Genomic DNA, 57,671 nt, shown 5'->3' on the forward strand with positions numbered 1-57,671 from the left:
CACCCCAACACCCCAACACCCCAACACTCCAATACCGACACCTGAATACCATTCCCTATATACCTGTCTTATATACCCATAAACTCGGCTTTAACTTCCTAAAACTTATTCCCTAAACAAATAACCCATCTGTGAATCGCAGGCATAAAAAAAGGCGCCGTAGCGCCTCTTTAAGGAGTTTTTTCTGATACTTAGAGCACCAGGCCCGCGATAGAAGCGGACAGCACACTGACCAGTGTAGAGCCGTACAGCAGTTTCAAACCAAAACGAGAAACGACGTTACCTTGATGTTCATTCAGGCCTTTAATCGCACCGGCTACGATACCGATGGAAGAGAAGTTAGCGAATGAAACCAGGAATACGGACAGAATACCTACACTGCGTGGTGACAATTCTGATGCCACTTTCTGTAAGTCCATCATTGCCACAAATTCATTTGAAACCAGTTTGGTTGCCATGATACCGCCAACTTGCAAGGCTTCATGAGCAGGGATGCCCATTACCCAGGCAAACGGGAAGAAGACATAGCCCAGAATACCCTGGAAGCTAATACCAAACAGCAGACTGAACAGAGCATTCATCGCAGCAATCAATGCAATGAAACCAATTAGCATTGCCGCAACGATAATGGCAACTTTAAAACCAGCCAGGATGTATTCACCCAGCATTTCAAAGAAGCTTTGTCCTTCGTGCAGGTTGCTCAGTTGTAACTCTTCTTCATCTTCAGCTTTATATGGGTTGATTAGCGACAACACGATAAAGGTACTGAACATGTTAAGCACCAGTGCTGCAACCACGAATTTCGCGTCCAGCATTGACATATAAGCACCGACTATCGACATCGAAACCGTCGACATTGCCGTTGCTGCCATGGTGTACATGCGCTTTTCAGACATTTTGCCCAAAATATCTTTATAGGCGATGAAGTTTTCAGACTGGCCCAGAATCAGTGAACTGACTGCGTTGAATGATTCCAGCTTACCCATACCGTTAATTTTGGACAGTAAAGTACCAATCAGACGAATAATGACCGGCAGAACTTTAATGTATTGCAGAATACCAATCAGGGCAGAAATAAAGACGATAGGGCACAGCACTCTTAGGAAGAAGAACGCGAGACCTTTATCCCCCATATTGCCGAAGACAAAGTCGGTACCGGTAGCGGCAAATCCAAGCAATTTGTCGAATAAGCCGGCGAATCCTTTCACAAAACCTAATCCAACTTCCGAGTGGAGGAAGAAGTACGCTAACAGCACCTCAATAACCAACAATTGAATAACAAACCGAATGCGGATGCTTTTACGATCCTTACAGATCACTAGAGCGAGTATGGCCACTACGACTAAGGCCAACGCAAACTGTAGAATATGGGACATGTGTGCTCCAAATTAGAGGCAGGCTAGGTTTTGGTGGACATTTTATGTAACGGCTACATTAAAAACGAGATGTAGTCTGCAAATATAGAAATTCACTTTCATAAATGCAAACAAATTAGCGGGGTTGATCACAAAAAACAGGATGTTAATAATATGCTACAAAGATAGTGTAGATATGCTAATTTGGGCAATTGTAGCGTCCAGTCTCAAAAATTGCGATGCAGCTTTTAACTCAATTTTTCAGAAACCAACACTGACGATGACGGCACGACAAATTATGCGGTATTAGCTATCAGAGAGATAAGTTTCACCGCCACAAATGCGCTTGATAACTATTATCATTTAGATATTATTAAAGATAAGAAAGTAGCCGTAAATTTTCCAAAGGTAATACTGAATGTTGAATAGTCGTGTTGTCGATACGCCCCCCCGTACATCAAGGAGGATCAAACTCTCCCTGATGGGGCCTGCTTTTATCGCGGCTATCGGCTATATCGATCCCGGTAATTTTGCCACCAATATTCAGGCCGGTGCTTCCTTTGGTTATACCTTATTATGGGTCGTGGTTTGGGCCAATTTTATGGCCATGCTTATCCAACTGCTTTCCGCCAAGCTCGGTATTGCTACTGGCAAAAATCTGGCTGAACATATTCGTGACCGCTTTCCTCGCCCTGCGGTATGGGCTTACTGGGTGCAAGCCGAAATCATTGCGATGGCGACAGACCTGGCTGAGTTTATTGGGGCGGCGATTGGGTTCAAATTGCTCTTGGGTGTGACCCTGCTTGAGGGGGCGATACTTACAGGCATCGCGACCTTCCTTATATTGATGCTGCAAAAGCGCGGGCAAAAGCCATTAGAGCTAGTAATTGGTGGCCTGCTGTTGTTTGTCGCCGCAGCTTATATTGTGGAACTTGTCTTCTCACGACCAGAGATAGCAGCCTTAGGCCGTGGGATGTTAATCCCGGATCTCCCTAACCGCGATGCAGTATTTTTAGCCGCCGGGGTATTGGGCGCAACAATAATGCCGCACGTAATCTATCTGCATTCATCATTAACGCAAACCGCCGGCGAAAACTCTAAAGCGGATCGTTACGCCTCGACCAAATTGGATGTAGCCATTGCCATGACGATTGCGGGTTTTGTCAATTTGGCGATGATGGCGACGGCAGCTGCCGCTTTCCATTTCAACGGCTATGGCAGCATTGCGGAAATTGAACAAGCTTATTTAACATTACAACCCTTGCTGGGTAATGCCGCCGCGACCATTTTTGGTTTGAGTTTAGTTGCCGCAGGGCTGTCATCAACCGTGGTCGGAACCTTGGCCGGACAAGTGGTTATGCAGGGTTTTGTGCGGTTTTACATTCCCATTTGGGTGCGCCGAACAGTAACTATGCTGCCTTCCTTTATTGTCATTTTGATGGGAATGGATGCCACACGCATATTGGTGATGAGTCAGGTATTGCTGAGTTTCGGTATTGCTTTGGCGCTAGTGCCATTGCTGGCCTTTACCGGCAATAAAGAATTGATGGGGGATATGGTTAACTCAAAATTAATTCAGATTTTGGGAAAACTGATTGTACTGGTGGTGATTGGATTGAATGCTTACTTACTAATAAGCCTGCTTTAATTTATCAATAAGGCGAGTTAAGGACAAAAACTCGCCTGAGTATTCTCATTTAGTCATGATGATGGTCATGACCTTTGCCGTGATGATGTTTTTTACTCTGTTTTTTATGATGCTTGTCATATTTCCAGTAGTGTCCATCACGATAGTAGTAGTTCTTTTTCCACCAATCTTTGTGTTGCCAGCGGTGACCATCCCAGTAATGACCATGACGATTCCGCTCACCTAAATCTCGGCCTTGATGATTTTGCCACCATTGACGATCACGCCAGTCATAACCATCCCAATAATTACCACTGCGGTCTTGCTCGCCAATCTGTAGCGAAACACTGGGTAGCAACTCAATACTCTCGGCATTGGCCATCGGGATAAGCGGGAACCAGGCTAAGATAGTTATCAGCAACAGAGGTTTTATCCTTCTTGGTCGCACTACGCTTAGCTTTAACATTGTTGATTTAAACATGGCCGTTTTTAACATTATTTATCCTTGTCTGGCCTTACAGGCTATGACGCTATCTTAAACAGTAAGTCAGCCACAGGGATTCGGATAAAACTGTAAATATAGGTTTTAGGATTTATCTGTGAGGAGAGGTAATCGGTCGCGACAGGGAGCATTAGCCCCCTGTTGAATACTTAAAAAGAGAACGTTTACATCAAGATATTCTCAATGATTTTTATTTCTGCATCACTGAATTCGGTATTGGCCAACATACCGACAGCATCATCAATTTGACTGATTTTGCTGGCCCCGATCAGTGCTGACGTCACTCGCCCGCCCCGCAATACCCACGCTAAAGACATTTGCGACAACTTCTGCCCTCGATCAAGCGCCAGTTCATTCAATTGGCGAACCTTTGCCAGTTTTTCCGCTGAAAGTTGCTCAGGATTCAGGAACTTACTGTCACTGGCTGCCCGTGAGTCCAATGGGATGCCGGCCAAATAGCGATCAGTTAATAAACCGCCCGCCAGTGGTGAGAAAGCAATAGATCCAACACCATACTCGTCCAACGTATCTTGCAGGTCTGCCTCAATCCAACGCTCAAACAAGGAGTATTTGGGTTGATGAATCAAACAGGGCGTACCGAGTTGTGCCAGAATTTCGCAGGCCTGACGTGTTTGTGCTGCTGGATAGTTGGACAAGCCGACATATAAAGCTTTGCCTTGGCGCACCAGTAAATCCAGCGCAGCCATCGTCTCTTCCAATGGGGTATTAGGGTCTGGGCGGTGATGATAGAAAATATCAACATAATCCAGCCCCATCCGCTGTAAGCTTTGATTAATGCTGGCGACCAGATACTTTTTGGAACCCCAATCACCATAAGGGCCGGGCCACATGGTGTAACCCGCTTTGGACGAAATAATCAGTTCATCGCGATAAGGGCGCAAATCTTGTTGCAAGATTCGGCCAAAATTCAGTTCGGCGGAACCGGGCGGTGGGCCATAGTTATTGGCTAAATCAAAATGGGTAATACCATGATCAAAAGCACGATGAATCAGGTTGCGGCTATTTTCATACAAGGTGCTGTCACCAAAGTTATGCCACAAGCCAAGAGAAATCGCTGGCAGCATTAATCCACTGCGGCCACAACGGTGATACTCCATCTCCTGATAGCGGGAGGACGCTGCCTGATAGACCATGATGTCCCTTATTGATGAAAGTAAACAATGCCTTAATGTATGCGTTTCCACCGATTTCGAACGCTGGCGTGATCACAGAGTTTGCATCCGATGACAGGGGAGAATGCCTGTCAGCAAGACCTTCTGCTATGTGGGCTAATTAATAATTTAAAAAACATTAGATTTATTGATGATTTGCTCAATACTTATTTGACAATAATAAGCATTGAGGCGGGTAGTGATGGCGAGCAACTATAAGGTAGCAGATTATTTACTGGATCGACTGGCACAAGTGGGTATCAGGCATCTATTTGGTGTCCCTGGTGATTTCAATCTTCACTTTTTAGATCATGTCATCAACCATCCGGTTATCCAATGGATGGGATGCGCGAATGAACTTAACGCGGCTTATGCGGCCGATGGCTATGCCCGAGTCATGCCCGCGGCGGCGCTATTGACCACAACAGGGGTTGGTGAGTTAAGCGCTATTAATGGTATCGCGGGTAGCTTTGCTGAATATCTTCCTATCATTCATATTGTCGGCACTCCGGCGCTGCGCTCGCAAAAAGCGGGTGAATTATTGCATCATTCATTTGGCGATGGTGATTTCAACCATTTCGCGCGGATGGCGAAAGAAGTTGCTTGCGCGCATACCAGCTTAACTGCCGAAAATGCCGCGTCTGAGATTGATCGCTTGTTGGTGGCGGCACTTTATCAACGGCGTCCGGTCTATTTACAGCTCCCCTCTGATGTGGGAGAGGCGGAGTTAACCAGCCAATCTGGGGCGTTAGCACTGTCTCAACCGATGTTATCCCCGACCTCATTACAGGCTTTTATTGAGGCAGCCCGTCAAAAATTGCAGTCGGCGCACCGGGTGGCGCTGTTGGCAGATTTTCTCGCCGATAGATTTGGCGCACGACCAGCACTGAATCATTGGCTGGCAGAGGTGAATCTACCGCATTCGACATTGCTGATGGGGAAAGGCTTGCTGGACGAGACTCACCCGATGTTCATTGGAACTTATGCCGGAGCCGCCAGTGATGCCAGCGTCAGAGAATATATTGAAGAGGCCGATGTGCTGATCACCGTCGGGGTGTGGTTCGTTGATACCATTACCGCCGGATTCAGCCAACATATTACTCAGGATAATTGTATTGATGTTCAGCCGGAACAAGTGCGGATTGGCCGTCAGGTTTTTAGTCAAATCCCCATGCTGGCCGCCGTCAATGCGCTACACGAGTTATGCCTGTCTTTACAGGGAGAATGGCAGCAGCCGGTCATCACTCATCCTATACCCGCGCTGCCGTCCGATAATCTCCTTAGCCAGCACGCTTTTTGGTATCACATCCAGCATTTCCTGCGGTCGGACGATATTGTGGTGACAGATCAAGGCACCTCCAGTTTTGGTGCCGCCACACTGCGTCTGCCTTCTGGCTGTACCTTTGTCACCCAATCATTGTGGGGATCAATTGGTTTTAGTTTACCCGCAGCCTATGGCGCGCAATTGGCGCAACCGCAGCGCAGAGTAATTTTGCTGGTAGGGGATGGCGCAGCGCAGCTCACCATACAAGAGTTGGGGTCGATGCTGCGTGATGGTTTAACTCCTATTATTTTTCTGCTTAATAATCATGGTTACACGGTAGAGCGGGCTATTCATGGGCCACAGCAACCCTATAACGACATTGCCGAGTGGGATTGGACGCAGCTACCCCAAGCTTTGGCTGTAGACAAAGCCTCATTGACTTGCCGGGTCACGCAGGCGGATGAACTGCAACAGGTACTGACACAGATCGAAAATTGCCAGCAATTAGCATTTATTGAGGTTATGTTGCCACCAATGGATATGCCTGAATTAATGGTTAATGTGGCCAAATCTATTCAGGCCCGTAATGCTGCGGTTTAATGGCACCGGTTAGTTGATCCAACAGCCAATAGCCTGCCGGCCCCGGTGGGCTTTTTTTCGACCAAACTGCATCAATTGAGATCATTTTTGGCCAACCTGCGATTGGCAAGGCAACCAGTTTTTTATCACTGTATTGCTCAACCATCCAGTGCGGTAAAATCGCCCAACCGAAGCCTTGCACCGCCATCTCCATCAACATTAAATAACTGGGGGCTGACCATATCAATCCCTGCGACTGATTGCGCTCGGTGCGGTTATAGGTGTTGAGACAGAGTTGGCGAGTGGTGGCGAGTTGTTCCGGGTGAACCTGAGATAATTGTGCCAACGGATGATGGCGTTGCACAAATATCGCCATTTCGCTTTGCTCAGCTAATCGGTTGGCGGCAATGTCCGGCGGGTAATGTTGTTGTACCTCCACTACGCCGATATGCGCCCGCCTCAGTTGCAGCAAATCAATCACATCATCATCTTCAGCAATCAAACACTCAAATTCGATATCGGGGTAACGTTGCTCAAAGCGGCGTAGCAAACTCTCGTGATGAGTTGGCTGGTAGGTGTCGGATAAGACAAACGTCAGACGGGTTTCAACCTGGCCCGCCAGCCGGATTGATAGATTATCCAGACGCTCACTGGCCGCCAGAATTTCTTGCACATGAGAGAGCACGCGCCGTCCGTGATCGGTTAATACCGGCTGACGAGCTTGCCGGTCAAATAAGGTTAACCCCAGATCGGCCTCCAGATTGGCGATGGCGGTGCTGATGGTTGACTGGCTTTTGCGTAGTTTACGGGCCGCAGCGGAGAATGATCCCAGTGCGGCAGCTTCGACAAACGCAATCAGCGCTTCGGGAGAGTAGTGCATAATCTATCTATTTTATCGATGGGTTCTATTTTTAATCTATCTTAAAAAACGATGATAATCACCTTCGACATTGTGTTATTGATTAATTAAGTGGGTGTTTTATGCAAGTTCAGCGCAAATCATTTTTTGAGCGGGTTATTCATGCCATTGGTTTTGAAGTGATTGCCGTCGCAATTTGTGCGCCAGTCGGGGCATGGTTACTCGATCGTTCCGTATTACAAATGGGCACATTGGCCATTCTTCTCTCTTCTGTGGCGATGTTGTGGAACATCATTTACAACAGTCTGTTCGACTACTTCTGGCCGGTGAACCGGGTCGCGAAAACCCTGCGTGTGCGAGTATTCCATGCGTTGGGCTTTGAAGGCGGGTTTATTCTGATTGGTTTACCGATTGCGGCTTTCGTATTGGGGATTTCACTGTTACAGGCGTTTATATTGGAGATCGGTTTCTTCTTGTTCTTCCTGCCTTACACCATGTTCTATAACTGGGCTTATGATAGTTTGCGGGCGCGAATTATCCGCTCACGCCAGCCCGATGTCTTAACGCCAGCCGCCGATAAAGGGCGGGGTTCAAACTAATATGAAGTTAATGACAAAGCTATTTATGGCTCAGTGAGTGAAGGGTTGACCGTACCTAGGGGCACTTCGACGGCTTACGCCGTTACGACCCCAACGGCACGTTTCCCCTTCATTTAATACTAATAGTTGGCTCATCACGAACTATGATTTCTTGTTTCAGCAGCGGCAATTTACCGCTGCTGAAACGTTTTTATGTGATCTTTATCGCAAAGCGAAACGGTTTCCAGCATTGAGATTGTTGTTTCGCCAACCTGATTTTACAGTGGGCATAGTTGAAGTTAAGAATATCTGTAACGGAGAAGTTTCTGATGACGAGCTATGCCCTGGTGGGTGACGTTGGCGGCACTAATGCCCGTTTGGCGCTTTGCGCTGTGGCGACGGGCGAAATATCACAAGCAAAAACATATTCAGGGTTAGATTACGACAGTCTGGAAGCTGTCATTAAGCAATATTTATCAGAGCATAAGGTCACGGTAGAGCATGCCTGTATTGCTATTGCCTGCCCGATAACCGGTGATTGGGTGGCAATGACCAATCATACTTGGGCGTTCTCTATCGCGGCGATGCAACAAAACCTCGGACTGGAGCACTTAGAGATCATTAATGATTTCACCGCTGTATCAATGGCAATTCCCATGTTGTCTGAGCACGATGTGCTGCAATTTGGCGGTACATCGCCACAGCCGGGCAAACCGGTGGCGGTATATGGTGCCGGGACGGGGTTAGGGGTGGCACATTTAGTTAATGTGGATAGCCGCTGGATAAGCTTGCCGGGTGAAGGCGGGCATGTGGATTTTGCGCCCAATAGCGAAGAAGAAGACCGGATTTTGGCGGTATTGCGTCAGGAACTGGGCCACGTTTCCGCCGAGCGGGTACTTTCCGGGCCAGGGCTGGTCAATTTATACCGGGCCATTGTGATTTCCGATGGTCGTCTGCCCGAAAATCTGGCACCGAAAGATGTGACTGAACGCGCTTTGGCAGACAGTTGTACTGATTGTCGCCGCGCATTATCACTGTTTTGCGTGATTATGGGGCGCTTTGGCGGTAATTTAGCCTTGAATCTCAGCACTTTTGGCGGCGTGTATATCGCTGGCGGAATTGTGCCGCGCTTTATGGAATTCTTTAAAGCTTCCGGTTTCCGCGGTGCTTTTGAAGATAAAGGGCGTTTTAAAGATTTCTTACAGGATATTCCGGTCTATATGATCACGCACCAGCAACCCGGTTTGCTGGGCGCAGGGGCTTATTTACGTCAGAAGTTAGGGTATACTCTTCATCCTTAAAACTGCATAGATCACCGGATTGAAACGAAAAAGCAGAGTCAAGGCTCTGCTTGAGGTTAATGACAAAGTGCCCGTAACGGTGAAAACAGGTAGATCGTAAAGACGCCGTAAACCCATCCCTGGGGGCTCGAGCCGCGCCATCCGTGGCGCGGACGCTTTACTCTTCTACCTGTTCTCCCCTTGCAAGATCGAGTCGTTGGAGTTTGTCAGCAGTCTGAGAGCCAAGGCTCTGCTTTTTTACAACTTATAATGATTAGGCGTGGCTGCTGGCGGTGACCCCAGATGAAGCCGTTGATCTGTTTTCTGCCTCGGTAGCCGCCCCTTTTGGCGGTTTGATAACCAGGGTTAACAACAGAGAAACCACTGACATCACTGCAATAACGATAAAGGTTGCGTGATATCCGCCCAGTTGTGCTGCAATAAATGACCCTGCCAGTGCACCTAAACCAAACCCTTGATAGATAACCCCATAGTTTTTGCTATGGTTTTTCAGGCCAAAGAAATCGCCCACAATGGCTGGGAACACCGTAATATTTCCGCCGAAACAGAAAGCAATGGCACCGACACACAAGAAGAACAGGGCATGAGTCAGCGGGACAAAACTCAACACCGATACGGCTAAAGTGGTCACCAGCAAGGTAAAGCTGATCACTCGCAGGCGGCCCACTTTATCGGATAGCGCCCCCAGAATAATACGTCCGGCAGTGTTAAAAATGGCGATGGCCGACACGGTATTGGCTGCGGTCGCCAAATCCATCCCCGCCAACTGCACGCCCAAATCCTTCACGATACCAATCAGATATAAGCCACTCATACATGCAGTGAAGAAGATGATAAACAGGAAGTAAGACTCTTTGACTGCCAGCATCTCTTTGACACTGAAATCACGACCAGCGCGCGCTGATGGCAGGTTGGCAGTGGTTTGCGGTGCGACTACTTTTTCCCGCAACAAGAAAGAACCTGCCCCGACCAAAACCATCACGATAATGCCCCAGTAGAAGAAAGCCAGTGAGACCCCCTGATTGGCAATCAAACTGGCATTCACGTATTTGAACAGCAGGCTACCGGTACCAAATGCCCCGACAGAAATACCTGAAATCAAGCCCTTACGTTCCGGGAACCATTTGATCAGATTCGACAGCGTGGTGATGTAGGCGGTGCCATCGGCAAAACCAACCACAATCCCCGCCAGCAGATAAATCATTCCTAGCGAGGTGGCAAAAGAGCTGGCAATCAAACCCAAACCGAGGATGATACCGGAAATTAACGTCAGTTTACGAATGCCAATGCGCTCTTGCAGACGGCCAGCAAACAAGGTGGCGATAGCCAGAGAGAAACTGGTGATAGAGAACGTGGTTGCCACCGCTCCGAGTGACCAACTGAATTTTTCCCCCAGCGGCTGATTGAATAAGCTCCAGGTATAGATGGTGCCTAAACCCATCTGAACGATGATAGTACCAACAACAATTAGCCAACGATTTACCGGTTTACTGCTCATGCCGGACTCCTTAAACATCAATGCATACGGCCCGAATGGGGGCTATTGCTGACGGGATAGTAGTCAGCAATAGCGTCGGAGCCTAAAAATTACGCGCTGATGGAGCACCGAAAATCTTGTATTGTGGTGTTATCAGCCCGCCGAATGAAACCAGTATACGGGCGGGCTAATAGCAATAGATCGAAAGGGGAATGAGCTGCATTCGGGGAGGAATGAAATGCATTTAAAGGCGCATCAGTTGCCTGAATTCTTTTATCTTGCTGCGGCTCACCGGGACTTCAAAATCCAAATCACTGAGCCGCAGAATATAGGTGTTGTTAAACCAAGGCACGATTTCGCGGATTTTGGCTAAATTCACGCAATAAGAGCGGTGACAGCGGAAAAAGTATTCTTCAGGCAGGCGACTGCAAAATTCAGTGATATTCATCGGCATGATAAATTCTTCGCGCCGAGTGTAAACCAGCGTGACCTTTTCCTGCGCCGCTGCGTAATAAATATCATTGATATCCGTGACAATGATGCGCTCATCTTTCATCAGATTGATGGTATGGGCCGTTGGGCGATGACTGGGGCTGTTGGTTTGTTCTTTATTTTGGCGATCACGTTTATACAGGGCTTCCAGCTTTTGCAGCATAGTGACAATACGCGATTCGTGGTAAGGCTTTAAAATATAGTCAAAAGCTTCAATTTCAAAGGCTTCTACCGCATGCTCTTTATAAGCAGTAATAAAGATAATGTAAGGTTTATGGGTAAATTTGCTGATATTTTGCGCCAGTAAAACGCCATCGAGCGATGGAATATTAATGTCGAGAAAAATAGCATCAACCTGATGATTTTGCAGATATTTAAGCACGTCCAACCCATCTTCAAAGGTGGCTTCGATGGTGATATTACTGTGCTGCTGGATCAGGTAACTTAATTCTTCCTGAGCCAGAAATTCATCTTCGACAATAATTGCTTTCACGGGTTAAGCTCCGGCTGAAATACTGGGTTCTGCATGGACTTTGCCGCCATTTTTACTGATATAAAAAGAAATCTCGGTGCCCGGTTCCATTCGGCGTATCTGTAAACCCTCGCCATAGAGTAATTTCACTCGATGATGGACATTCAGTAAGCCGATTTTATTGCCGGGCATTTCGTTATTTGCCACGCGCTCAATGGTTTCCTGGTTGATCCCATTGCCGGTGTCTTTCACCGAGATTTTTATCTGATCGCCACAGTCTTTAACCGCAATAACTACCACACCTTTACCTCGGTACGGCTGAATACCATGCACGATAGCATTCTCTACCAGCGGTTGGATCAACAAGCTGGGGATTTTTAGTGCAATATCGTCGTCAATATCATAAATGACAGTCAATTTGCTGCCAAATCGCGCCTGTTCGATGGCAATATAGTCTTGAATTTGATGTAGTTCTTTACGAATATCAATTTGTTCATCATTCAGTTCAAGATTATAGCGCAGGTAGCGCGATAGATTGATGATCAATTGACGCGCGGTATCTGGATTAATACGAATTGATGAGGAAATAGCATTTAAAGCATTAAATAAAAAGTGCGGGTTAATTTTACTTTGTAGCGCCCGCATTTCCGCTTTATTCGCCATTTCGCGCAGTTGTTCAATACGCGAAACCTCAATTTGGGTTGAGATAATTTGCGACAAACCTACTGCCATCACTTTGAGTGAATAAGTGATTTTATGGGCATGGCAATAATAGATTTTCAGCGAGCCGGTCACTTCGCCTTTTTCCCATAAGGGAATAATGATAAGCGAATGAATTTGCGGCGTCCGGTGGACCTCATCATTATTACGGATGGTAATTTTACCGCGCTGAATACTTTCCTTGGTAATGTCACTGATTATTTCATGGCCGATATTATAGGTTTCTACCCCGACACCGACATATGCCAAAATATGCTGGGTATCGGTGATAGCAACAGCATCGGCCTTGATATCATGGCGAATAATTTCACACACACTGCGTAATGACTCGCCGTTGATATGGCGAAAATAGGGTAAGGTTTTATTGGCAATATCCAGCGCCAGCTTTGCCTGTCGCGCCGCAATCACCTCTTTTTCATCCTCGACACTCTGCACTAGCAGCACAATTAACCCGATACAGACGGCTCCTAAAATCATTGGAATGGCGATTTTAGACACAATATCGATGCCCAATGCGGTTGGTTTGGCCCAGATAACCACCAAGAGCATGGTCAGCGATTCGCAAATCATACCGGCCAAAATACCGATGCTCCATTGCCGCTCTTTTTTGATTTTCAGGTTGATATAACCCGACATCAAACCCGCGATAATACTGGTAATCAAACAGGGGACTGAGGTAATACCATCAATATCAATTAAATAACGATGAGAGCCAGCAATAAGCCCAGTAATAATCCCCACCCACGGGCCAAATAGAATACCGCCGGACATCACGGCAATCACCCGCACGTTAACCAGAGAACCTTCAACATTGATACCGGAATAGGTGCCGAAAATAGCAAATAACGAGAAGATAGCGGTGACGGCGGCTAATTCTAGCGGCGTGTGTTTCTCTTTTTGCAATAACTGACGAAATAGATGGGTGCGGGTCAGGAAGAACAGGCAAATTAGCATCAGTGCGGCGCGATCAAATACCGCCAGTAGCATTTCAAATATCTGGTGCACACTCTTTTCTCTTGGTAACAACCGGGGATTGGCGGTAAGAAACCATCAGATCCTGGGGCGAATAAGCGAATCACTATAAGGAAAACGGGGGGAGACTGCTACTTTATCCGTGCTATTGAATGGCGTCTGCCGGAGCAATAAGCTCCGGCAGAGTCTCTGGTGGCAGAAGATCACTTCATTCCTAATTGCTGCTTGCCGATGGCGGTTAAATTATCGACTGTGGCCCTGCCAACAAAATCGACTTCAAAATCATCGGCTGCAAAGTCAGGCGGTGAGCGGCCATCAATAAAGCTGGCTAACTGGCGTGGTAAGTAAGCGGCATTTTTTTCACACCAAGGGGCAGCAGCGATATACATCACATTGCTATCAAACTCGCCGTTATGTTCGTTTTCTACCGAATGGATAACATCGCAGTGCCAAAATACCGTATCGCCTGCTTCCAGATCAGGAATAGGGGAAATGGCTTCGATTAAAAGAGGATGCCATTGCTCAGAGGCCGATAATGCGCGCCCTGGTGCCGCACCGCACAAGTCATCATCAGCCACATCATCTTGCAAAGCGCGTAGCAGGATGTAAGCCATGGCATTGGCAATTGGAATCACGTTTAACGTCCCGGCATTAGTGCGTTGCGGTGTCAGCGCAGTCCAGCCTTGGAATGTTCGAAACATGGAACATACTGCGGGTGACGGGAATTCGCGAACTTCCGGGCGACCTTCAGCAGCAAAGGGATCGTATTTCTGCCACTCACCAGAAAATACATGGCGGTAAACATGGCGGAAATTCTCATCCAGCCAGCGTTCAATAGAACCACCATCCACATGAGGCGATAAGCCAAGAGATGAGGATTTTGGCGGACGGCGGCGGGTTCGGTCGGCATAAGTTACCACTCGGTTAGGGTCAAAGTGTTGCTTGCCATTGCTTTCGGTTTGCCACAGGTTATTTAAGAAAACCTGTACTGCGTTCATGCGTTGGTTCTGACGAGCCTCAACCTGTGGAGTTGACCAGTAAATGCCGTAAATTTGTGGCTTGCTGGCCGCCAGAGTGCCGAAGTAGTTGTCTTCCGCTGCATTTTTCAGGCGCTCGACAAAATTATTGCGATCCAGATAATCACCGATTTCGCGGTTCCATGCCGCGGCTTTCTCTGTCGGGAATACCCCGAGAATAGCGCAACAGCCCCGTTGTTTTATTTGGGCTTTTTGCTCGTCAGTGACTTTGCCCTTGATAATATCATCAGCATGAATACGTGGAACCGGGTTCTCACCCTGAGCCAGACTACGGCGGATCTCACTAACTTGTTGACGGATATTCTCTTCTACCTCTTGGAAGACCTGCTGATAATTGGGTAGCGCTTGACGTAATTGTTGTTTCACCGCTTTGATTGCTGCGGGGATATCGTCTATTTGTAATGAAGACATAATGTTGATTCTCCAATAGCAGTAGGTGAGGCCAGAGTCATGGTTGCGTTTTGCTGACCATTTGTTTGTTTTTTGTTATCTTCAGGTAAACATTATTTAGGTAAAATAGAGAAGAATAAAGGGATGAGGTTTTCGTAAAATTTCCTCTTTAATTTTTCTCCTCTTTTTACGGCTAACATCTTCAAATTGAGGGAAAAATAGTGCCAGTGATCCCCATGTTTAGTTGCTCGCCCATTTCTTTGAGCACACCCCGGTTGATGCTGGACAGTCTTGTCGGGCAGGATTGGCCGCTGTTTTTACAATTGCATCAAGACCCGGATGTTCAGCGCTATATTGCTGATCCGCAGGGAATGGCCGAAATACGCGCTCGCTTTGAATCACGTTTAATGCCGTGGGAAAAAACCGCCAGTCACTGGTTATGTTTGGTCATCCGCGAAAGAGAAAGCGGGCAGGCGATAGGGCTGACCGGTTTTTTAGCTGAGTGGCTGCCGCTACAACAGGCTGAGGTGGGGTATGCCATATTGCCGTCTTATCACGGCAAGGGTTTGGCGAAAGAATCACTGACGGCGGTGCTGGAGTTTGGTTTTCAACAATGCCAATTCCATAAAATGAAAGCCACGGTCACTGTAGGGAACACTGCTTCACGGCGGACGTTGGAGAGCTGCGGCTTTCAGTTGGAAGGTACCTTGCGTGATAATTTTCAGCTTGATGGGCAATGGTGTGATGATTGGGTATTGGGGTTGTTGGCTAGCGAATTTGTACCATCGCGTTGAGCTCCGATGAGTTGGATATTTGTTATCAGCCTATCGACAGTTAATCAGCGCTGGGATATGTTCATCAACAGACCATTGACTGGTCAGCGTCGCTCGGACGGTCCGGGCGCTCACGTATCCTTGAGGAAATTATGGCTGAATCCCCTTCCAAACGTCGTTTTACCCGAATTGATCGTCTTCCCCCTTATGTTTTCAATATCACTGCTGAATTGAAAATGGCCGCGCGTCGCCGTGGCGAGGATATCATTGATTTTAGTATGGGTAATCCGGATGGCCCAACGCCGCCGCATATCGTTGAGAAAATGTGCAGCGTTGCACAACGTGAAGACACTCACGGCTATTCAACTTCTCGAGGGATACCTCGCTTACGCAGAGCGATTTCGCGCTGGTATGCGGATCGTTATCAGGTGGATATTGACCCTGAAAGTGAAGCCATTGTTACCATCGGCTCGAAAGAGGGGCTGGCGCATTTGATGCTGGCGACATTGGATCACGGTGATACCGTGCTGGTGCCCAATCCCAGTTATCCTATTCATATCTATGGTGCGGTAATTGCCGGGGCGCAAGTGCGTTCGGTTCCTCTGACCGAAGGTATTGATTTCTTTGGTGAACTGGAACGCGCTATTCGCGAAACCATTCCGAAGCCGAAAATGATGATCCTCGGTTTCCCGTCTAATCCGACCGGGCAATGCGTGGAGCTGGACTTTTTCGAGCGCGTTGTGGCGCTGGCGAAGCAATATGATGTGCTGGTGGTGCATGATTTGGCTTATGCCGACATTGTATATGATGGCTGGAAAGCCCCATCAATCATGCAAGTGCCGGGTGCAAAAGATATTGCTGTCGAGTTCTTTACCTTATCAAAAAGCTACAATATGGCGGGCTGGCGTATTGGTTTTATGGTCGGCAACCCTGAGTTGGTCAATGCATTGGCGCGGATTAAGAGTTACCACGACTACGGCACCTTTACCCCGTTACAGGTGGCAGCTATTGCTGCGTTGGAAGGGGATCAGCAGTGCGTGCGTGATATCGCCGAACAATACCGCCAACGCCGTAATGCCTTGGTTCGTGGGCTGCACGAAGCGGGCTGGATGGTTGAAAATCCGAAAGCATCAATGTACGTCTGGGCTAAAATTCCCGAACCTTATGCGCATTTAGGGTCACTTGAGTTTGCCAAGCGTTTGTTATCTGATGCGAAAGTCTGCGTCTCGCCGGGGATTGGCTTCGGAGATTATGGTGATACCCACGTCCGTTTTGCTCTGATTGAGAATCAGGACCGGATCCGCCAGGCGGTGCGCGGAATTAAAAGTATGTTCCGTGCTGATGGTTTGCTGAAACCGGGTAAATCTGCGTCAGGGGAAGTGGTTTAATCCGTTAGCGATTTCTCTTTAGCTGTTGAACACTATACTTATTTTTAATTGCGTTATTTAAGTGGAGCGTGCGGCTATGAGAAATCGCTATTCATTACCTCAGATAACCCTGCATTGGTTGACGTTATTGATGGTCATCCTGACCTACGCGGCGATGCTGCTTAGTGATTCGGTGCCTGATGAAGACAGAACATTAGTAAAAAATCTGCATTTCAATTTTGGCATTTCTGTCTGGCTACTTATGTTGGTACGGCTCTGGTTGCGCCACAAAAATACCATTCCTCCGATCACCCCAAAATTGCCTGACTGGCAGCTATTAGGGGCGCATATTTTGCATTGGGGTCTGTATTTGATGTTTTTATCATTGCCAATATTGGGTGTTTTGGCGCAGGCCTATGGTGGGAAAACCTGGTTCTTGCTCGGCTGGCAAGTTCCGCAATGGGTGACACCGAATGATGAAGCGCGGGCTTATCTAAAGCAAGCGCATGAATTAATTGCTAATTTAGGATATTTCGTGATTGGTGCTCATGCCGTGGCGGCGCTTTATCATCACTATATTCGCCGCGATGATACTTTACGCAGAATGATGCCGGGTAAATGATTTAGCGACTAAAAATGATAAAGGGCGCGAATGCGCCCTTTATACGATGTCAGGTAGTGAATGTCTCAGTCGAATACTATTCGACCATCATCATGAAGGTGCCAACCCAAACCACCAACATAATTGAGATACCCATAAAGAAATATTTCACTGAACAACTCCTCCTTGGAGCTACCGCGTCAGCCTGAGTTAACTCAGTCGCTGTCTACGTTTGATGACGCTAATGTAAGCCCAACTAAGAGAGACTTTCAATACTGTAATTTTATGCATCAGATCACATTTCACGTACAAAAAAGCAAGAAATGTTAGTCAATGTATTGAAGTGTGAAGCTATTAACGTTTTTTTAAATTACCGCCTAATAACAATTTGTTACTATCTTGGGGTAAATTTGAGCAGCAATTCTTGCTCACTTTGATTGGGGGATTTTTCTTAGCGTTATATCAGCTTCAAAACCCAGTAAATAAAGGGCTTGCTCCAGAGCTTCAACCTTGGAGGCGTAATACACATCGAGTAGGCGGTCCATCTGTGCACCATTCAAGTTCAGTTTGCGAGCCATATCGGCTTTGCGGGTTTGAGTGGTGAGCATGGCATTGTGTAATTCTGCTTTAAGCCGCACCAAAATTGGCACATGAATAGCAATATCATCCGGTTTCAATGCGGATGGCATCGGGACAGGTTGCTGTTCTTCTATTTGTGCGGCAATACAGTTTTTAATGCCATCTTGTGCTTCTAACTCTATGTTATCGACCGAGTAAGTTACAGAACCTAATTCGGGGAAATCGCGGTAATGGATATGGTATTCGCCGCTGGCTTCATCATAGGTATAGCTGGCAGGGTAATGGTGCACGGTGTAGCTCCTGTAACAACAAGGTACTTCAAGATGCAGACATTGTACTGGCATCGGCAGCGTGGGGTTACTTATTTAGTGCATTTGCTCAAATGATTGAGATTTAGTAGCAAGGGCAACGTGCCATTATCCTGTCTCAGATTATACTTTCCCCCCTGAATAGAGTTTAACGAACGCACAACAATAGATATAACAAGCTACAAACATTTCAGTGTTATATAATTAGATATAATAAGTAATAAAATGAACGTTATTTAAAATCTAAATATCTTTAGGTATTAAGCTAAATTTCACCCTATTTTATAGATTTAAATATTTTTAATAACATTACATATCTGCTACTATTCTTCGCGAGCAAAAAACCTTGTAAATCAACCAGAAATGTACTTGCACTTGCAATTAATAACTGCCTGTTATTATTTGATTGTATTTTAAAAAGAGTTATTGCTTTAACTTAAGTTAAATTCACACTATTTATTTCTTTGAATTATGGCATTCGATCTTTTATTGAGAATATTAAGTTTATGATGAAAAAAATATTTCTGGCTTCGGCTTTAATAACCACATTTTTATTAAGTGGTTGTGCGACAGAATCTTCACGTTCGTTAGAGGTAGCAAAAGTTGCTTCTTATGGTACGCAATATAACGGCCCCCGCAGTCCTATTTCCGTAGGTAAATTTGATAATCGCTCAAGTTATATGAGCGGAATCTTCTCTGATGGCGTGGATCGTTTAGGGAATCAGTCAAAAACCATTCTGGTGACGCACTTGCAACAAACTGGCCGCTTTAATGTATTAGAGCGTACCAATATGGAAGAGTTAAAGAACGAAGCGGCCATTTCCGGGAAAAGCCAGCAGTTGAAAGGCGCTACCTATGTTGTTACCGGTGATGTGACCGAGTTTGGCCGTAAAGAAACCGGTGACCGTCAGCTCTTTGGTATTTTAGGGCGGGGCAAATCTCAGGTGGCTTACGCCAAAGTTAATCTGAATATCGTCAATGTTAATACCTCAGAAGTGGTGTTTTCTTCACAAGGTGCTGGCGAGTATGAACTGTCTAACCGTGAAGTCATTGGCTTTGGTGGCACGGCAAGTTATGACTCAACCTTGAACGGCAAAGTGCTGGATTTAGCTATCCGTGAAGCCGTCAATAACTTGGTCGCCGGTATTGAATCAGGCGCATGGCAGCCTGCGAAATAAATCTTAATAACGAGTATGGATACTGCAAGATGAAACTGACACAAAAGATATCTCTGCTATTAGCAGCCAGCGTGTTGGCTGGTTGTGCCACGGCACCGAAACCTATTTACCACTGGGATAATTATCAATCTACGGTTTATGAATATTATAAATCTGATGCCAGCCCTGAACAGCAAATTGCTGCCTTAAAAGAGAGCATTGAAAAGTCTCGCGCTAAAGGTTTGCCTGTTCCTCCAGGTTTACATGCACATCTGGGCATGTTGTATGGCAATACCGGTCATACCGACCTGGCAATGGCTGAATTTAACACGGAGAAATCGGCATTCCCTGAGTCTGCTCCGTTTATGGATTTCTTGATGAGTAAGGATAAAGGGGCATTTAAATGAAAGCTATTTTTGCGGTATGTGCTGTCATGATGGCGCTGTTATTGACCGGTTGCGCTAAGCCAGTCAGTCAGGATTACTCAGCCTTTAAGCAAAGTAAGCCAAAGAGCATTTTGGTTCTGTTGCCACAAAATCAGTCACCTGAAGTGGAAGCCAGTCATGGCATGCTGTCTCAGGTCACTTACCCTTTATCTGAAGCGGGTTACTACGTGTTGCCAGTAGCCGTCGTTGAAGAAACCTTCAAACAAAATGGGATGACTAACGCCGCTGATATCAGTGCTGTCAGCCCGGCCAAACTTCGCAAGATCTTTGGTGCTGATGCAGCACTGTACATTACCGTTGTCCAATATGGTACGTCATATCAGATAGTGACCAGTGATACACGGGTAACGGCAAATGCAAAACTGGTTGATTTGAAAACCGGTAAGCTGCTGTGGAGTGGCAGTGCTACTGCATCCAGCAATGAAGGAGATAGCTCTTCCGGTGGCATTATCGGTATGCTGGTTCAGGCCGCGGTCTCTCAGATTGCCAATACTATGACTGACAAAAGCCATGATATTGCTGCTATCACCAGCGCCAGAATGCTGTCTGCCGGGACACCAAACGGCATTTTGTACGGGCCGCGCTCCCCACAATACGGTAAAGATGGCATATAAGCCTCTTTAATACTCATGCCCCTGAAGCCCTCGGGGCATGAGTTTATTTCTGCAATCTTCCCTGATTCAGCCGCTCGCGTTCCCATTCGATAATGTCATTTCAAGTGCCATCGCCGGGCATCTAACTACACATTCACCGCAACCATCACACAATTTATCAACTAAGGTGGGGGGCTGGTTGGGCTGCCAAAGTAGTGCTTGTTTTTCACAATAATCGGCGCAACTATCACAATAGATATAGGTATTTTGGCAGAGGTTTCTTATCACCGGATAAAGGTGCGTTGAAGGCGGCGAGTCGCTGGCTGCACCTTTTAATAAGCCACGAAATAGCCCTCGACGGCTGATAACCCGGCTTTCCATATAGGCTTTGTAGTAGCGCTCATCTCTGCTCATCGTTTTTTTCACCGATACAGCTCATAAAGCTGAGGAAATAAACCTAACTTCGTTTGCAGGGTTTTTAGGTAACACTCGGTAATCTCGGCCAATAGGGGATAAACCCGATACTCGACCTGGGCATTTTTCACTAATTCAAGATAGCGGTAGGCCCACGGCAGCAGGTGCTCAGTGAGTAGCACTAGTGCCGAATCAGGTGGCTGTTGCTGAGTTAAAGCTGAGTGCTCAATGAGATGCACCCAAGCCAACAGCATTAAACCAAACTGGTCTTCCGGCTCATGGATAGCACTCTGGCTTGCCAGCCCTAATGTCGCCAGAAATTCACGATATTGCAGGGTGCTGGCTCCCATCAGAATGCTTTCTTTATCCAGATAAACAGATCCCCAAGGCGGCGCGGGCATTTCACCTTGCCCTTCAAACAGCACCGAGAAGTCATATTCCAATTGTTCTGGCGAAATATCAGGTAGCTGTTGGCAATAACGGCCAATGTTGGCCGGATGAGGCCATGGGAAAAGATCTTGTATTTGTGGCAGCAATGGCCAGAGTCGCCGCATAGTATCGGACTGCGGGGGATAGTAAAAACACGCGCCGAGAATGCGTGGCAAGGTAGTGTTTAATAACATCAACTTTCTCTCTCTCCTGGCCGGTCACGGTATTCTTATTTAGCCGCAGAGGAATGCGGCTAAACAGGCGTTTTAAAAATAATAACCTTAAAATTAATGGTCTTAAAAACGCGTCAAATTACATCGGCACTTGCCAAAGATTATAGAAAGCGATGCGCCCAGCTAATTCACCGATGACCAGCGCGGAAGCACTCACTGCCAGTGTCGCTCGTGGGATCCGGTCTTTGAGTAATGCTGCTGCGGCCACGAAAATGCCCAAAGTGAGTAGCAGGATTTGCACTCCCCAAAACATAGCCTGCTGGCTACTCAGTTCCACCGAACTTTGCCCAAGAAAACTTAAGTAGCCTGGCTTATTCACCAACGTCACGATAGCGCCAACTAATAACGCCGTGGCTCCCACCTGACGTGCGCCAGTGAGGATGGCGAAAGCACCGCCGCCGACCAATACTGTCATCCACAGCTGTAATGAGGTGTATGAGGTATCCCAGTTAGGCACTGTAGCCAATTGATAAACTTGGGTTATTGACCACGCAAAGGCTAATCCGAAAATCACTGTTACCACATTACACAGCATGGCCAGCACGGTATTTCTCACCATGACAGAGAAAAACACCGTGCCACAAGCCATCGCGACAAACAGACTGCTGAGCACTATTTCATTGCTCATCGGGGAGCGGCCGACGCCGAGTAACATGTTCATCGCCCGCAGGGGTTGTCCAACATGCAGAGCGCCAATGATCAACCCCACAAGCATCAGAATCAGGCCGACAATATTGGCCTGTTTGAGCTGTTGTGCTGTGGTCAGGCCGAGTTTATGACTCAAAAACACTAAAGCAAACACCCCAACGGCGGTTTGCCCCAGTACGGTGAAGAATACCAAAGGTAATTCGTGCATTTTATACCTCCGCCGGATTTTGGATGCGGCCTGATGTATCACCGGATGGCCTGGCATCGCGATGGCTTCTGATAACCAAATTAGGGTGGGTGAGATGGGCCAGGGGTAAGGGCGCTACTGCATCTTCTTCACCGTATTTATCACGTAATACGGTGATGTCATCGAAATCTAATGCCCGTTGTGGGCAAGATTCGACACACACTGGCTTATGTCCTTCGGCAACGCGTTGGTAGCAACCATCACATTTGGTCATCAGTTTCTTGTTGGCATCAAATTGTGGCGCACCATAGGGGCAACGCATCTCGCAATAACGACAGCCTACACACAACTCCTGATTCACGACCACTAAACCGTCTTCTTCACGTTTGTGCATGGCACCGGTCGGGCAGCCGGTGACACAAGTGGGTGACGAGCAGTGATTACAGGCGATGGACAGGTAGTAATTAAAGACATTCTGTACCCATATATTGCCCTGTTGCATCCAGCTACCGCCGCCATACTCGTAGACCCGGCGCAGTTTTGGCCCAAGTTCCAGGTTCTTCTCATCCTTGCAGCTGATTTGGCAGGTCTTGCATCCCGTGCATTTGGTAGAGTCGACAAAAAAAACCATATTGCTTCATTTTTCAACTCCTTATGCGCGTTTAACTTCAACGAGGTTGGTGTGTTGTGGGTTACCTTTCGCTAATGGCGACGGGCGCTGGGTCGTCAGGGTATTGATACATCCGCCGACATCAATGCCCTCCTTGTTGAGATTGCGCCATGCCCCTTGCGGCACACAAATCACGCCGGGTAAAACTCGCTCGGTAATTTTGACCGCAATGCGTATCCGCCCCCGGTCATTGAATATTTCGACCATCTCGCCTGGTTGGAGGCCACGAGCCTGAGCATCAATGGGGTTCATCCAAAACTGATGTGGTACTGCTTCACGTAACATTGCCACGTTGTAATAAGATGAATGGCAATGGCCTTTAATATGGAAACCGGTCATTTGTAATGGATAGGTTCTTAGCGTTTCGACATCACTGACCCCTTCAAATGTCGGGCAATATTCAGCGACGGCAGTAATGCGATCTCCGGGGGCCAGTTGCCACTCTTTTCCTAGTGTGGCAAGCGCTTCTGAGTAGATTTCAATTTTGCCTGATGGCGTTTTCAACGGGTTATTTTGCGGGTCATCACGGAAGGCTTTTAGGGCGATATATTGACTGCTATCGGCATAAATCCGGTCAATAATACCTTTGTCGTTGGTTTGCTCAAACGGCGGCAGCGCCGGGTTCTTTTCGCGCATTTTGTTATAGCTAATTTCAATCCATTCTTGCTGGGTATGACCTTCAGTAAAGGCTTCGCCAATGCCACATTTAGCCGCAATTTCGGCTAAAACATCATAAGACGGGCGACATTCCCACATAGGTTCGATAGCGTTTTGCAGTCGCGTCACGTAGTGATAAGCCCCACTGGCATAGGAGTTATCAATTAAATCATTAGATTCCACCGAGGTGACATCGGGTAATAATAAATCAGCATATTTAGCTGAGCGGGTCATGTGGTTTTCCCACACCAAAATAAACTCACACAGCGACTCATCTTGCAAAATACGGTGGGTTTTATTCAGATCAGAATGCTGATTGCCAATCACATTACTGGCGTAATTCCACATAAACTTAATATTGGTATCAAGTTTATCTTTATTCTTCACATGCGCATTTTTAGCAGTCATCTCAGTGCCACGAAAAATAGCATCAGTCCACATAAAGCAAGGAATGGCGGTTTTTATCGGGTTGGGAATACTGAATCCCGGCACGGGATATTTGACGTTCCCACCCCAGGCTCCGGTATTGGTTCCGGCCCTACCGATATTTCCGGTCATCAACGGCAACATCATAATTGAACGCGCCGCCTGTTCACCATTGGCACTGCGTTGAATGCCCCACCCCTGGGAGATCCAGGCGGCACGGGCATTTCCTAGCTCGCGCGCGAGTTGGATAATACGGGTTGGCGCAATACCGGTTATTTCGCTGGCCCATGCCGGTGTTTTTTCTATCCCGTCGGGGCCGTATCCTAAAATATAATCTTTATATGAGCTATTAGCGGGGGCCGAGGCGGGTAATGTACTGCCATCCCAACCGACACAATATTCCTTTAGGAAATCTTCATCTGTCAGATTTTCTTTAATTAATACATAACCCAATGCGGCGACCAGTGCGGCATCGGTGCCGGGGAATATCGGGATCCATTCGGCATTGAGGGTAGTGACACTATCAGTCATCCGTGGGTCGATAATAATAACTTTAGCTTTACTCTTCCCCAGAGCATGAACAGTTTCAATATATTGCCCGCCCCCTGACATGCGTGTTTCGGCCAAATTATGGCCGAACATCACCACTAAATCGGAGTTTTTAATTTCATCCAGCAGGGTTTCATCCGCATTGCCATAAATATAAGGCATTACAGTATTAATTTGCGCGGTGGAGTAGGTGCCGTGTTGATCCAGAAAACCACCCAGTAAACTGAGCATTCTTTTACAGGCATTACGCCCTTGTAAATTAGCGCCAGTAGAGCCAGAACCATATTGATAATAAATGGCTTCGTTGCCGTGTTGCTCAATGGTTTTTTTTAGATTATCCGCCACAATAGTGGTAGCTTCATCCCAACTTATTCGTTTGAATTTACCTTCGCCACGTTTACCCACTCGCAACATAGGATATTTTACCCGGTCAGGATTATAGGTTTTCCATCTGACCGAACGGCCGCGTAAGCAGGGCCGAATTTGATGTTCACCAAATGTGGAATCATCATAAATTGCTTCATTAGCAATCTTAATAATTTCACCATTTTTGACATGTACTTTTAGTGGGCAGCGGCTGCCACAGTTAACCAGGCAAGCGCTGTATTTAACCGTTTCTTGATTGGCTAATACCGCCTGTTCTGGCGCGGCTTGTACAGAAAAAGGTAGGGTGATAGAACCGGCAATTGCCGCAGCCCCAGTAACTGCGGCAGATGTTTGAATAAATTCACGGCGGCTCAGCGAGCCAGTGATAGGTCTTTTATTGTTATTCATCAACATTCCCTTTGCGAAGGACATTTTTTGGCGAAAATAAAATATGGAATAGCGTGCTAATGTCCCACCTTAGGAAATAATTTGTTACTTTCATATGATATAAATCAACTAAGAGGGTATAACGAAAATATAGAGCTTATTTATGTGATTACGTCGTAAGTTATTAGTGATTTAATGCGAGCTATTAACTATTTTCTATACATAAATTTAATATGCTAATGTGGTGAGAAACTGTGATAAAGAATCAATCTCAAATGAAAGTAATATATTTTTATTTTCTGTGATTTATTTAATTTAACTTAATTATTTTGAGAAAAGTCTTAATAAATAGATGTCGATCGTGAGTAACTATTTCTCCGTCTAATGCAAATTTAAGGAAACATTAAATCAACGTGAATAAGGGCCAAAATAGCGGCTGATTTATTTTCTAACGCAAGAGGTGATCTGTATCACGATTTTTAGCTCTTCCTGCTTGTCGTCGGGTATTAACATGTTAATTTAGCTGTAGTTGGATTGTTACCGTCAATGGCGGGCAAAACCTGATTGAGTGGCATTGATGAATGCTGCTGAGTCGGGTTTTTTTGTTTTCAGGGCTAACACATGCGAATCGCTAAAATACTTAATAATAATGTGGTTATCGTTCTCGACCAACAGGGTCAGGAGCAGGTGATGATGGGGCGCGGTCTTGGCTTTCAAAAACACCCTGGTGAATTTTTGGATAACACATTGATAGAAAAAGTATTTGCGCTGAAAGATAATGAGTGGGTTTCGCGATTAAGTGAGTTACTGAGTTGCATCCCATTAGAAGTGATGATTACTTGTGATCGAATAATCACCTTGGCGGCGGCTAAGTTGGGGAAGTTGCAAGATAATCTCTATATTTCACTCACTGACCACTGCTTCTATGCCATTGAACGCCATAAGCAAGGTTTAGATATCACCAATGGATTGCTATGGGAGATTCGTCGACTGTATCCCAAAGAGTTCGGGTTGGGCTGTGAAGCATTGCAAATCATTGAACAACGGCTCGGTGTGCAATTGCGTGAAGATGAGGCCGGATTTATTGCGCTGCATTTGGTGAATGCGCAGCTAAATAGCGAAATGTCTGAAGTCATGCAGGTCACCAAGGTGATGCAGGAAATTCTGCATATCGTAAAGTATCAGTTTAAGCTGGAATATAATGAAAACGGGCTAAGCTATCATCGCTTTGTCACGCATCTGAAATTTTTTGCGCAGCGCATGTTGGGGCGCAATAACGTCATCAGTGATGATGATTCTTTACACGATACGATAAAAGAGAATTATATTGCAGCTTATCGCTGTGCCGGGAAAGTTCAGCAACATATTAAATTGCAATATCAGCAGGATTTGAGCAAAGAAGAGCTAATGTTTTTGACTATTCATATTGAGCGGGTTCGTCGGGAATGTTCTAACTTGCCTGATTAAACCATTAGCAAAAGAGATTTTAGAATACAGGATTGTGACTGCTTAGGGCAGGCAAAACCTGAATGTGTTGGTATCGCTCAGTGGCGGTACACAGCACATTCAGGTTTTTTTTTGCCCGGACTGAATGACCCTAATAGGTGTTTATTTATATAAATCATCGCGCTATTCAAGGAAAATATTATGCAATACACAGCGGTCGCCAGCGAGATCCTCGCCGGAGTGGGCGGGAAGAGCAATATCAGCAGTGTTATACACTGCGCTACTCGGTTGCGTTTTAAACTCAAGGATACTGCACGGGCAGATGCACAAAAGCTGAAACAAAATCCGGGTGTCATTATGGTGGTGGAGAGCGGTGGACAGTTTCAGGTGGTTATTGGCAATCATGTCGGCGAGGTCTATCAGGAATTATTGCAGCAAGCGGGTTTATCTGATGGTGATGAAAATGAGCGCCAGTCGAGTGGGCAGAAAGAGAGTGTACTGAGTCATTGTATTGATATTATCTCGGGTATTTTTACCCCCTTACTCGGGATCATGGCAGCCTCCGGTATTCTTAAGGGGTTTCTGGCACTCAGTGTGGTGTGCGGCTGGTTACAGCCTACCAGCGGCAGCTATATGATTTTATTCGCTGCTGGTGACTCTTTGTTCTATTTCTTCCCTCTGGTACTGGGATATACCGCCGGTAAGAAATTTGGTGGCAATCCCTTTATTACCACGGCGATTGGTGGTGCTTTAGTCCATCCCCTGATGCTGGCTGCATTTAATGCCGCCGGGCAACCTGGTGCCGCGACCGTTTATTTCCTCGGTATTCCTGTTACTTTTATCAATTATACTTCATCGGTTATTCCTATCATATTAGCGGCTTGGGTCAGTTGTCGGTTAGAAAAAGGGTTTAATCGCGTTTTACACAGCAGTATTAAAAACTTTTTCACCCCGTTGTTGTGCCTGGCGATTACGGTTCCGGCCACATTCTTATTAATTGGCCCGCTGGCGACCTGGCTAAGCCACTTATTAGCCACCGGTTTTGAAATTATTTATTCCGCAGCCCCGCCAGTGGCTGGTGGTGTATTAGCTGGAATATGGCAAATTTGCGTTATCTTTGGCCTGCATTGGGGCTTAGTTCCATTGATGATTAATAACTTGAGTGTATTGGGCTATGACGCCATGTTACCGCTGCTATTACCGGCAGTAATGGGGCAGGTTGGCGCGACACTCGGCGTCTTTTTACGTACCCGTGATGCCAAAATGAAAGTATTGGCTGGTTCGGCATTTACTGCTGGTATATTTGGTATCACCGAACCTGCTATTTATGGGGTGACGTTACCGTCGAAAAAACCGTTTATATTCGGTTGTATCGGTGGGGCGATCGGTGGCGTTATTGTGGGGTATAGCCAGACTCATGTTTATTCATTTGGTCTGGTCAGTATTTTCTCTTTTGCCCAGATAATTCCAACCGCCGGTATTGATGCCAGCGTATGGGGAGCAATTATAGGCACTCTGACCGCATTGATTTTTGCCGCAATAGGCACTTTCTTCTTTGGCCTGCCAGCCCAAATTACAGCGCCAGAAATTAAAAACCTGCCTCAAACTTCATCTATTACCGAGGATCATAATGGCCTTGGTGAAGTGATATTTAGCCCAATCAGCGGTGAATTACAGGCATTAACTCATGTCGGCGACACTATTTTTGCCAGCGGCTTGTTGGGGGCGGGAATCGCCATTATTCCGCAACATGGCCGGGTTGTTTCACCGGTAAATGGTGTGGTGGCCTCCTTATTTAAAACTCACCATGCAATAGGCATTGAGTCCGATGCCGGTACTGAAATTCTTATTCACGTCGGTATTGATACCGTCAAACTCGAAGGTCAATATTTTACCGCGCATGTCAGTGCGGGGGATCGTGTCAATGCTGGAGATCTGTTGCTGGAGTTTGATTGCGCAGCGATTATTTCCGCAGGCTATGACCTGACCACTCCGGTCATTATCAGCAACAGTGAAGATTATCAGGATGTTCTATATGCCAAAGGAACATCTATTACAGAGCAAGCACCGTTATTAACCGTTATTCGTTAATACTTATTCAGGAGAATATAGATGAAACATGCATTTCCAGATAATTTCCTTTGGGGTGGTGCTATTGCCGCTAATCAGGTGGAGGGAGCTTATCTTACTGATGGTAAAGGACTATCTACCTCTGATTTACAACCATATGGTATTTTCGGTGATATTGTTCCCCGCGTGGATGGCGACAGTTATGTCAAAGATGTGGCTATCGATTTTTATCACCGCTATCCGCAAGATATTGCACTATTTGCCGAGATGGGCTTTAAATGCCTGCGTATTTCTATTGCCTGGACACGTATTTTTCCGCAGGGCGATGAGGATCAGCCGAATGAAGCCGGTTTGGCATTCTATGACCGATTATTCGATGAAATGGCGAAATACAATATTACGCCACTGGTGACGTTATCTCATTATGAAATGCCTTATGGTCTGGTGAAGAATTATGGTGGCTGGGGAAATCGTAAAACAATTGGTTTCTTTGAGCATTATGCCCGCACGGTATTTCAGCGTTATCAGCATAAGGTCAAATTGTGGCTGACATTTAACGAAATAAATATGTCACTACACGCGCCGTTTACCGGCGTTGGGTTAGAGCAGGAAAGCAGTAAAAGTGAGATATATCAGGCAATTCATCACCAATTAGTTGCCAGTGCCAAAGCAGTTGCTGCCTTGCATCAAATTATTCCTGATGGCCGTATTGGTAATATGTTGTTAGGCGGTTTGATGTATCCGTTAACCTGTAAACCTGCTGACGTGTTGAAAACTCTACAGCAGAATCGTGAATGGTTATTCTTTGGTGATGTACAGGTGCGCGGCTATTACCCCTCCTATATGGGCCGTTACTTTAAGCAGCATGATATTAGTATTGAGATTACGGCAGAAGATAAACAGGCACTAAAAGAAACGGTCGATTTTATTTCCTTCAGTTATTACATGAGTGGCTGTGTGACGGCCGATGAGGAATTAAATCATCAGGCCAGAGGCAATATTCTGAGCATGGTACAAAACCCGCATCTTGCCAGTTCAGAATGGGGATGGCAGATAGACCCCGATGGATTACGTATTCTGTTAAATGAATTGTGGGATCGTTATCAAAAGCCACTGTTTATTGTCGAAAATGGGCTGGGCGCAAAAGATAAGCCAGATGCTAATGGAAATATTGAAGATGACTATCGCATCGACTACCTCAATGACCACTTAGTTCAGGTCAGCGAGGCTATTGAAGATGGCGTAGAGGTGATGGGATATACCAGTTGGGGGCCGATTGACCTGGTGAGTGCTTCGAAAGCTGAATTATCCAAGCGCTACGGTTTTATTTATGTTGATCGTGACGATAGTGGTCATGGCACCCTGGAACGTCGCCGTAAGAAAAGTTTCTATTGGTATCGGGATGTTATTCAGAGTCATGGCGCGACACTGAAACGTTAACGTATCGCTATTTAAAGCGCGGTGCTTTAACCTGCACCGCGTAAACTGCTATTCTACATCAATACTCTTCAAAGCCTTATCACGCAGGGAATGAGTGCGATGTTAAATATGAGAAACCGTTTTGAGCGTAATAACCTCTTCGGCGAGAAGAATATTCATGCTGTTTTTGAAGTTAGCCTACTGCTAAAAGCGATATTGGCTATTATGGAGATTGTGGCGGGTATTTTAACTTTTTTTGTAACCCCCCAGTTTTTATTGAATATATTGCATCGCATCACTCAAGCTGAATTTATCCAAGATCGTGGCGATGTGATTGCCAATTATTTGTTGCATGCAGCACAAAGTCTTTCCATTAGCAGTTTGCATTTCGCCGCGTTTTATTTATTAATTCATGGCATTGTTAAGTTGTGGGTCATTATTGGATTGTGGCGCAAAAAACTGGGGTATTACCCGGCGGCAATAATCATTTTTGGCTTATTTATTGTCTATCAACTTTATCGTTATACCTTTACTCATTCTATTATGCTGATTTTAATCACTATTCTTGATGTGGTGGTTATCGTGCTGACCGTGCTGGAATACCAGCAATTGCGGCAAAAACCGCCTGTTGCTGGTTGAAAACGCCGATGATGGTGAGACCACAAAACATTTAGTCGGCAAAAATATGGGCCTGACCCATAATCGTCAAATCAACCATTAAGCCAACATGGATGCCTTCGCGACTGATAGTTTTGATTTCTACGATTTCATTATGCTCGATAATAGATAACGTCAGCGTTGAAATAAAACCGGCAAAATCAATACTGATAATCTTAGCCAAACAGTGAGTCGGGTAATGGTGAGTTGTGGGCAGGGGCGTGATGGTTACTTGCTCGGGGCGCAGCATAATACGCGTTTGCCCATGGCATGTTGCATCGTCGACCTTGACCCGGCCTAGCGCGCAGTCGGCCCATCCGGCCGCAATATTCGCGGAAAGAATCAGTGTTTCACCGAGGAATGTTGCGGTCGGCTCATCAATCGGCCTGAGATAAAGCTCTTGCGGCGCACCCACATGAGCCAGCTTGCCCACGCGCATTACCGCGACTTGATCGGCAAAAGATAATGCTTCGCTTTGATCGTGCGTGACTAATATGGCGGCGATATTGGCTTGCGACAGCAGTTCAGCTACCGCTTTACGGGTAGATGCGCGCAAGGCGGTATCCAGTGCTGAAAAGGGTTCGTCCAATAGCATCAATACCGGGCTTTGCGCCAATGCTCTGGCAAGTGCGACACGTTGTTGCTGACCACCGGATATTTCATGGGGCCAAAGTTGCGCTAATCGCCGGTCTAGCGCCACCATTTCCATCAATTCATCCACCCGCCGGGCTTTATCTTGCTTGCTGCCTTTTAGCCCATAAGCAATGTTGCCCGCCACGGTAAAATGTGGAAACAGTGCGCCATCTTGCGGGACAAACCCAATCCCGCGTTTATGCGCCGGTACGTGAGTTGATTGGTCAAATAGCGGATTTCCTTGCAAAATCACCTTGCCGCTATCCGGCGTTTCGAAGCCGGCAATAATACGTAGCAATGTGGTTTTACCCGAACCTGATGGCCCGACAATCGCAGTACGGCTGCCCGCCGTCACCTGTAAATCAATGCCGTCTAATACCTTGACCGATTGGTACGATTTACCGATTTGTTGAAGTTCAAGCGTGCTCATAATCCTGCCGTACGTTGAGATTGAGAATAAAGGAGCCAGGTGAGTGGCAGGGAGAGCGCCACCATGAGCAGGGCGTAAGGTGATGCAGCAACATAATCTATTTCACTGGTTAATGCCCAGAACCCGGTGGCCAGGGTTCGGGTACCATTGGGGGCCAATAATAAAGTGGCGGTCAATTCATTGGATATCGCCAGAAATACCAAGGCGGCCCCCGCCGCTGCACCGGGGGCTGCCAGCCGCATGGTGGTGCTCCAGATGGCCTGAGTGGGCGTCTTACCCAAACTGCGTGCCACGTTTTCCAGCTCGACCGGCGCGGTTGCAATACCGGCCCGTAAGCTGATTAAAGCGCGTGGCGTAAACATCAGTAAATAGGCCAGTAAAAGGGTGAATTCCGTTTGATATAGCGGTCGTGCAATGCGGATGGTGATGGTTACCAGCGCCAGTGCGACCACAATACCGGGCAGTGAGCTGGTGACATAGTTACACCCTTCCATGGCCCGATATAAGCGCCCTGGATAGCGCACAGATAACCAGGCCATTGGTATGGCGCATAGGGTGATAATCACGGCACCGATCAGTGCCAGAGCCAGTGTTTGTTTCAAGGCTGGAAGCAGCTCAGCATTCAACCATACATCAATGCCGCCGATGTAGAGCCAGCGAGTGAGGGTGAGAAATGGCACGCCGAGCGAGAGGGCGGTCATTGCCAGTGGTAATAGCAGACACAACAGGGTGAGGGCGGTTCCCATTGAATAAGCGGTTTGTCTGCGTGCGCTACCCGAACCGACTCTGGCGTAGCGGTTATAGCCACGGCTGGTGGCTTCGATTAACAATAATCCCAGACAACATAACGCCAGAACCCCCGCGAGCATATTGGCCGCTGGGCCATTAAAGGTGGATTGGAATTGATCAAAAATAGCCGTGGTAAAGGTATCGAAACGGATCATGGCGTACAGGCCATATTCTGCTAACAAATGCAGTGCAATCAATATCGAACCACCCCAAACAGCGAGTTTTAATTGTGGCAACACCACGCGGAAAAATACGGCTGTAGGTGTGCTTCCTAATGAAGCCGCTGCATCTTCCAGACCGGGATCAAGGCGGCGCAATACCGCTGAGGCGGGCAGATAAATAAAAGGGAAATAGGCAATAACAGAGATAAATACCCCCGCGCCAAGCCCGTGCATTGAGGGTACCAGGCTTATCCAGGCGTAACTTTGCACAAAAGCAGGCACTGCCAGTGGGGCGATAGCCAGCAGTGACCAAATTCGCCTGCCGGGTAGTGTGGTGCGCTCGGTGAGCCACGCCAACGCCACACCAATAATGGCGCATAGCGGCAAAGTGAACGCCACCAGTAATGCCGTGTTAAGTAGTAATTCCCCCACGCGAGGGCGGAAAACGAGCGCCTTGACCGTTGACCAACCGGTATCAATGGCAATGCCAATCACAAACCCCAGTGGCAGCAGGGACAGTAGAGAAAGCATCACCGCAATAGCCACAATCCCAGAACCAGGGCGACGGCTATATTGGTGTTGAGTTGCCTGACTCAGCGGCATGGGGATAACATCGGGGTTTACATTGGCCATAATCGTCAAGGCACTCGGCGTGTTAATGCCCGTCGGTCAGAAACGCGACGGGCTAAAAATACATATTATCAGCAGGTTGGCTGTATTACAGCAGGCCAGCTTCTGTCATCAACTCAACCACTTTCTTGCTGTTCAGTTTAGACGGTTCTACTTTTGGTGCATCCAGATCTTTCAGCGGCACCAATTTAGGGTTAGATGCGGCATCGACACCCACGGCGTATTCAAATGCGTTATTGGTGCGCAAGATATCCTGACCTGATTTGCCGGTTATCCATTTCACGAATTCCTGTGCTTCTTTTGGATGCTTGCTCGACGCCAATACACCGCCACCAGAGATACTCACAAAAGCACCCGGATCTTGATGTTTGAAGTAATGCAGTTGAGTTTTGCCGCTGTTTTCACCGGTTTTGGCTTGATCAACAAAGCGGTAATAGTGGTAGATAACCCCGCCATCAATTTGGCCAGCATTCACCGCTTTCATCACCGTGCTATTACCTTTATAAGCCGTCGCGTTGGCTTTCATGGCTTTTAACCATTCCAACGTGGCTTTTTCGCCTTTCAGTTCCAGCATGGCGCTAACAATGGCCTGGAAATCAGCCCCAGAAGGTGATGCAGCCCAACGGCCTTTCCACTCAGGTTTGGCTAAGTCCATGATTGACTTAGGCAACTCGGCTGCGCTGATTTTTTCCGGATTATAGACAAACACAGTGCTGCGGGCGGCAATGCCAGTCCAGCGGCCATGTTCAGGGCGATACTCTTTCGCCACCTGAGCTTGTGTTGCCGCATCCAATGGGGCGAACAATTTTGCATTATCCACCAGTACCATTGCCGGAGAGTTTTCCGTCAGGAAAACGTCGGCGGGTGACGCGCTGCCTTCCTGAACCAACTGATTACCTAATTCGCTGTCCCCGCCATTGCGCAGGGTCACTTTGATGCCGGTATCTTTGGTAAAGCCGTCAACCCAGGATTTCACCAGATTTTCGTGTTGGGCGTTATACACCACAATACCTTCGTCATTGGATGCAGCACTGGCGGAAAAAGCCAGCATCATTGAGGAAGCTAATAGTGCAACAGGGCCAAGAGAGGATAAACGTAACTTCATAAAGACATCCTTTAAACAGGTCAAAGAAGAAAACGAGAGAGTCAGTCAACGGAGAAACATGTCGATTGTATAGAAAGAAATTAGCAATGATAGTGAAAATCATTCGTATTATTTGCTACGAAATGTTTCATTGATGTTGCTGTAATTCCTTATTCTTCAAAGGGTTTAGCCTATTTCCCTCTGACGCAGGCACCAGTTACTGTACGATTCCTATTGCAAATAACCCAGTATAATCCTGCATTTTCCTGTTTGTTCCTTATAGGCAATGGCTTAACATAGCTATTACTTTTTGGCATGGTTTATGGATATACGATGCGTCACTTAGCTGTCATTCTTCCCTCACTCCTTTTGCTCTCCGCCTGTAGCAGCAAGCCGACGCCTCCTGTTGCTGCCACGCCGTCGGATGGCCTGACACAAAGTGGTTTTTTACTGGAACCGCAACATGTGGGTCACGTGCCAGACGGTGATTTTTCCTACAATGCGGATACCGCCCGTTTTGTTGATAAAATGGTACGTGAGCATGGTTTTGAGCGTCAGCAACTGCATGATGTATTAGCGCAAACTAAAAAACTGGATTTTGTTATCCGCTTGATGGATAAGCAAGCGCCGACCTCTGGCCGTCCATCCGGGCCAAATGGTGCCTGGAACCGCTATCGCAACCAGTTTATTACGCCAGATAACGTGCAAAATGGGGTGAATTTCTGGAATCAACATGAAAAAACCCTGCAACGTGCTTATGAGGTCTACGGGGTTCCACCCGAAATTATTGTTGGCATCATAGGTGTTGAAACGCGCTGGGGTCGGGTGATGGGTAAGACTCGTATCATTGATGCGCTGGCAACACTCTCTTTTGCTTATCCGCGCCGCGCCGAGTATTTTTCTGGTGAGCTGGAAACCTTCTTGCTGATGGCGCGCGCTGAGGGCTATGACCCGCTCAGTCTGCGCGGCTCCTACGCTGGGGCCATGGGCTATGGTCAATTTATGCCATCGTCATTTAAAGATTATGCTGTTGATTTTAATGGCAATGGTCATATCAATTTGTGGGATCCGGAGGATGCTATCGGCAGTGTGGCGAATTACTTCAAAGCACACGGCTGGACCAAAGGGGCGGCGGTGGCTATTCCTGCCAACGGCCAAGCGCCGAATCTCGAAAATGGCTTTAAGACCAAATACCCCATCTCGACATTATCTGCCGCAGGGCTAAGCCCGACCGGTTCGCTGGGCGATTATCAGGAAGCCAGCTTGCTGCGTTTTGATGTCGGTACCGGCTATCAATATTGGTATGGTTTGCCAAACTTCTACACTATTACCCGCTACAACCACAGTACCCATTACGCGATGGCGGTGTGGCAGTTGGGGGAGGCGGTTGGCCGGGCGCGTCGGAGTTAATTAGATACCCGTCATCTTTCACGTTGCAGGTGTGTTGGCTGCTCTCGATAACCCGAATCACTTACTGATGTAAGCTCATCGGGATTAATGAGCCTCATCCCTGAGGCTCACCCTGCGGGCAGCATAAATGCTGTACAAATCGGTTCCCGACCGATTTGTATCTTGCTTGCCGCCTTCCTGCACCATGAAATCTATAGGGTATATCTTGCTGACAAAGTTAAACCAAAGACATCACAGCAGATGAGAAATATCATCCGGATGAACCGATGGTGGAGACTGACGCCAACCGCGCGTTAGCCACAGCAGGTAAATAAAACCTGCCAGTAACCACAGCAGGCCCACCTCCAGCGCGCGCTGTTCAAGATGAACCCACAACCACACCGACATCACAAACCCCATCATTGGCAGTAGCCCGTATTTAAACATGGCTGAAGCGCCACGACGTTTCTCATTGAAAATAAAGTGTTTTATAACGCTCAAATTCACGAAGGTGAACGCGCCGAGCGCACCGAAGCTAATCATCGACACTACTAAATTCAGATCAAGGAACAGCGCCAGCAGCGAGATGGTCGCCACGAACAAGATAGCGCGCCACGGCGTATGGAACTTGCGATGCAGATGGAAGAACACTTTGCGCGGCAGTACCCCTTCACGGCCCATGGCATAGAAGATGCGCGACACACTGGTCTGTGCGGTCATCGCCGAGGCATAAACCCCCGTCAGGTAAGTGGCCATAAAGAAGTTATACATCCACTTACCGCCGACATGCTCGGAGATAATCAGGCTGGCGGTGTCCTGATAGGGGATTAATGACACCCAGTCTGGATAAACCAAGTGCGCGGCATAAGACACCGCAATAAAGATGGCACCGGCACTTATCACGGTAAACAGAATGGCGCGTGGCAGAGTGCGTTTCGCGTCGTGGGCTTCTTCTGCCATAGTCGCGATAGCATCAAAACCGAGGAATGCCAGACAAAGCACCGCAGCACCGGATAATAAACCAGACATATCACCGGCATTGACCAGCAGTGGCTTCATTAACGCCGCCGGGCTTAAATCTGCCTGACTGAAAGAAAGAGCAATAAATAATACGATAAAGATCATCTGCGCCGCGATCAGCGAGAAATTCACCGAAGTGAGCAGGCGCACACCGAGAATATTCAACAGGCTGACACTGACAATAGACGCAATAATAAATACCGGTGCGGGGATCGCCGGAAATGCCTCATGCAAGAAAATGCCTAAAACCAAATAATTCAGGATTGGCAGGAACAGATAATCCAAAATTTGCGCCCAACCCACCAGAAAACCGGTTTTTCCACCAAAACTACGCTGAACGTAAGAATAGGCAGAACCTGATAACGGCATAGCGTTAGTCATCCGGCAATAACTGAGGGCGGTAAATAAAATGGTGGCTACGGTGATCAGATAGGCAATGGGGAGATGCCCCTGACTTAATACAGTCACCTGTCCGTAGGTAGTAAATACGCCTAAAGGCACCATATAGGCGAGCCCGAAAGCGACCAGCGCGGGGGTTTTAAGCACTCTGCGCAACTGAATATTTTGTGGCATTACCGTATCATCTCCTGGTGTGTACAAGCACCGCTAAGCTGCATTTTTATGCAGATCTAAAATAGAAAGGAGCGGATTTTGACACAAGGGGGGAAGGTTTGAAAGCCAATACCTTTCCGACCTGGTATTGCCGCGTTATTTGCCAGATTGATGACCCGGGTTATCCAGTGAAATTACTGCTGATTTCAGCCTATTTATCACCCGAATCACTGACTTACATCAGTGGCTCGGGTGAGTATAAACACCGGTTTATCCGGCCTGATAAACCACTTTGCCGCCAATCAATGTCGATTCCACCTGAGTTTGATAAATCGTCGCTGGCGACTGCTCAAACAGGTTATTTTTCAAAATGATAATATCGGCAAATTTACCCGCTTCCAGTGAGCCAATATACTGCTCTTTGGCAATCATATACGCCGCGTCAATGGTGGCGGAGCGCAATGTCTCAATCAGCGTCAGGTCGCGATCATTATCCAGCCGCGGGCCTGCGGGGCTGCCGTCAAGATGCCATGCGCGGCGGGTCATCCCCACTTGCAGGTTGTACCATTCATCCAAACGGTCAATCGGCCAGTCACTTCCATAAGCAATACGTGCCCCTGCATCAAGGAAACGCGCTGCGGGTTCCATATGTTGGAAACGGGCTTCACCCAGCATTTCGCGCTCTTCATCAATTAATACACCCGGCAAACCGCCCCACTGGAAAGAGAGCACGGCAGTCGCCCCCAGTTTGGCAAAGCGGTCATATTGATGAGCTGCGACCAGTTCATTATGCGCCAGCCCCGGCCGGATATCTTTGCCAGGGAAAGCTGCCCGCATCTGCTCCACCGCATCCAGCACCATTTCGATGGCACCATCACCCACGGTGTGAGTGTGTGGATGCAGGCCAGCACGGGCGCATTCCAGCATCACCGCATTGACCACTGGCGCGGTAAAATAGAGGTCGCCATAGTGTTTCGTTGGCTGCCAGTCTGGTTTTTCCGCCGTGCCGTGGTTGGCTCGATAAGGTTCGAGCAGGGCGGCGGTCATGGTCGGCGGCTGTAATACACCGTCGATAAACAGTTTCAAATGATCAACAGCAAACCCCGGTGCGGGTGTCCACTCTTCATTTCCCCACAGGCGACCAAATTCCACCACTTCTTGCACCACGCGTGCCGCATCTTCTGGCCCTTGCAGGCTGTCTGGTGTCACTTCTTTGGCACCCAGAACGCGCAAAGTCAGCTCATTGCGCTCATATAATTGGCGGAAAGCCAGCAATTGTTCGGCAAATACACGGGTATCCATCACAGTAGTGACGCCCTGAGCATTTAAGACTTGCTGCACATGAGCGGCAATTTGCACATTCTTTTCTGGCGTGGCGGAAGGGATGCTGTCAAAGGCGCGCATGGCCGGTGCATCTTCCAAAATGCCAGTAAGTTTGCCGTTCGCGTCGCGAGCAATTTTGCCATCGGGTGGGACTGGGGTATTTTCATCAATCCCCAGCAACTCAAGCGCGCGGCTATTGGCCGCCAGTGTATGGCAGTCATTCGAGAACAACGCTACCGGGCGACGAGTATTAAGTGTGTCGAGGGCGGCACGGCTCATATCTGCACCTACTGGTGTCATGGCCTGGCGCTGCCAGGCACGCACTGTCAACCAGTCATTTTCGCCTTTAAAGGGATCACTATCGAGATGCTTTTGGATAATATCCAACGTCTGCTCAACACTCAGCGCGGCATAATTGAGATTGCAACCGATCAGCTGTTTGCCACCCCAAAACGGGTGCATATGGCTGTCAATAAGGCCGGGCATCATAAACTTGCCAGCCAGATCGATAAGTTGGGTTTTCGGGCCGGAAAACTGTGGGATAAGCTCATCATTGCCCGTCGCCAGAATATAGCCCTGGCCCAGTGCGATGGCGCTGCACACCCGGTTATTGGCATCTGCCGTGTAAATGATGCCGTTGTAATAGATAACATCGGCGACAGTAGATTGTTGAGTCATAGTAGGCTCTCAAAAATCCCGTTCTTCCTTGATGTTGCAGCAGTTTTCAGATGTTTGCCACAACGCCAATGATTTTGGGAATAGGTGGGTCAAATAGCCATTATAGCCTGTATCTTCGGTAAAACTCCCAGTGAGATACAAACTAAGGCTGGTGTTAGTTTAAGGGGTTTTGAGTAATTCGGCTTTCATCGTGGCGGTTAGATGGCGCAGTATTTCTGTTTCCGAAAAACCTAATTCGGTTAATTGAGTCAATCCATCCAGACCACAGACCAGCCCAATCAAGCGCCATGCAATATCACTGGCATTGATATCAGAGCGGAATTCATCATTGGCTATTCCGGCCTCAATCACCTCGACGGTGGCCTGATGCCAATCTGACATTGAGGTGGCGCAGGCCTCTTTAATCAAGTTATCGCGTTCGGCCATGACCGAGACTTCATTCCATAAGCGCGTTTCTCGTTTCCCCGCTTCATCCTGCGGATAACCCAGAACAAGAAGCACCCGCTCGTGGGCCGGTAAGTTTTGGCTGTTTATCGCGAAAGCCGCTAAAGATTGCTTCACTAATAATAGAAAAGCATCGGCCCGCAGTTGTGAAACCGACGCAAAGTGATGATGTACTTGCCCGACAGCCACGCCCGCCTCACTGGCAACACGGCGCACGGTGGTGGCGTTCATCCCCTCGGTTATAGCGACACGCATCGCAGCGTGCAAAATGGTGTCATGTCGCTCTTCACGGTTCAAATAGGCCAAAGAGGCTCCTTTATTTGACGCATTAATGTTTTCATCATTATGTGATGAATTGGACGTTAGTTCAACATTCCGCTATTATTGCGAAACTGAACAGATGTTCAATTTAAAATTTTGCCTAATCCGAGCGTTTTGTATGTCTAAAAAGTGGATGATTTTCTACGTAATTATTCTGATGTATCTCCCTGTTTCTATTGATGCAACTGTACTTCATGTGGCTGCACCACGATTGGGGATCGCCTTGTCTGCTACCGGCAGCGAGTTATTGTGGATCATCGATATTTACTCGTTGGTGATGGCCTGTTTATTGCTCCCAATGGGGGCGCTGGGCGATCGCATCGGTTTTAAACGTCTGGCTTTATTGGGGTCGGTGCTGTTTGGTTTGGCCTCTCTTGGCGCAGCTTTAGCGCCCTCAGTGGTGGCATTGATCGCCGCACGTGCTTTTTTGGCGATTGGCGCGGCGATGATTCTGCCCGCCACTTTATCCGCCGTGCGCCATATCTTCACCGATGAACGCGAGCGGGCTTTAGCACTAGGAATTTGGGTCGCTATTGGCACCATGGGCGCGGCGATGGGGCCGTTGGTCGGTGGGCTATTAATGGAATACTTCTATTGGGGAGCGGTGTTCTTAATCAATATTCCTATTATTATCGCGGTGGTTATTGCCACATTGGTGGTTATTCCTACTCAGCCGATGCGCACTGAACAGACATGGAAATTGGCTCCGGCATTGGTGCTGATCACCGCCATCCTGATGCTGGTCTATGCGGCCAAAACCGGGCTGCGCGGCAATGGCGATCCGGTAACGACGTCGCTGACGGCCTTGTTGGGTGGTGTGATGCTGTTTGTTTTTGTGCGCCATCAATTGTCTACCACTGCCCCGATGATCGATTTTCGTCTGATAAGTCAGCGAGTTATTGCTGTTGGTATCACAATGGCAATGACGGCGATGATAACGCTGGTGGGGTTTGAATTACTTCTGACGCAAGAATTGCAGTTTGTATTGGGCAAAAGTCCACTTGAAGCGGGCATATTTCTGCTGCCTTTAATGATTGCCAGCGGAGTGAGCGGGCCGCTATCGGGGTGGTTAGTGGCAAAACTGGGATTACGCACTGTCGCCAGTGCCGGTATCGCCTTCAGTTCATTAAGTTTTCTTGGGTTGGCCTGGACCGATTTTGCCACGCAGGTATATCAGGCGTGGGGATGGATGATATTACTCGGTTTCAGTATTGAAGCTTCACTGCTGGCCTCCACGGCGGCAATCATGAGCGCGGCGCCGCCAGAAAAAGCCGGTGCAGCGGGGGCCGTCGAGGGGATGGCTTATGAGTTGGGCGCAGGTTTGGGGGTGGCAATCTTTGGCTTGATGCTATCGCGGGCCTATACTGCCTCGATTGTATTACCGGAGGATTTGCCCGCCAGCTTAACGGAACAGGCCAGCGCGTCTATCAGCGAAACCATTCAGGTAGTAAATAACCTTGGTGGGTATGACGCGCTGCTCAATAGTGCCAAGCTCGCTTTTTCAGCCTCCCACAGCTTAGTGTTAGGTACCGCCAGCGGTTTGCTGATTCTGCTTGCGACTGTGGTTTGGTTCGCCATGCCGGCGAGAAAAATACGGCAATTTGCACATTGATCGAGGGGGCCAACTGGCCCCTGATACTCGTCCACGGCTTCTTTTTTTATTAAACTGTTTATTAACGGTTTAGAGTCTGCCAATTCTCTTTATTTATTAGTCATTGCTCTTCGTTAAGTGTGTGATATACCTATTTACGGTAGTGATTTGGGTTTTGATTGATAAATAGTGTCAAAACCGTATTCCAATAAAGAGTAAGGCTTTATCTATGACCGCGCGGCCATTTGCAGCACAACTCGATATCGACAGCTCAGCTCAACCTGTCCGAGTCTCTATCAAAGGAGATTGGGTGTTGGCGCATTACCGCATTTTGGAGCCGATTGTCACACAATTTCGTGCGAGCCAGCCTCAGTCCGTGGCCTTTGATCTTACGCAATTAGGGGCTTTAGATACCGCTGGCGCGACGCTGTTAGCCTTGCTTCTGGGTGAAGAACGCATCAATCATCTGCGTGAACTTGCGCCCAAACTGCCTGAAGAACGCCGCACTTTACTGGAAACAGTTAGCCGTGTTTTGCCTGATTTAGCCTCCGAGTCATCAGAAAAACCGACTTCATTCTGGCTGGAGTTATTGGCGAATACCGGCCGGTCGGTGGATAATTTATGGCAAGATATCAAATCGTTACTGGGTTTTGTCGGCCTGACACTTGAAGCCCTATTCAGCACGATTTTCCGCCCCTCGCGCTGGCGAATGACCTCCTTGATTGCCAATATCCAGCAAATCGGCCTCAATGCTGTTCCTATTATTATGCTACTGACATTTCTGGTAGGAGCGGTCATTGCCTTTCTCGGTGCGACAGTATTAACCACTTTCGGTGCGGGTATCTTTACCGTTGATTTAGTGGTGTTTTCTTTCCTGCGTGAATTTGCCGTGCTGCTCACTGCCATTTTAATGGCGGGGCGTACCGCCAGCGCCTTTACCGCTGAAATTGGCCTGATGAAAGCCAATGAGGAAATCGACGCCATCCAAACTTTGGGGCTAAATCCGGTTGAGTTGTTGGTATTACCACGGGTGTTAGCGCTGCTAATCTCATTACCAATGTTGACCTTTATCGGCATGGTTTGCGGCATTTTCGGCGGGATGGTGGTCTGTGCTTTAGCCCTCGATATTTCGCCCACCATGTTCTTATCGATTATGCAAAACAGTAATGGATTGCAGCATTTTCTGGTGGGAATCAGCAAAGCGCCGATTTTTGCTTTCCTGATTGCCATCATTGGTTGTCTGGAAGGGTTCAAAGTCACTGGCAGTGCAGAGTCTGTCGGGGTACACACGACCACCAGTGTGGTGCATTCGATCTTCGTGGTGATTTTACTTGATGCCGTCGCGGCGCTATTTTTCATGGAAATGGGATGGTGAGTCAGATGGCGCAAGAGCCAATCATTCAAATTCGCAATCTGGTGAATTGCTTTGGCAAACAGTGCGTGCATCAGGATCTTAATCTTGATGTGCAGCGCGGCGAAGTGCTCGGTGTGGTGGGCGGATCGGGTACTGGTAAGTCAGTGCTACTACGCAGTATTGTGGGATTACGCCGCCCGACGGCCGGGCAGATTCATGTGTTTGGTCAGGATTTAATGACACTATCGGGCCAGGCGCGTTCCCAGGTCGAACGCCGATTTGGTGTATTGTTTCAACGAGGTGCATTATTCAGTTCTCTGACGGTGACGGAAAACGTGGCCTTGCCATTAATCGAAAATGCGGGTTTACCCCGCGGCGAGGCAGAGCGGTTAGCGCAGGTTAAATTGGCGCTGGCGGGGTTACCGCCAGGGGCAGGCAGTAAATATCCGGCGTCACTGTCGGGCGGGATGGTCAAACGCGTTGCTTTGGCGCGCGCGTTGGCATTAGACCCGGATATTTTGTTTCTCGATGAGCCGACTGCGGGTCTTGATCCTATTGGTGCGGCGGCGTTTGATAGTTTGATCCGCACCTTGCGTGATGCACTGAATCTTACGGTATTTCTGGTGACACACGATCTGGATACACTCTATACCTTGTGTGATCGTGTGGCCGTGCTGTCACAAAAGAAAGTGCTGGTGGTAGATACATTAGATAAAGTGGCTGCAACTGATGATGACTGGATTCAGGCGTATTTTCATGGCCCCCGTGGCCGGGCTGCTTATCAGGCAGCGGCAGCAATTAATAGCGAAGAGAGGTTGTAAATGGAAACCCGTGCTCACCATGTTGTCATTGGTTTGTTCACTCTCATTGTGGTCAGTGCCGCGCTGTTATTCTGCCTATGGCTGACAAACGCCGGCTCTAATCGCCAGTTCAAGCTCTACGATATTGTTTTTAATGAACCGGTGAGTGGCCTGTCTCAGGGGAGTATTGTGCAATACAGTGGTATTCGGGTCGGCGAAGTGACTCAATTACGTTTGGACAGTGAGAACCCTAATAAGGTTTGGGCGCGTATCCGCGTCTCTGCCTCGACGCCTATCCGCGAGGATACCCAGGCCCGTCTGACGGTCGCAGGCATTACCGGCACTTCAAATATTCAATTTAGCAGTAGCACTCCGTCAAGCCCGCTATTGGAGGGTAAAGATGGCGAAATTCCTATTATTATCGCCACTCCGTCACCGATGAGCCAATTGCTGGCCAATGGCGAAAATTTCATGAGTAACGCCAATGAAGTGCTGATGCGCTTAAACCAGCTATTAGCACCTGATAATCAGCAACGGCTCATCACCACACTGGATAACCTCGCACTGGTCACCCAAACTGTTGCCGATCAACGTCAGGATATTCGCACCATGTTGCAGCAGTTGGCGCAGGCCAGCAAACAAGCTAATGAGACATTGACGCAAACCAATCGCTTGCTGCGCAACGCCAATGGATTGATGGACGGGCAGGGTAAGCAACTGGTTAATGATGCCGCCAAGACTATGGCATCGTTACAAAATACCAGCATCATTCTCAATAAATTGGTCAGTGAAAATCAAACTTCTCTCAATAATGGCATGCAAGGAATGAATGAATTGGGGCCTGCTGTTGATGAGTTGCGCAGAACATTAGCCACATTGCGTGCGGCGGTTTCCCGTTTGGAAGAAAACCCTGCGGCTCTGCTGCGTGGCCGTGAAAGAACACAGGAGTTTACGCCTCGATGATATCTCTGAAGATAATGCACTCTACCGGCCGTGGTGCGCGGCTGTTGATGTTATCCGCGCTGGCAATGCTGCTGTCAGCTTGTACCATTTTACCCAGTGCGCCGGTATCGCAGGTTTACTTACTACCCGTGCCGCCCGCAGCAAATGCGCCACGCGGGCAGGCCGTAAATTGGTCGTTGCGGGTTTCACAACCGGCCACCAATCAGTTTCTCAACAGCTCGCGTATTGCTGTGCAGCCCGAAGGGCAGGAGATAGCGGTCTACAAAAATTCGCGCTGGACTGATCCGGCTCCTATTTTAGTGCGTAATCGCCTGATTCAGGAGTTCCGCACTGATGGCCGTATTCCTGCGGTCAGCAGTGACGATGACAGCTTGCAGGCGGATGTTGAGCTGAGCGGCGATTTATCGGCATTTCAGGGGGTATATCAAGCGGGCAACAGCGAAGTGCTGATCCGTTTTGATGCCCGACTGGTGCGGATTTCAGATCGCAGAATCATTGCTACCCGTCATTTTGAAGTGCGGCAGCCTATTAAGGGCGCACAGATGAATGAAGTGGTAGATGCTTTTGGTTTGGCGAGTAATCAGTTGGCCTCACAGGTGCTGAACTGGACACTACAACAATCGCCTCAGTAATACTTTTCTCCCTACCGTCTTGTCTATTGCCCAGTATTATTATGAAAAACCATAATAATACTGGGTATGCTTATGTCAGGTTAAGTAAAGTCCGACAGTTATATTGACCGAGTAATTATAAACTTCTGCAAAATATCTGATTGCTGTTACGGAAATATATCTTATATCAAATAAGAGTTGATTTTATGTTTCATAATGTTTGACTATTGTTCTGTAAATTGAGCAAAAGGGAATCATTATGCTTTGGAAGAATACCAGGGAACAGTTTGGTCGCGTCACTATTAGTATCCACTGGCTGGTGGCATTGACAGTATATGCACTGTTTGCTCTGGGTTTATGGATGGTGACTTTAGGCTACTATGATGGCTGGTATCATCAGGCACCTGAAATACATAAAAGCATCGGTTGTATACTTTTTGCTGTGATGTTATTTAGGGTTATTTGGCGCTTTATTTCGCCGCCACCAACGCCTTTATCCAGTTATAGCCGGTTCACTCGCATTAGTGCAGTATTGGCACATCTGTTTTTATATATTGTCTTATTTTGTATTATGTTCAGTGGTTATTTGATCTCGACGGCTGATGGGCAACCGATCGCTGTATTTGGTTGGTTTGCTGTTCCTGCAACATTAACAAGTTTACCTGATCAGGCTGATACCGCGGGTACTGTGCATCTTTATCTGGCTTGGGCCGTTGTGGTGCTTTCACTATTACATGGGCTGGCCGCAATTAAACACCATTTTATTGATGGTGATATTACCCTTAAACGGATGCTGGGACGTAGCACCGATTAACCAACTGTATTATGGAGAATTAAGAATGTTTAATAAGACCCTATTGGGCCTGACTGTAGGCGCACTGATGTTTACCGCTGGTAGTGCCGTAGCCGCCGAATATAAAATTGATAAAGAAGGTCAACACGCCTTTATCGAATTCCGGATTAAACACTTAGGCTATAGCTGGTTATATGGCAGTTTTAATGATTTCGATGGTTCTTTCACTTTTGATGAAAAGAACCCCGCAGCGGATAAAGTGAATGTGGTGATTAACACTAATAGTGTTGATACCAATCATGCTGAACGCGATAAACATCTGCGCAGCAAAGATTTCTTGAATGTCAGCAAATTCCCACAAGCGACATTCGAGTCGACTGAAGTGAAGAAAAATGCCGAAGGTTATACTGTAGTCGGTAATCTAACATTAAATGGCGTGACTAAGCCGGTGACCTTGGAAAGTAAATTGACTGGTCAGGGTAATGACCCATGGGGCGGTTATCGTGCCGGTTTTGAAGCTAATGGTAATATTAAGCTGAAAGACTTTAATATCACCACTGATTTAGGCCCAGCATCACAGGAAGTTGAATTGATTCTGTCCGTTGAAGGTGTTCGAGCTAAATAATCTGTGTTGTTCTATTTTAAAGGAGCCTTGGCTCCTTTTTTAATGTCAGAATTATAGCAAATCAGGTTATTTGACCTTATTTACTGCAAAGAAAGGCCCTTTGCCGACTGAATCTCTGATGAGCAGTTCAGATTGAAATATATTCTCACTTGATAAATAACCGCCATCTAACATGGATATCAGCCTGTTAATAACTTCATTTATCATGCCACTGACGGGATCTTTGATACTGGATAATGGTGGTAGCAGGAAAGGCGCGATAGGAATATTATCAAACCCGATGATGGAAACATCTTTTGGGACTTTTAAGCCAGCTTCGTTTAATTTTTTCATCGCACCAATAGCCATATCATCGTTACTGGCGATAATTGCGCTAAAAGGCAACTGGCTGGCTAATAAAGACTCAACCGCCGTGGCACCACTTGCCGGTGTCCATTTGCCTTGCACAATAAGTTTGTCCTGAACGGGCAGAGAAAATGCTGCTAATGCTGTCTTATATCCAGAAAGTCGCTCAATCGCGGTAGGTGAATCAAGTGAGCCGGTAATAAAGGCAATATCGCGGTGGCCCTGCTCAATAAGATATTTAGTCGCATTATAGCTGGAACCTTGATGATCGCAGAAAATACAATGACTATGATTTTTTCGCAGCTTTCTGTTCACCACCATAATCGGCTGCTTATATTGATCAATAATAAGATCCATGGCATCAACAGTTAAAAACCGGGGATAAATTATTATTGCATCACAGCGTAAATCGAGCAGGAACTGAATAGCCTCTTGTTCCTCTTCAGCACTGTGTTTCCCATCAACCAGAACTAACTGACGACCATTTTTTTCTAATTTTTGCGCCGCTTGAGACAGGATTTCATTAAAGTAGCTGCCGTTATACAGGGTATTGGTGACCACCAATCCGATGCATTCAGATTTATTGGTCGCCAGATTTCTCGCCAGTAAATTTGGCCGATATCCCGTCTCTTCAATGGCTTTAAAGACACTTTCTTTAGTTGCATCACTGACATAGCCTTTGCCCGACAAAACACGCGAAACAGTGGCTTTTGAAACACCGGCTTTCTTTGCCACTTCTTGCATTGTAGACATAGGCTCTTCCTGACACGTTGAAAATTATTACTATTCTACACGTTACCGCCGCCGAGAAGCAGGTTGCCGGGCAGAATAAATTCCCTCTCGATGTCGATCATCATCACAGAATGAAAATTGAATAAAGCGATCTATTGAATTCTATCTCATATTTTAAGACTCTCATGTGGAACCGGTTACCTATTTATCTGAGAATGTTCATAGATAAGATCTTTCCGGTCAGTGAATAATTTATAACTATATGAATTTGATGGCTAATTGTGAGTTCGTGGCGATGAGGGGACTCCCTCAGTGCAGAAGGGACACTTAGCTCAGTGTGCGCCATTACGGGGAGTTGTTACTCATGTCAAAAAATTATGCCGCAGTATCGCAACAGATAGTCGATGCCATTGGTGGGGCCAATAATATTGGGGCCGTGACCCACTGCATGACACGCTTACGCTTTGTACTCAATGATAAGACTGTGGTCGATTTGGCAAAATTAAAAGCCATCACTGGTGTGTTGGGCGTGGTACACAGTGAAAATCAGTGCCAGGTTATCATTGGCAATAATGTGAGTTATGCCTTTGCTGAAGTGCTCAAATTGTTGCCTGAAGGCGCATTGCCGGCAAACGCATTACCCCAGAAAAACAAAATCACCTTAAAGCGGATCGGGGCAGGGATACTGGATGCATTGATTGGCACCATGTCACCGTTGATTCCCGCTATCATCGGTGGTTCGATGGTAAAACTGCTGGCAATGATACTGGATATGACCGGCATTTTTGAGAAAGGCTCATCAACGCTCATTATTCTTAATGTGATTGGCGACGGCGCTTTCTTCTTCCTGCCAGTCATGGTGGCGGCTTCTGCGGCGATAAAATTCAAAACCAATATGTCGCTGGCTATCGCCATTGCCGGGGTGTTGGTTCATCCGGCGTTTATTGATTTAATGGCAAAAGCTGCGCAAGGCCAACATGTTGAATTTATGGGGGTATCCGTTACGGCGGTGAAGTACACCTATACGGTGATCCCGGCACTCTGTATGACCTGGCTGTTGTCTTATATTGAGCGCTGGGTTGACCGTATTACACCGGCGGTGACGAAAAACTTCCTTAAACCGATGCTGATCGTGCTGATTTCTGCCCCTATTGCCATCATGTTTATTGGGCCATTGGGAATCTGGATTGGTAGCGGCATATCCTCTTTGGTGTATACCGTTCATGATTATCTGGGCTGGCTCTCCGTGGCGATTATGGGAGCACTTTGGCCATTACTGGTTATGACGGGCATGCACCGTGTTTTTACGCCAACCATCATTCAAACCATTGCCGAAACGGGCAAAGAGGGCATGGTGATGCCATCAGAAATTGGTGCCAACCTTTCGCTGGGCGGCTCATCACTGGCGGTTGCCTGGCGTACCAAAAACCCGGAATTACGCCAAACGGCGTTGGCTGCTGCGGCTTCCGCGATTGTAGCGGGTATCTCTGAACCGGCACTTTATGGGGTGGCATTGCGGCTCAAACGTCCGTTAATCGCTAGCCTTATCAGTGGATTTATCTGTGGTGCCGTGGCGGGAATCGGTGGGTTAGCCAGCCATTCCATGGCCTCACCTGGGTTATTTACCAGTGTTCAGTTCTTCGATCCGGCCAATCCAATGAGCATTGTATGGGTGTTTGGCGTCATGATTCTGGCGATAGTCATTTCTTTCGTCACAACACTGTTACTGGGATTTGAAGACATTCCTGTCGAAGATAGTGCGGATAGCCGTGCCGATTCTCCTGCTTCAACTGTTTCGCACAGTGCAGTAAAAAATTAACTAAATAAAGAGGTATTGAATGTCAGTATCAACATTTCCCGATGGCTTTTTATGGGGCGGCGCATTAGCCGCAAACCAGGCCGAAGGTGCTTGTTTTGAAGGTGGAAAAGGGCTGACGACGGTGGATATGATCCCTCATGGGGAACCGCGTTTGGCAGTGAAATTAGGGCAGGAAAAGCGTTTTACCTTAAGAGATGATGAGTTTTACCCCAGTCATCAGGCCATTGATTTTTATCATCGTTATAAAGAGGATATCGCGTTAATGGCAGAAATGGGGTTTACCGTATTCCGTACATCAATTGCATGGAGCCGGATTTACCCTAATGGCGATGAATTGACACCTAATGCTGAGGGTATTGCCTTTTATCGCGACCTCTTTAATGAATGTAAGAAGCACAATATTGAGCCGCTGGTAACGCTGTGTCACTTTGATGTACCCATGCATTTGGTCACGGAATATGGCTCGTGGCGTAACCGAAAAATGGTTGAGTTTTTTACGCGTTATGCCCGAACATGTTTTGAGGCTTTCGATGGTTTGGTGAAATATTGGCTCACATTTAACGAAATTAATATCCTGCTTCATAGCCCATTTTCAGGTGCGGGTTTGGTCTTTGAGCCAAATGAAAATCAGGAACAAGTAAAATACCAAGCTGCTCATCACGAACTGCTCGCCAGCGCATTAGCGACTAAAATTGCTCATGAGGTCAATCCTGAGAATCAGGTAGGTTGTATGTTGGCGGGAGGGAATTTTTACCCGCGAACCTGTAAACCCGAAGATGTTTGGGCTGCGCTGGAAAAAGATAGGGAAAATCTATTTTTTATTGATGTGCAGGCCCGTGGGGCTTATCCCGCTTATACACAACGCCTTTTCAGAGAGAAAGGAATTTCAATTGTCACCCAAGTGGGTGATGACGATATCCTTAAACATACAGTGGATTTCGTCTCCTTCAGTTATTACGCTTCGCGTTGTGCTTCGGCGGATATGAATGACCATAACAGCAGCGCAGCTAATATTGTGAAATCTTTGAAAAACCCACATATTCAAGCCAGTGAATGGGGCTGGGGGATTGATCCTTTAGGTTTACGCATCACCATGAATATGATGTACGACCGTTACCAGAAGCCACTATTCCTGGTTGAAAATGGATTAGGTGCTAAAGATGAAATTAATCCGCAGGGCGAAATTGAAGACGATTACCGTATTAGTTATCTACGTGAACATATTAAAGCTATGGCGGAAGCTATCGACGATGGCATTCCGGTCATTGGATATACCTCTTGGGGATGTATCGATTTAGTTTCTGCTTCGACGGGGGAAATGAGCAAACGCTATGGATTTGTTTATGTTGACCGTGACGATTTGGGCAAGGGTTCTTTGGCTCGCAAGAGAAAGAAATCGTTTTATTGGTATAAAAAAGTTATTGCCAGTAATGGCGCCGATTTGAGTTAAATAATTCGCCGGGAATGGGCTATGGCTGATGTTCCCGGCGACGAATAGTATTCGGATATCGCTGTATTTTTATTTTAAATTTATGATGTTTCACTCGCCACGATCGCGTGTCGAGCCTTTCTTCAAGTTAGTCATAAAATCCATAAATGCAGTTCGCAATGGGGCAAATACCGGATGCTTGCGATGCTCCATCATAGTTTCTGAAAATAGTTTCAGACCTAGTGCAAATGCTGCTGTTTTTTCTTTACCAAAATCCAGATCTTCACGCGCCTGTAGCCGTTCGATGATGCCGAGGATCTCATCATGATTCTCGGCTTCGAATGTCACTGGCGCTTTATCCAGAGGCTCGCCTTTGCGATCCGTCAATGGCTCAATGGTGATTCGATAACGATATCCCGACATTAGTTTTTCTCCGGTTCATTAGTCTCTGTCGCCTTGGGTTCTAGCGCTTTTTCAATGGATTCTACTGCGGTCAGTAATGCTGTATTAATATGCTCAACCTGCTCTGGTGTGACATCCAAACGCATCATGCTGCTACGTAGAATATGGCGTAAACGGTGCATTGCATCAGAAATACCTTCAGCCATATTGCCTTCAGGGCGACGATTTACTTGTGCCAATCGTGCAAAAATAGCATCAACCATCTGTTGATTTTGCTGTAATTCAGCTTTGCCAGCATCGGTAATTTGGTAGCTTTTACGGCCATTGCCAGTGGCTACTGGAGTAACAAAATCCTGTTCTTCTAACAATGTCAGTGTTGGATAGATAACACCTGGGCTTGGTACATATAAGCCTGAAGATGCCTCTTCGATAGCTTTAATCAGTTCATAGCCATGGCTGGGCTTTTTATCAAGCAGGGCCAGCAGAACAACCCGCAAATCGCCATGTTCAAACAAGCGATGCATTTTTTCACCGCGCCCACGTCTGCCGCCTCTTACGGCTTCGGTTGCTTCAACTGCCATATGATGGCGACCGCCGCGATGCATTCTGTCACCACAACGGCGTTGCCCTGCGTGGTGTTCTTCACCACAACGATGACCACGTTTTGAAAAACCAAACATAATGAATCTCCTTTAGATATATCGAAAACGTTTCGATATATCTAATCTAGATCGATATATCGAAATTAGCAAGAGGGGAGATGTGAAAAGATATATCTAAATGAGTTTTTTTCGGCAGAGTGGCAGATGGAAAGCTAGAGGAGGAAAGTCATAATGGCAGTGATTTCTGAGCGGCCAGAGGGAGGGGGATATTTTTATGGCTAGAAGTAGGAGAGGGGCGTAGCTATAAACAATCCCCTTGCACCGTGGCACGATGGTGATCAAGGGGAACCGAGCTATCAGCTTTTCTTCACAAACTCAGATTTTAGTTTCATCGGGCCAAAGCCATCAATTTTGCAATCGATGTTGTGGTCACCTTCAACCAGGCGGATGCTTTTCACTTTAGTCCCAATTTTCAGGGTTGAAGAGCTACCTTTAACTTTCAGATCTTTAACAACGGTCACCGCGTCACCGTCGGCCAGCAAATTGCCATTGGCATCACGTACTACCAGGCCCTCATCGGCAGTGGCAGCATCGCCATTTTCTGACCACTCATTACCACATTCTGGGCAATTCAGTTTTTCCCCTTCCTGCCATGTATATTCAGAATTGCATTTTGGACAGTTTGGTAAACCCATCTTGCTAACCTCTTGAAATTAAAATTAATAAATATAAAAAAGTGACAAATAACAGATTACTGTATCGATATTCACCTATTTTACACTTTTTATCACATTAAAGGATAGTCAGACTGTGATTGAGGTCAGCCAGGGGGAGGGGGATTGCCTTGGTATTAAGTTGCTATATCAGTTTTATTGCCAATGAATATTATTTGCCCCAGAGTCACTCAGATAGAGCAACAACGTATAACTAACATATTTGAGTTTACTGCTTATGAGAAGAAACTTGTTTTTTTACAGAATTTGCCCTTCCACTCTTTTAATTTATTATTGCTTGTTAGATCATCGACAGAACTTCTCATGTTGAGCTGACAGCCGGACAAGAAAGTCACGGTCAATGGTACGGGAATAGAACGGAACAATAACATTATTTTATCCTTAATAAGAAGAGTGTTAGTTAATACCACATTAACCCGGACAATCTTCAAACTCCCAAGCAAAGACACGGGAAAGCTTTTGTGCTATTTCCGTCCAGTCTTTGCCCTCACATTGATCAATATAATCTGTGATAGTTTTGGTGATCTCATTAAGATCGTACTTACGAACTAGAAGAGTATGGCGTATTAATTCTGGAACCCATTGGTGCTTGCAGAGCCATTCTGGAGTACAGACAAACACATCAAAATTATCCCCCCCAGTTGAACCAACAGAACCGATCATTAATGTTAACGTGATCGCAGTTTCATCTTTATCAGGTGAATACACATTGAAGTCATGATGAATACAATCAATATTTTTTAGTATCGCTTTCATATTCAATCCGAAATATTTAGATGTCCATTACCTACTTTAACTGGTTTCCCAGATGAACCGAGTTCATAGGTTTCAAAATTTGCTTGTGTTCCTGTCGTGGCGAAAGGACTATCTTTGGGCGATGGCGGTCTATAACCACGTGTGCCATCCGACACCGCCGCATGAGTGGTGCTGTCGGCGTGACCTTCATTGTTAGCTCCTGTTAGCAAGCCATTGGCCATGTTACCGGCAAACTGACCGCCGATATTACCACCGGTACTGATACCCACGCTCTGATGTTTAACTTTGAAATCGGCTTTATTCCCGATATCACTGAGGTATCCAGTGTGTTTTTATCGGCAGTGGCGGTAGAAGCGATCACCGCACCATCAAGCTGGGTGTGCTCGCCGACCGTGATATCAAAACCGCCTTTGCCAGCGAAGATGCCAGTCTGTTCTTGCACACTATCATAATTGCTATGCAGCTTGTCGCGACTCATACTCAGGTTGGCAGAACCACCGCCACCAATGACCGCGACACTGACACCACCGCTGACACTGGTCTGTTTCGAATCATAGTTATCGCTGTCTTGCTGGCTTTGCAGCAGCAGGGTATCGCGGCCACTGGTGATATTGAGCTAGTTACCGGAAGCTGCTCCAATTCTAGTTAACAATTAAATATAAGTTGCTGTAAATATTAGTATTTACTACCAACCAGCCGATAACTGGGATTGAGTAATCAACTTAAATCTAGAGAGACGAGTTGCCGATCATCACCAAAAATAATTGTCACCATTCCATAAGGACAATCAGCCGTAATGACTTTATTTTTAAGCTCTTTATCTATGCAGTGTGAAGCACTCTGTGTTTGATCATCAAATCGGATTTCAAGGAAATAACCTTCGCCGTTGTTCACATGAGGCAATGCATCTTTTTCGCCTCGTGACGCAAGATATTTTTGTATTTCTTCAATATGTATTTTTGCCATACTCATTAGCACCTCAAGGTAAAGGAACAAAAGAACCTTTTTCGATAAGATTTTTCACTTGGTTTGGCCTAATAGGGCCGACAGATATTATTTTCATTTCATTTCATTTCATTTCATTGTTTGGCACTGTAATACGCAAAAGCTTTCCATCAACGCTTTGTATTACATTGATATGGCCACTTCTTGCATCATAAACACGTACCGCCGCTGGGTTGTTAGCAAGTTTTTGCAGCTCTGCAACGTTAAGCTTCCCAGACAAACTCCCCAACCGGGAGTCATTTAATTGAGCATAAACTCGATCAGCTATATTAAACACTGCAGTTGCTTGAGCGCCTTTCGTCATTTTCCCAATTAAGGCTAATGCTCGTTCAGCAGGTAATGTACTTAATAATGCTAACGCATAATCTTTTGGATTTTTTGCATTCAATAATGCCATCACAGTGTCTGATCCGGGATTGTTCTCCAAGATAGTCTTGATAACATCCTCTGGTAGATCACCTTTTATATATTGATCACGGATTGTCTGTTTTTCTTGATCAGTCAGATTTGAATTTTGCAAAAGCTCCTTTTCTAACGAACCTGCCCCTTCAAAATATTTCGTACCTTGGCTACCAAATATGTCTCCAAGGCTACTCAACGCATTATTCTCAACCGCATTCTTGCCAGCCTGCGCACCGGCCACTGCGCTACTGCTGCTGTCACCAACTAACCCACCCGCCAACCCTGCGGCCAGTGCCGCCAGCGCACTGACGGTTTGTTTCTTTTTTTCGGTGAGACTGTCTTTATCCCAGCCCATTGCCTTGATGATTGCGGGTGCGGCGGCTTCTGCCGTGAAGACAGAGACGGTACCGACTGTTGCATTGCCGCTGAAGTGGCCCACCACCGCACCCAGTAGCGCATGCGCCATCAGATTAGCGCCCAGACTCTGCTCGGCGGGCAGGTATTTGCTAATTTCATGGGCCAGATAAGGGGCGCTGCCGCCAGCGAGAGCCTGGCCGAGGTTATTACTGATGCTGAGCAACTGGAAGTCGTCGCTGCACCCGGTGTTATTCGGTTATGGTGGTGAGAAGTGGGAGTATTTAAGGCTTAATAACAGCAACCCCGACCAGTAGCCGGGGTTGCAATCAATTACTGATTGATATTGAAGGACTAATGGAGGCTAAAATATCTATAACATCGTCTACAGTTGAGAGCATATAATGAACAACTCTGTCATGCATATTACCGTTTTGTTCATTAAACCACTCTAGATACTTAGAGTTTTCAACGAGATAAAGCCCCGTAAGCATCTCCCCTTGCTGCTCTTCCTGCATTTTTAATAAGTCACCTTCATCTGTCACTCGAAAAGAATAAACCCAGTCGAACAACACCTTCACTTTACTGCTCTCTTTATCATTTACAGAAGACAAAATCAGCTCAAGGGAACCAGAGGAATATCGAAAATCCTCTAGTTGACTATTTTGAAGGGAACCTTCAGTAAGAAGAACCTTAGTCAGTTTTTCAGTCATATATGATTACTCGTCATACCTAAATTTGATCCTATTCTTACCAGACTGGATCTCTAATGTTGGACGGCCATCCGTACTACGTTCACGAACGATAACAGTTCGACCATCTGGCAATTTGCCTATCCTTCCACTAGGTATATCTTTAATCTCTGTCGGGGATAAGGCATCAAACTCTTTGTTAGCAGCATTACTACCGCCTGTTCTCTCGAAGAGTTTTGAACGCCCTGTAGTCTCATTCCCTTTTGATGATGTCGAGGTTAAATCTTCGACAGTAATATTCTGTTTTTCACTATTCCTTGCATTCTCCTCATCCTGTGGCTCCCAGCCACCTGGAGTACCAGATCCTGCACCACCCAGCTCAGCTTTATCCTCGTCCGTCAGGTCCTTCGCTACATTTGGCTGACGCGCGTTCTCTTCACGAGATTTGCTTGGATCTGAGCCATCATTCGCATCCCAGGCTTCATTTCCTCCGCCCCCGTTTACTGACGTATTCGGCAACGCCACCGGTGGCGGAACCGGCGCAGGAACTGCCAGGAAGTTATTCTCCACCGCATTCTTACCAACCTGCGCTCCGGCAACCGTATCAGCGGTGCTGTCACCCGTCAATCCACCGGCCAGTCCTGCGGCCAATGTCGCCAATGCGCTGACCGTCTGCTTTTGATCTTCACTGAGATTATTCTTGTCCCAACCCATTGCCGCGATTATCGTTGGGGCCATTAACTCCGCACTGGCCGCACCCGCAGCACCCGCCAGCGCGCTGTTACCACTGGCATAGGCAGTGACCGCACCCAATACTGCATGCGCCATCAGGTTGGCTTCGATATTGACACCCCCTTCTTTGGTAGGGTCAAGGGTCATATTGTGAATCACTTCAGCCAGATATGGCGCACTGGCACCCGCCAGGGCTTTGGCCATATCACCGCCAGCCAGGCCCTGTATTGCGGCTGTTGCGGCCTGAACGCCTTGTTGCAGGGCACTACCGGTGCCGTATTTCTTCATTTCGTCTTT

The 57,671-nt window shown here is 47.1% G+C and carries 53 protein-coding genes and 3 pseudogenes (1 of these 56 running past the window's edge); 25 read left to right on the forward strand and 31 right to left on the reverse strand.

Going from position 1 to position 57,671, the window contains the following annotated elements:
* Positions 1-191 precede the first annotated feature (191 nt).
* The gene (locus tag HU019_RS10325) at positions 192-1,376 is read right to left on the reverse strand and encodes a NupC/NupG family nucleoside CNT transporter (RefSeq protein ID WP_174849653.1); all 1,185 of its coding nucleotides are present in this window, start codon (positions 1,374-1,376) and stop codon (positions 192-194) included.
* A 397-nt stretch (positions 1,377-1,773) separates the two neighbouring features.
* On the opposite strand from HU019_RS10325, the gene HU019_RS10330 reads away from it, so the two are divergent.
* Positions 1,774-3,003, forward strand: coding sequence for an Nramp family divalent metal transporter (locus HU019_RS10330; protein ID WP_174849652.1), 1,230 nt, complete (start codon positions 1,774-1,776; stop codon positions 3,001-3,003).
* Positions 3,004-3,052: 49 nt separating this feature from the next.
* Here the strand turns inward: HU019_RS10330 and HU019_RS10335 are convergent, their stop codons facing one another.
* Both HU019_RS10335 and HU019_RS10340 read right to left on the reverse strand, forming a co-directional pair.
* Positions 3,053-3,478: a DUF2502 domain-containing protein gene (locus HU019_RS10335; RefSeq protein ID WP_174849651.1), complete on the reverse strand. Its 426-nt coding sequence runs from the start codon at positions 3,476-3,478 to the stop codon at positions 3,053-3,055.
* A 170-nt stretch (positions 3,479-3,648) separates the two neighbouring features.
* Positions 3,649-4,638 carry an aldo/keto reductase gene (locus tag HU019_RS10340; RefSeq protein ID WP_174849650.1) on the reverse strand — a complete coding sequence of 330 codons (990 nt, stop codon included), beginning with the start codon at positions 4,636-4,638 and terminating at the stop codon, positions 3,649-3,651.
* Positions 4,639-4,858: 220 nt separating this feature from the next.
* On the opposite strand from HU019_RS10340, the gene HU019_RS10345 reads away from it, so the two are divergent.
* On the forward strand, positions 4,859-6,520 hold the full coding sequence (locus HU019_RS10345; RefSeq protein WP_174849649.1) for an alpha-keto acid decarboxylase family protein: 1,662 nt from the start codon (positions 4,859-4,861) through the stop codon (positions 6,518-6,520).
* Here HU019_RS10345 and HU019_RS10350 read toward each other — a convergent pair.
* A complete protein-coding gene (locus tag HU019_RS10350; RefSeq protein WP_174849648.1) occupies positions 6,492-7,379 on the reverse strand; it encodes a LysR family transcriptional regulator in 888 nt (295 codons plus the stop codon). The two genes, HU019_RS10345 and HU019_RS10350, sit on opposite strands and share 29 nt — an antisense overlap.
* A 101-nt stretch (positions 7,380-7,480) precedes the next feature.
* Between HU019_RS10350 and HU019_RS10355 the strand changes: the two genes are divergently transcribed.
* The gene (locus HU019_RS10355) at positions 7,481-7,957 is read left to right on the forward strand and encodes a multidrug/biocide efflux PACE transporter (protein ID WP_174849647.1); all 477 of its coding nucleotides are present in this window, start codon (positions 7,481-7,483) and stop codon (positions 7,955-7,957) included.
* Positions 7,958-8,265: 308 nt separating this feature from the next.
* On the forward strand, positions 8,266-9,237 hold the full coding sequence (gene glk / locus HU019_RS10360; RefSeq protein ID WP_174849646.1) for a glucokinase: 972 nt from the start codon (positions 8,266-8,268) through the stop codon (positions 9,235-9,237).
* 253 nt (positions 9,238-9,490) lie between these two features.
* Here glk and HU019_RS10365 read toward each other — a convergent pair whose 3' ends face one another.
* The 4 genes from HU019_RS10365 to HU019_RS10380 form a co-directional block, all read right to left on the reverse strand.
* Positions 9,491-10,735: an L-lactate MFS transporter gene (locus tag HU019_RS10365; RefSeq protein ID WP_174849645.1), complete on the reverse strand. Its 1,245-nt coding sequence runs from the start codon at positions 10,733-10,735 to the stop codon at positions 9,491-9,493.
* Positions 10,736-10,958: 223 nt separating this feature from the next.
* A complete protein-coding gene (locus tag HU019_RS10370) occupies positions 10,959-11,699 on the reverse strand; it encodes a LytR/AlgR family response regulator transcription factor (RefSeq protein ID WP_174849644.1) in 741 nt (246 codons plus the stop codon).
* Positions 11,700-11,702: 3 nt separating this feature from the next.
* Entirely contained in the window at positions 11,703-13,403 is a 1,701-nt protein-coding gene (locus tag HU019_RS10375) for a sensor histidine kinase (protein WP_174849643.1), read from the reverse strand.
* A gap of 170 nt (positions 13,404-13,573) precedes the next feature.
* Positions 13,574-14,818 (reverse strand): DUF1479 domain-containing protein, encoded by a 1,245-nt coding sequence (locus tag HU019_RS10380; protein WP_174849642.1) that lies wholly within the window; start codon positions 14,816-14,818, stop codon positions 13,574-13,576.
* Positions 14,819-15,075: 257 nt separating this feature from the next.
* On the opposite strand from HU019_RS10380, the gene HU019_RS10385 reads away from it, so the two are divergent.
* The 3 genes from HU019_RS10385 to HU019_RS10395 all read left to right on the forward strand — a co-directional run bounded on the left by HU019_RS10385 (position 15,076) and on the right by HU019_RS10395 (position 17,559).
* On the forward strand, positions 15,076-15,591 hold the full coding sequence (locus tag HU019_RS10385; RefSeq protein ID WP_174849641.1) for a GNAT family N-acetyltransferase: 516 nt from the start codon (positions 15,076-15,078) through the stop codon (positions 15,589-15,591).
* A 131-nt stretch (positions 15,592-15,722) separates the two neighbouring features.
* A complete protein-coding gene (gene alaC, locus HU019_RS10390; RefSeq protein ID WP_174849640.1) occupies positions 15,723-16,958 on the forward strand; it encodes an alanine transaminase in 1,236 nt (411 codons plus the stop codon).
* Positions 16,959-17,034: 76 nt separating this feature from the next.
* Complete coding sequence (locus HU019_RS10395; RefSeq protein ID WP_174849639.1) at positions 17,035-17,559, forward strand: cytochrome b; 525 nt, start codon at positions 17,035-17,037, stop codon at positions 17,557-17,559.
* Between the two features lie 76 nt (positions 17,560-17,635).
* On the opposite strand, the gene ypdK is transcribed toward HU019_RS10395, so the two are convergent.
* Positions 17,636-17,710 (reverse strand): membrane protein YpdK, encoded by a 75-nt coding sequence (ypdK, locus tag HU019_RS10400; RefSeq protein WP_098057507.1) that lies wholly within the window; start codon positions 17,708-17,710, stop codon positions 17,636-17,638.
* Positions 17,711-17,966: 256 nt separating this feature from the next.
* Entirely contained in the window at positions 17,967-18,407 is a 441-nt protein-coding gene (locus HU019_RS10405; protein ID WP_174849638.1) for a type II toxin-antitoxin system HicB family antitoxin, read from the reverse strand.
* Between the two features lie 524 nt (positions 18,408-18,931).
* Here HU019_RS10405 and HU019_RS10410 point away from each other — a divergent pair.
* Genes HU019_RS10410 through HU019_RS10420 form a run of 3 tightly spaced genes read left to right on the forward strand, consistent with a single transcriptional unit; the run spans position 18,932 to position 20,642 of the window.
* A complete protein-coding gene (locus HU019_RS10410) occupies positions 18,932-19,603 on the forward strand; it encodes a CsgG/HfaB family protein (protein WP_174849716.1) in 672 nt (223 codons plus the stop codon).
* A gap of 29 nt (positions 19,604-19,632) precedes the next feature.
* Positions 19,633-19,989 (forward strand): DUF4810 domain-containing protein, encoded by a 357-nt coding sequence (locus HU019_RS10415; protein WP_174849715.1) that lies wholly within the window; start codon positions 19,633-19,635, stop codon positions 19,987-19,989.
* Complete coding sequence (locus HU019_RS10420) at positions 19,986-20,642, forward strand: DUF799 domain-containing protein (RefSeq protein WP_174849714.1); 657 nt, start codon at positions 19,986-19,988, stop codon at positions 20,640-20,642. The genes HU019_RS10415 and HU019_RS10420 overlap by 4 nt, the downstream gene beginning before the upstream one ends.
* 66 nt (positions 20,643-20,708) lie before the next feature.
* On the opposite strand, the gene HU019_RS10425 is transcribed toward HU019_RS10420, so the two are convergent.
* The 5 genes and pseudogenes from HU019_RS10425 to HU019_RS10445 all read right to left on the reverse strand — a co-directional run bounded on the left by HU019_RS10425 (position 20,709) and on the right by HU019_RS10445 (position 25,608).
* Positions 20,709-21,035 (reverse strand): 4Fe-4S binding protein, encoded by a 327-nt coding sequence (locus tag HU019_RS10425; protein ID WP_174849713.1) that lies wholly within the window; start codon positions 21,033-21,035, stop codon positions 20,709-20,711.
* A gap of 8 nt (positions 21,036-21,043) precedes the next feature.
* The gene (locus HU019_RS10430) at positions 21,044-21,658 is read right to left on the reverse strand and encodes a TorD/DmsD family molecular chaperone (protein WP_174849712.1); all 615 of its coding nucleotides are present in this window, start codon (positions 21,656-21,658) and stop codon (positions 21,044-21,046) included.
* Positions 21,659-21,776: 118 nt separating this feature from the next.
* Positions 21,777-22,553: a dimethyl sulfoxide reductase anchor subunit family protein gene (locus HU019_RS10435; protein WP_174849711.1), complete on the reverse strand. Its 777-nt coding sequence runs from the start codon at positions 22,551-22,553 to the stop codon at positions 21,777-21,779.
* 1 nt (position 22,554) lies between these two features.
* Positions 22,555-23,173 (reverse strand): annotated as a pseudogene (locus tag HU019_RS10440) (DMSO/selenate family reductase complex B subunit).
* An 11-nt stretch (positions 23,174-23,184) separates the two neighbouring features.
* On the reverse strand, positions 23,185-25,608 hold the full coding sequence (locus HU019_RS10445) for a DmsA/YnfE/YnfF family dimethyl sulfoxide reductase (RefSeq protein WP_174849709.1): 2,424 nt from the start codon (positions 25,606-25,608) through the stop codon (positions 23,185-23,187).
* Positions 25,609-26,208: 600 nt separating this feature from the next.
* Between HU019_RS10445 and licT the strand changes: the two genes are divergently transcribed.
* From licT to HU019_RS10465, 4 genes are all read left to right on the forward strand, one after another.
* Positions 26,209-27,054 carry a BglG family transcription antiterminator LicT gene (licT, locus tag HU019_RS10450; protein ID WP_174849708.1) on the forward strand — a complete coding sequence of 282 codons (846 nt, stop codon included), beginning with the start codon at positions 26,209-26,211 and terminating at the stop codon, positions 27,052-27,054.
* A 180-nt stretch (positions 27,055-27,234) separates the two neighbouring features.
* Complete coding sequence (bglF, locus tag HU019_RS10455) at positions 27,235-29,124, forward strand: PTS beta-glucoside transporter subunit IIABC (RefSeq protein WP_174849707.1); 1,890 nt, start codon at positions 27,235-27,237, stop codon at positions 29,122-29,124.
* Between the two features lie 21 nt (positions 29,125-29,145).
* Positions 29,146-30,543: a glycoside hydrolase family 1 protein gene (locus HU019_RS10460; protein ID WP_174849706.1), complete on the forward strand. Its 1,398-nt coding sequence runs from the start codon at positions 29,146-29,148 to the stop codon at positions 30,541-30,543.
* Between the two features lie 99 nt (positions 30,544-30,642).
* Positions 30,643-31,161 carry a DUF2127 domain-containing protein gene (locus tag HU019_RS10465; protein WP_174849705.1) on the forward strand — a complete coding sequence of 173 codons (519 nt, stop codon included), beginning with the start codon at positions 30,643-30,645 and terminating at the stop codon, positions 31,159-31,161.
* Positions 31,162-31,192: 31 nt separating this feature from the next.
* Here HU019_RS10465 and HU019_RS10470 read toward each other — a convergent pair whose 3' ends face one another.
* The 3 genes from HU019_RS10470 to HU019_RS10480 all read right to left on the reverse strand — a co-directional run bounded on the left by HU019_RS10470 (position 31,193) and on the right by HU019_RS10480 (position 34,927).
* Complete coding sequence (locus HU019_RS10470; protein ID WP_174849704.1) at positions 31,193-32,242, reverse strand: ABC transporter ATP-binding protein; 1,050 nt, start codon at positions 32,240-32,242, stop codon at positions 31,193-31,195.
* Entirely contained in the window at positions 32,239-33,825 is a 1,587-nt protein-coding gene (locus tag HU019_RS10475; protein WP_174849703.1) for an ABC transporter permease, read from the reverse strand. Before HU019_RS10475 ends, HU019_RS10470 begins: the two co-directional genes overlap by 4 nt.
* 85 nt (positions 33,826-33,910) lie before the next feature.
* The gene (locus HU019_RS10480) at positions 33,911-34,927 is read right to left on the reverse strand and encodes an iron ABC transporter substrate-binding protein (RefSeq protein ID WP_174849702.1); all 1,017 of its coding nucleotides are present in this window, start codon (positions 34,925-34,927) and stop codon (positions 33,911-33,913) included.
* 312 nt (positions 34,928-35,239) lie between these two features.
* Between HU019_RS10480 and mltB the strand changes: the two genes are divergently transcribed.
* The gene (gene mltB / locus HU019_RS10485; protein WP_174849701.1) at positions 35,240-36,316 is read left to right on the forward strand and encodes a lytic murein transglycosylase B; all 1,077 of its coding nucleotides are present in this window, start codon (positions 35,240-35,242) and stop codon (positions 36,314-36,316) included.
* 231 nt (positions 36,317-36,547) lie between these two features.
* Here the strand turns inward: mltB and HU019_RS10490 are convergent, their stop codons facing one another.
* The 3 genes from HU019_RS10490 to HU019_RS10500 form a co-directional block, all read right to left on the reverse strand.
* The gene (locus HU019_RS10490) at positions 36,548-37,888 is read right to left on the reverse strand and encodes an APC family permease (protein ID WP_174849700.1); all 1,341 of its coding nucleotides are present in this window, start codon (positions 37,886-37,888) and stop codon (positions 36,548-36,550) included.
* A gap of 249 nt (positions 37,889-38,137) precedes the next feature.
* A complete protein-coding gene (locus HU019_RS10495) occupies positions 38,138-39,868 on the reverse strand; it encodes an amidohydrolase (RefSeq protein WP_174849699.1) in 1,731 nt (576 codons plus the stop codon).
* 159 nt (positions 39,869-40,027) lie between these two features.
* On the reverse strand, positions 40,028-40,618 hold the full coding sequence (locus tag HU019_RS10500) for a TetR family transcriptional regulator (RefSeq protein ID WP_174849698.1): 591 nt from the start codon (positions 40,616-40,618) through the stop codon (positions 40,028-40,030).
* 133 nt (positions 40,619-40,751) lie between these two features.
* Here HU019_RS10500 and HU019_RS10505 point away from each other — a divergent pair, with 133 nt between their 5' ends.
* From HU019_RS10505 to HU019_RS10535, 7 genes are all read left to right on the forward strand, one after another.
* Complete coding sequence (locus HU019_RS10505) at positions 40,752-42,245, forward strand: MFS transporter (RefSeq protein ID WP_174849697.1); 1,494 nt, start codon at positions 40,752-40,754, stop codon at positions 42,243-42,245.
* 208 nt (positions 42,246-42,453) lie between these two features.
* Entirely contained in the window at positions 42,454-43,599 is a 1,146-nt protein-coding gene (locus tag HU019_RS10510) for an MlaE family ABC transporter permease (RefSeq protein ID WP_174849696.1), read from the forward strand.
* Positions 43,593-44,399, forward strand: a complete 807-nt coding sequence (locus HU019_RS10515; protein ID WP_174849695.1) for an ABC transporter ATP-binding protein — start codon at positions 43,593-43,595, stop codon at positions 44,397-44,399. Before HU019_RS10510 ends, HU019_RS10515 begins: the two co-directional genes overlap by 7 nt.
* On the forward strand, positions 44,400-45,341 hold the full coding sequence (locus HU019_RS10520) for an MlaD family protein (protein WP_077173807.1): 942 nt from the start codon (positions 44,400-44,402) through the stop codon (positions 45,339-45,341).
* On the forward strand, positions 45,338-45,973 hold the full coding sequence (locus HU019_RS10525; protein WP_174849694.1) for an ABC-type transport auxiliary lipoprotein family protein: 636 nt from the start codon (positions 45,338-45,340) through the stop codon (positions 45,971-45,973). Before HU019_RS10520 ends, HU019_RS10525 begins: the two co-directional genes overlap by 4 nt.
* Before the next feature lie 238 nt (positions 45,974-46,211).
* Positions 46,212-46,766: a cytochrome b gene (locus HU019_RS10530; protein ID WP_174849693.1), complete on the forward strand. Its 555-nt coding sequence runs from the start codon at positions 46,212-46,214 to the stop codon at positions 46,764-46,766.
* Positions 46,767-46,791: 25 nt separating this feature from the next.
* The gene (locus HU019_RS10535) at positions 46,792-47,370 is read left to right on the forward strand and encodes a YceI family protein (protein WP_174849692.1); all 579 of its coding nucleotides are present in this window, start codon (positions 46,792-46,794) and stop codon (positions 47,368-47,370) included.
* 66 nt (positions 47,371-47,436) lie between these two features.
* Here the strand turns inward: HU019_RS10535 and HU019_RS10540 are convergent, their stop codons facing one another.
* Positions 47,437-48,468, reverse strand: a complete 1,032-nt coding sequence (locus HU019_RS10540) for a LacI family DNA-binding transcriptional regulator (protein WP_174849691.1) — start codon at positions 48,466-48,468, stop codon at positions 47,437-47,439.
* A gap of 343 nt (positions 48,469-48,811) precedes the next feature.
* Here HU019_RS10540 and ascF point away from each other — a divergent pair, with 343 nt between their 5' ends.
* The gene (gene ascF, locus HU019_RS10545; RefSeq protein WP_174849690.1) at positions 48,812-50,266 is read left to right on the forward strand and encodes a PTS cellobiose/arbutin/salicin transporter subunit IIBC; all 1,455 of its coding nucleotides are present in this window, start codon (positions 48,812-48,814) and stop codon (positions 50,264-50,266) included.
* A gap of 19 nt (positions 50,267-50,285) precedes the next feature.
* Positions 50,286-51,716: a 6-phospho-beta-glucosidase gene (locus tag HU019_RS10550; protein ID WP_174849689.1), complete on the forward strand. Its 1,431-nt coding sequence runs from the start codon at positions 50,286-50,288 to the stop codon at positions 51,714-51,716.
* Positions 51,717-51,806: 90 nt separating this feature from the next.
* Here HU019_RS10550 and HU019_RS10555 read toward each other — a convergent pair whose 3' ends face one another.
* The 7 genes and pseudogenes from HU019_RS10555 to HU019_RS10585 form a co-directional block, all read right to left on the reverse strand.
* The gene (locus HU019_RS10555) at positions 51,807-52,118 is read right to left on the reverse strand and encodes a DUF3861 domain-containing protein (protein WP_050076177.1); all 312 of its coding nucleotides are present in this window, start codon (positions 52,116-52,118) and stop codon (positions 51,807-51,809) included.
* Positions 52,118-52,777 (reverse strand): PadR family transcriptional regulator, encoded by a 660-nt coding sequence (locus HU019_RS10560; RefSeq protein WP_174849688.1) that lies wholly within the window; start codon positions 52,775-52,777, stop codon positions 52,118-52,120. Before HU019_RS10560 ends, HU019_RS10555 begins: the two co-directional genes overlap by 1 nt.
* Positions 52,778-53,055: 278 nt before the next feature.
* Entirely contained in the window at positions 53,056-53,394 is a 339-nt protein-coding gene (locus tag HU019_RS10565; protein WP_174849687.1) for a zinc ribbon domain-containing protein YjdM, read from the reverse strand.
* A gap of 450 nt (positions 53,395-53,844) precedes the next feature.
* The gene (locus tag HU019_RS10570; RefSeq protein ID WP_174849686.1) at positions 53,845-54,189 is read right to left on the reverse strand and encodes an immunity 8 family protein; all 345 of its coding nucleotides are present in this window, start codon (positions 54,187-54,189) and stop codon (positions 53,845-53,847) included.
* 140 nt (positions 54,190-54,329) lie between these two features.
* Positions 54,330-54,805, reverse strand: a pseudogene (locus HU019_RS20515) (hemolysin); the annotation flags it as partial.
* A 101-nt stretch (positions 54,806-54,906) separates the two neighbouring features.
* Positions 54,907-55,155: a hypothetical protein gene (locus HU019_RS10580; protein ID WP_174849685.1), complete on the reverse strand. Its 249-nt coding sequence runs from the start codon at positions 55,153-55,155 to the stop codon at positions 54,907-54,909.
* Positions 55,156-55,258: 103 nt separating this feature from the next.
* A complete protein-coding gene (locus HU019_RS10585; protein ID WP_227739319.1) occupies positions 55,259-56,062 on the reverse strand; it encodes a VENN motif pre-toxin domain-containing protein in 804 nt (267 codons plus the stop codon).
* Here HU019_RS10585 and HU019_RS20270 point away from each other — a divergent pair.
* Complete coding sequence (locus HU019_RS20270) at positions 56,054-56,221, forward strand: hypothetical protein (protein ID WP_227739321.1); 168 nt, start codon at positions 56,054-56,056, stop codon at positions 56,219-56,221. The genes HU019_RS10585 and HU019_RS20270 overlap by 9 nt on opposite strands.
* A 58-nt stretch (positions 56,222-56,279) precedes the next feature.
* Here the strand turns inward: HU019_RS20270 and HU019_RS10590 are convergent, their stop codons facing one another.
* Both HU019_RS10590 and HU019_RS10595 read right to left on the reverse strand, forming a co-directional pair.
* Positions 56,280-56,663, reverse strand: coding sequence for a hypothetical protein (locus HU019_RS10590; protein WP_174849684.1), 384 nt, complete (start codon positions 56,661-56,663; stop codon positions 56,280-56,282).
* Positions 56,664-57,194: 531 nt separating this feature from the next.
* Positions 57,195-57,671 (reverse strand): annotated as a pseudogene (locus HU019_RS10595) (hemagglutinin repeat-containing protein) (its annotated part continues 1,262 nt past the right edge of the window); the annotation flags it as partial.

Source organism: Yersinia artesiana, from assembly GCF_902726545.1.
Taxonomy (GTDB): domain Bacteria; phylum Pseudomonadota; class Gammaproteobacteria; order Enterobacterales; family Enterobacteriaceae; genus Yersinia; species Yersinia artesiana.

Bases quoted from the DNA above. Each gene is read 5' to 3' on its own strand.
- HU019_RS10350 (WP_174849648.1), bottom strand. From the start codon at position 7,379: ATGCACTACTCTCCCGAAGCGCTGATTGCGTTTGTCGAAGCTGCCGCA.
- HU019_RS10520 (WP_077173807.1), top strand. From the start codon at position 44,400: ATGGAAACCCGTGCTCACCATGTTGTCATTGGTTTGTTCACTCTCATT.
- HU019_RS10515 (WP_174849695.1), top strand. From the start codon at position 43,593: ATGGTGAGTCAGATGGCGCAAGAGCCAATCATTCAAATTCGCAATCTG.
- HU019_RS10490 (WP_174849700.1), bottom strand. From the start codon at position 37,888: ATGCCACAAAATATTCAGTTGCGCAGAGTGCTTAAAACCCCCGCGCTG.
- HU019_RS10475 (WP_174849703.1), bottom strand. From the start codon at position 33,825: ATGGCCAATGTAAACCCCGATGTTATCCCCATGCCGCTGAGTCAGGCA.
- HU019_RS10580 (WP_174849685.1), bottom strand. From the start codon at position 55,155: ATGGCAAAAATACATATTGAAGAAATACAAAAATATCTTGCGTCACGA.
- HU019_RS10395 (WP_174849639.1), top strand. From the start codon at position 17,035: ATGAGAAATCGCTATTCATTACCTCAGATAACCCTGCATTGGTTGACG.
- HU019_RS10535 (WP_174849692.1), top strand. From the start codon at position 46,792: ATGTTTAATAAGACCCTATTGGGCCTGACTGTAGGCGCACTGATGTTT.
- HU019_RS10495 (WP_174849699.1), bottom strand. From the start codon at position 39,868: ATGACTCAACAATCTACTGTCGCCGATGTTATCTATTACAACGGCATC.
- HU019_RS10470 (WP_174849704.1), bottom strand. From the start codon at position 32,242: ATGAGCACGCTTGAACTTCAACAAATCGGTAAATCGTACCAATCGGTC.
- licT (WP_174849708.1), top strand. From the start codon at position 26,209: ATGCGAATCGCTAAAATACTTAATAATAATGTGGTTATCGTTCTCGAC.
- HU019_RS10330 (WP_174849652.1), top strand. From the start codon at position 1,774: ATGTTGAATAGTCGTGTTGTCGATACGCCCCCCCGTACATCAAGGAGG.
- HU019_RS10480 (WP_174849702.1), bottom strand. From the start codon at position 34,927: ATGAAGTTACGTTTATCCTCTCTTGGCCCTGTTGCACTATTAGCTTCC.
- HU019_RS10385 (WP_174849641.1), top strand. From the start codon at position 15,076: ATGCTGGACAGTCTTGTCGGGCAGGATTGGCCGCTGTTTTTACAATTG.
- HU019_RS10325 (WP_174849653.1), bottom strand. From the start codon at position 1,376: ATGTCCCATATTCTACAGTTTGCGTTGGCCTTAGTCGTAGTGGCCATA.
- HU019_RS10525 (WP_174849694.1), top strand. From the start codon at position 45,338: ATGATATCTCTGAAGATAATGCACTCTACCGGCCGTGGTGCGCGGCTG.
- HU019_RS10585 (WP_227739319.1), bottom strand. From the start codon at position 56,062: ATGGCGCATGCGCTACTGGGTGCGGTGGTGGGCCACTTCAGCGGCAAT.
- bglF (WP_174849707.1), top strand. From the start codon at position 27,235: ATGCAATACACAGCGGTCGCCAGCGAGATCCTCGCCGGAGTGGGCGGG.
- HU019_RS10510 (WP_174849696.1), top strand. From the start codon at position 42,454: ATGACCGCGCGGCCATTTGCAGCACAACTCGATATCGACAGCTCAGCT.
- HU019_RS10570 (WP_174849686.1), bottom strand. From the start codon at position 54,189: ATGAAAGCGATACTAAAAAATATTGATTGTATTCATCATGACTTCAAT.
- HU019_RS20270 (WP_227739321.1), top strand. From the start codon at position 56,054: ATGCGCCATCAGATTAGCGCCCAGACTCTGCTCGGCGGGCAGGTATTT.
- HU019_RS10590 (WP_174849684.1), bottom strand. From the start codon at position 56,663: ATGACTGAAAAACTGACTAAGGTTCTTCTTACTGAAGGTTCCCTTCAA.
- HU019_RS10460 (WP_174849706.1), top strand. From the start codon at position 29,146: ATGAAACATGCATTTCCAGATAATTTCCTTTGGGGTGGTGCTATTGCC.
- alaC (WP_174849640.1), top strand. From the start codon at position 15,723: ATGGCTGAATCCCCTTCCAAACGTCGTTTTACCCGAATTGATCGTCTT.
- mltB (WP_174849701.1), top strand. From the start codon at position 35,240: ATGCGTCACTTAGCTGTCATTCTTCCCTCACTCCTTTTGCTCTCCGCC.
- HU019_RS10560 (WP_174849688.1), bottom strand. From the start codon at position 52,777: ATGTTTGGTTTTTCAAAACGTGGTCATCGTTGTGGTGAAGAACACCAC.
- HU019_RS10420 (WP_174849714.1), top strand. From the start codon at position 19,986: ATGAAAGCTATTTTTGCGGTATGTGCTGTCATGATGGCGCTGTTATTG.
- HU019_RS10425 (WP_174849713.1), bottom strand. From the start codon at position 21,035: ATGAGCAGAGATGAGCGCTACTACAAAGCCTATATGGAAAGCCGGGTT.
- HU019_RS10530 (WP_174849693.1), top strand. From the start codon at position 46,212: ATGCTTTGGAAGAATACCAGGGAACAGTTTGGTCGCGTCACTATTAGT.
- HU019_RS10410 (WP_174849716.1), top strand. From the start codon at position 18,932: ATGATGAAAAAAATATTTCTGGCTTCGGCTTTAATAACCACATTTTTA.
- HU019_RS10550 (WP_174849689.1), top strand. From the start codon at position 50,286: ATGTCAGTATCAACATTTCCCGATGGCTTTTTATGGGGCGGCGCATTA.
- HU019_RS10430 (WP_174849712.1), bottom strand. From the start codon at position 21,658: ATGTTATTAAACACTACCTTGCCACGCATTCTCGGCGCGTGTTTTTAC.
- HU019_RS10505 (WP_174849697.1), top strand. From the start codon at position 40,752: ATGTCTAAAAAGTGGATGATTTTCTACGTAATTATTCTGATGTATCTC.
- HU019_RS10335 (WP_174849651.1), bottom strand. From the start codon at position 3,478: ATGTTAAAAACGGCCATGTTTAAATCAACAATGTTAAAGCTAAGCGTA.
- ascF (WP_174849690.1), top strand. From the start codon at position 48,812: ATGTCAAAAAATTATGCCGCAGTATCGCAACAGATAGTCGATGCCATT.
- HU019_RS10380 (WP_174849642.1), bottom strand. From the start codon at position 14,818: ATGTCTTCATTACAAATAGACGATATCCCCGCAGCAATCAAAGCGGTG.
- HU019_RS10415 (WP_174849715.1), top strand. From the start codon at position 19,633: ATGAAACTGACACAAAAGATATCTCTGCTATTAGCAGCCAGCGTGTTG.
- HU019_RS10365 (WP_174849645.1), bottom strand. From the start codon at position 10,735: ATGAGCAGTAAACCGGTAAATCGTTGGCTAATTGTTGTTGGTACTATC.
- HU019_RS10465 (WP_174849705.1), top strand. From the start codon at position 30,643: ATGTTAAATATGAGAAACCGTTTTGAGCGTAATAACCTCTTCGGCGAG.
- HU019_RS10555 (WP_050076177.1), bottom strand. From the start codon at position 52,118: ATGTCGGGATATCGTTATCGAATCACCATTGAGCCATTGACGGATCGC.
- HU019_RS10540 (WP_174849691.1), bottom strand. From the start codon at position 48,468: ATGTCTACAATGCAAGAAGTGGCAAAGAAAGCCGGTGTTTCAAAAGCC.
- HU019_RS10565 (WP_174849687.1), bottom strand. From the start codon at position 53,394: ATGGGTTTACCAAACTGTCCAAAATGCAATTCTGAATATACATGGCAG.
- glk (WP_174849646.1), top strand. From the start codon at position 8,266: ATGACGAGCTATGCCCTGGTGGGTGACGTTGGCGGCACTAATGCCCGT.
- HU019_RS10340 (WP_174849650.1), bottom strand. From the start codon at position 4,638: ATGGTCTATCAGGCAGCGTCCTCCCGCTATCAGGAGATGGAGTATCAC.
- HU019_RS10435 (WP_174849711.1), bottom strand. From the start codon at position 22,553: ATGCACGAATTACCTTTGGTATTCTTCACCGTACTGGGGCAAACCGCC.
- HU019_RS10445 (WP_174849709.1), bottom strand. From the start codon at position 25,608: ATGAATAACAATAAAAGACCTATCACTGGCTCGCTGAGCCGCCGTGAA.
- HU019_RS10345 (WP_174849649.1), top strand. From the start codon at position 4,859: ATGGCGAGCAACTATAAGGTAGCAGATTATTTACTGGATCGACTGGCA.
- HU019_RS10355 (WP_174849647.1), top strand. From the start codon at position 7,481: ATGCAAGTTCAGCGCAAATCATTTTTTGAGCGGGTTATTCATGCCATT.